The following is a 55,576-nucleotide window of genomic DNA, read 5'->3' on the forward strand; positions in this document are numbered from 1 at the left end:
ATTATCTTCTTCGTCTCACGCCGCCGCGTCCTGCCGGAGTTGGAAAAACTCATTCAAGTCAAAATGGGCTTTTTCGGTTAAGCCTAAAATCCATCCTCTTGAAGACATTAAAAGGCCGTCTGAAAACCTTTTCAGACGGCCTTTATTTCTTGTTTTATTTACGCTTTAGCAACACTGTTTTTACGGCCAAACCAAACAAAACCAATCACGCCCAATACAATCATCGGCACGCTCAACCATTGACCCATGGACAAGCCCAAAGTCAATAGGCCGAGATAGTCGTCAGGCTGACGGGCAAATTCGGCGATAAAGCGGAACAATCCGTAACCGCCCAAGAACAATGCTGCCGTTTGTCCGGCCGGACGCGGTTTTTTCGAGAAAATCCAAACGATGACAAACAGGCAAATGCCTTCAAGGGCAAACTGGTAAAGCTGAGACGGATGGCGCGGCAGCATGCCGTATTGTTGCAGCCATTCAGCCCACAAAGGATTATGCGCCGCGGCTTCCGCATCTTCGTAACGCGCTTGGGGAAAACCCATCGCCCAGAAAGCATTGAGTTCGGTAACTCGTCCCCAAAGTTCGCCGTTGATAAAGTTGCCGATACGGCCGGAAGCCAAGCCCAGCGGTACGAGTGGCGCAACGGTATCCATCAGCTTCAAGATACTGATGTTGTGCTTGCGGCCAAACAGCCACATGGCAACGACCACGCCCAAGAATCCGCCGTGAAACGACATGCCGCCTTCCCACACTTTGAAAATATCCAACGGGTTGGCCAGATAGTCGGAAAATTTATAAAACAAAACGTAGCCGATACGGCCGCCCAAGATGACGCCCAAGATACCCCAAGTCAGGAAATCGTCGAGTGTTTCTTTGGTAAACACAGAATTGCCCTGCGCGATACGGCGGCGGCCCAAAATCGTAAACAGGATAAAGCCGACAATATAGCTCAAGGCATACCAGCGGATGGCAAGCGGGCCGATGCTGATCAGCACCGGATCAAACTGGGGATGTATCATCATAATGTGTGTTCCTTATCTCAAAGGCCGTCTGAAAGCCTGAACTTTCAGACGGCCTGTATGCAATGTCGGACGGTTTAACGCAAATCGCCAACCACATTCAAAATAGCAGACAACATGGCCTCGCCCAAGCGCAGCGAGCGTTGGCCGTTCCAACCGAAATCGTCGTCCGGCAGGTTAGCATTGTCTTTAAACGGCATTTCCAAAGTATAGGCAAGGCAGTTGAAATGATTGCCGACCCAGTTGGTCGCCAAAGTCATGTTTGCCTGACCCGGCGCATCTTTGTCATAGCCGTAATCGTCTTGGAAATCGGGGCTGGCATTGAGCAGCGCAAGTTTGAATTGGTCTTCCAAGGCTTCGATGCGCTCGTTGTAGTTCGGCACGCCTTCGGTGCCGGCCACAAAGACAAACGGCAGGCCTTCATCGCCGTGAATATCCAAGAACAAATCCACGCCGGTTTCCATCATTTTTTCACGGACGGTAAAGACTTCGGGGCTTCGCTCCAAAGTCGGGTTTTCCCATTCGCGGTTGAGGTTGGCGCCGGCGGCATTGGTGCGCAGGTTGCCCAAAACCGAACCGTCCGGATTCATGTTTGGCACGATGTAGAAAGTCGCACGGTCAAGCAGCATGCGCGCGGTCGGATCTTGCGGATCAAGCAGGCGGCCCAACAAACCTTCGACAAACCATTCCGCCATGGTTTCGCCCGGATGCTGACGGGCGATAATCCAGACTTTCATGTCGCTTTCGACTTGGTTGCCGATGGTCAACAGATTAATATCGCGGCCTTGAACGGTACTGCCCAAGTCGTCGATACGGCACAAACCGCTGCCCTGCGCATCGCCCAAAAGGTTCAAATGCTGCTCGTTGGAATAAGGCTCGAAATAGGCGTAGTAAACGCTGTTGGACAAAGGCGTATGGTTGATGGTCAACACGCCGTTTTCATAGCTGGTCGGCACGCGGAACCAATTTTGGCGGTCGTAAGAAGCGCAAGCCTGATAGTCCTCCCAGCCCAAAGGATACGCAGCGTCCGCCGCATTTTCAAAATGCATCACGCAGTTTTGATAGGCCGCACCCTGCAAACGGAAGTAAAACCATTGGGCAAACTCCGAAGCATTGTCGGGACGCAGGGCGAGGCGGATATCGGCAGGGTTGCTCAAGTCTTTGACAACGACCGAACCGGCATCGAATTGGGTGCTGATTTTCATCATGGGTATCCTTAGTAATCGGCAAAGAGGCCGAAGCAAACCGTCATTTTACCGTTTGCATGAGGCTGGTTTCAACCATTTAACTGATTTAACAGGATTTCAAGCGCTTGGAAATATTGTTTCAGACGGCCTTTGGGATTAAGATAAAGGCCGAAATCATGAAACAAGGTTGAAACAATGACTCAGCAACAATCTGTCTCCTCTGCGATCAAAGCGCGCGTCCTTGCCGAATCTTTACCTTATATCCGCCGTTTTTCCGGCTCCATCATCGTCATCAAATACGGCGGCAACGCCATGACCGAGTCGGCCTTAAAAGAGGGCTTCGCACGCGATGTCGTCCTGCTCAAACTGATCGGCCTGCATCTCGTCATCGTTCACGGCGGCGGCCCGCAAATCAATGAAATGCTGGAAAAAGTCGGCAAAAAAGGAGAATTTGTTCAAGGCATGCGCGTCACCGACAGCGAAACCATGGACATCGTAGAAATGGTTTTGGGCGGACACGTCAATAAAGAAATCGTTTCCATGATTACCTCCTTCGGCGGTCGCGCCGTCGGCATTACCGGCCGGGATAACCACTTCATCAAAGCGGAAAAACTCCTAATCGACACGCCCGAACAAAAAGGCGTGGACATCGGCCAAGTCGGCACAGTGGCCGACATCGATACCCGGTTGGTAGAAGGCTTGGTCGAACGCGGCTGCATTCCGGTCATCGCACCCATCGGCGTAGGGCAAAACGGCGAAGCGTTCAACATCAATGCCGACTTGGTTGCCGGCAAACTGGCGGAAAAACTTCAAGCCGAAAAACTGCTGATGATGACCAATATCCCCGGCGTACTGGATAAAGAAGGCAAATTATTGACCACCCTGACGCCAAGCCGCATTGACGAACTGATTGAAGACGGCACGCTGTACGGCGGCATGCTGCCTAAAATTGCCTCCGCCGTCGAAGCCGCCAAAAGCGGCGTTAAAGCCACGCACATTATAGATGGCCGCGTTCCCAACGCCCTGCTCTTGGAAGTACTGACCGATGACGGCGTAGGTTCGATGATTTTAGGCGAAGGCTAATCTGGTTTTCAGACGGCCTTATGCCTGATTTAATCAGCTTTTCACCCTAAAAAGGGTAAAAAATGTTACACTATACGGCCTATGTTTGTTTGAACGATATTGACGTGAAACAAACTTACAGTCGGTTTCATACCGACGCCGATGCCATGCCCGGCAAAGGCGGTATAATGTCTGCATTCATCAGACTTTGGCAATCATCCTCAAGGCCGTCTGAAGCGCAACAAAGCTACTTTTCTTTTACCATCCTATTTTGGAGATATTCATGAGCGCAATCGTTGATATTTTTGCACGCGAAATCTTAGACTCTCGCGGCAACCCTACTGTAGAGTGTGACGTATTGTTGGAATCCGGCGTCATGGGCCGTGCAGCCGTACCAAGCGGCGCATCAACCGGTCAAAAAGAAGCTTTGGAATTGCGTGACGGCGACAAATCCCGTTACTTGGGCAAAGGCGTATTGAAAGCCGTTGACCACGTTAACAACCAAATAGCGCAAGCCCTCATCGGCATCGATGCCAGCGAGCAATCTTATATCGACCAAATCATGATCGAATTGGACGGTACTGAAAACAAAGGCAACTTGGGCGCCAACGCCACTTTGGCCGTTTCCATGGCCGTAGCACGCGCGGCCGCTGAAGATGCAGGCCTGCCGCTGTACCGTTACTTGGGCGGCGCAGGCCCAATGGCTCTGCCGGTTCCAATGATGAACGTTATCAACGGCGGCGAACACGCCAACAACAGCCTGAACATCCAAGAATTCATGATCATGCCTGTCGGCGCAAAATCTTTCCGCGAAGCCCTGCGTTGCGGTGCCGAAATTTTCCACGCGCTGAAAAAACTGTGCGATAGCAAAGGCTTCCCAACTACCGTCGGCGACGAAGGTGGTTTTGCACCCAACCTGAACAGCCACAAAGAAGCCCTGCAATTGATGGTGGAAGCCACCGAAGCCGCCGGCTACAAAGCAGGCGAGGACGTATTGTTCGCCCTGGACTGCGCATCCAGCGAGTTCTACAAAGACGGCCAATACCACCTGGAAGCAGAAGGCCGCTCCTACACCAGCGCAGAATTTGCCGAATACTTGGAAGGTCTGGTTAACGAATTCCCAATCATTTCCATCGAAGACGGTATGGACGAAAACGACTGGGAAGGCTGGAAACTGCTGACCGAAAAATTGGGCAAAAAAGTTCAATTGGTCGGCGACGACTTGTTCGTAACCAATCCAAAAATCTTGGCCGAAGGCATCGAAAAAGGCGTGGCAAACGCATTGCTGGTCAAAGTCAACCAAATCGGTACATTGAGCGAAACCCTGCAAGCCGTCGACTTGGCCAAACGCAACCGCTACGCCAGCGTAATGAGCCACCGTTCCGGCGAAACCGAAGACAGCACCATTGCCGACTTAGCAGTTGCCACCAACTGTATGCAAATCAAAACCGGCTCCCTGTCCCGTTCTGACCGCATGGCGAAATACAACCAATTGCTGCGCATTGAAGAAGAACTGGCCGAAGCCGCCTACTACCCCGGTAAAGCCGCATTCTACCAACTGGGCAAATAAGCAAAATATAGGATATTGATTGTATGAAGTGGGTGACTTTTGTTTTAACCTTCGCACTTTTGTGCTGTCAGTACAGCCTTTGGTTTGGCAAAGGCAGCGTCGGGCATACGGAAGAATTGCAGGAGCAGCTCGTCCGTCAGGAGGAAAAAAACCAAACGCTCACTTTACGCAACAATTTCCTCAATGCGGAAGTTGAAGACTTGGCACACGGACAAGAGGCTATCGCCGAAATTGCCCGCGTCGAATTGGGCTATGTCCAAGACGGCGAAGTGTATTACCGAATCATCGACCGCCGCTAAACCTATCAAACAAAGGCCGTCTGAAACAGTTCAGACGGCCTTTGTTCAAGAATGCTATGCCTAATTGGGTTACAAAGCCACGTCGTAGCCGCCGTCTTCTACGGCATCAATCAGCGCGTCGGCATCTGTTTTGCTTTCATCGAAAGTAACCACGGCATTTTTATTTTCCAGGCTGACTTCTGCTCTTTCCACACCTTCTACGCCTTCCAAAAGACGGGTTACGCTTTTCACGCAGCCGCCGCAGGTCATGCCGTCGATGTTGAGGGTAACTGTTTGCATTTGTATTTCCTTTCATTCACACAAATATGGTTGCCGAACACTTTACTCCTTACGCAAACAGCTTGCAAATTCTTCATTAAGGCCGTCTGAAAAATGCAGATAGGCGTACAATAACGACCTTTGCTTCATCAAACGGACATAATAATGACTTCAACATTCAAACAATGGGTTAGCGTATGCGCACTGGCGGTGGGGGCGTTTATTTTCAATACCACCGAATACATTCCGATTGCGCTTTTGAGCGACATCGGTCAAAGCTTTGGCAAAGCGGCAACGGAAGTGGGCATGATGATTACGGTGTATGCGTGGATTGTGGCGTTGCTGTCGCTGCCGCTGATGCTGATGACGAAAAACATCGAACGGCGCAAATTATTGCTGATGCTGTTTGCACTGTTTGCGCTGTTTCACGCGCTGTCGTTCTTTTCTTGGAACTTCAACATCCTCTTGGTCAGCCGTATCGGGATTGCGCTGACACATGCGGTCTTTTGGTCGATTACGGCTTCTTTGGCGGTACGGCTTGCCCCCGCCGGCAAAACCAATCAGGCTTTGGGCCTGCTCAGTACGGGTACGGTTTTGGCGATGGTGTTGGGCATTCCGCTGGGGCGCGTGGTCGGGCAATACTTCGGCTGGCAGCTCAGCTTCCTGCTGATCGGCGTCTGCGCTGCCGGCGTAATGCTGGTGTTGGCCAAAAACCTGCCTGCTTTACCCAGCCAAAATACCGGCTCTTTAAGCAGCCTGCCGAGTTTGTTCAAACGCCGTAACCTGGTGCTGCTCTATGCCATGACGGTGTTGATTATTACAGCCCATTTCACGGCATACAGCTATATCGAGCCTTTTGTGTTGCAAGTTGGCGGATTTAAGGCAGAACAAGTTACCATCGTTTTGAGCCTGTACGGTTTGGCAGGCTTCGCCGCTTCTTATCTGTTTGGCAAATGGTTTGCCAAATCGCAACGTTTGTTTATGCTCGGCGCAGTGGCGGTCATCCTGCTCTCCGCCCTGCTGCTTCTGCCGTTTGCCTCTTTCCCTTATGCGGTGTACGCGCTGGTGTTTATTTGGGGCGTGGCCATCGTCATCGTCAGTTTGGGCATGGTATCGAAAGTTTTGGCATTTGCCTCGGATGCAACTGATGTGGCCAACTCGATTTATTCAGGTTTGTACAATGTCGGTATCGGCGGCGGTGCGCTTTTGGGGCATTACGTGACCACTTGGTTCGGCCTTTCCAATATCGGCATTGCAGGCGCGCTCTTGGCTGCGGCCGCTTTGGCCGTGTGCAGCCTACTGGTTAAAGCACAAGACAACCCGACACAAAACGTTTAAAATCCAATCACTTTCCTAATCGGACGGACAAACGGCCCTCCTGCTGCTTGTCCGTTTTTTATTTTATTTTAAAAAATAATTTACAATTTATTTACACTACATTAAATTACAAATATACTGTCGCTGTCAGGCCGTCTGAAAACGGCTGGCACAAGCGTAAAAGAAAAACCAGCAAACTTCAGAGGAACATTCTATGGATCTGCACGCAAAGGACAAAACCCAGCATCCGGAAAACGTCGAGCTGCTCAGTGCGCAAAAGCCGATTACCGACTTTAAGGGCCTGCTGACCACCATCATCTCCGCCGTCGTCTGTTTCGGCATTTACAGCGTCCTACCTTACAGCCCCGACGCCAACAAAGGCATCGCGCTGTTGATTTTCGTTGCCGCGCTTTGGTTTACCGAAGCCGTCCACATCACGGTAACCGCATTGATGGTGCCGATTCTCGCCGTCGTACTCGGCTTCCCCGACATGGACATCAAAAAGGCGATGGCGGGCTTTGCCGATCCGACGATTTACATCTTCTTCGGCGGTTTCGCACTTGCCACCGCCCTGCACATGCAGCGCCTCGACCGTAAAATCGCCGTCAGCCTGTTGCGCCTGTCGCGCGGCAATATGAAAGTGGCCGTATTGATGCTGTTTGCCGTTACCGCCTTCCTGTCCATGTGGATCAGCAATACCGCGACCGCCGCCATGATGCTGCCTTTGGCCATGGGTATGATGAGCCACCTCGATCAAGAAAAAGAACGCAAAACCTACGTTTTCGTCCTACTCGGCATCGCCTACTGCGCCAGTATCGGCGGTTTGGGCACCGTGGTCGGTTCGCCGCCAAACATGATTGCCGCCAAAGCGCTGAACTTGGACTTCGTCGGCTGGATGAAGCTCGGCCTGCCGATGATGCTGTTGATCCTGCCGCTGATGCTGTTCTCCATGTATGTCATCCTCAAACCTAATTTGAACGAGCGCGTGGAAGTTAAAGAGGAGTCTATCCCTTGGACGCTGCACCGCGTGATCGCATTGTTGATTTTCTTGGCTGCCGCCGTTGCTTGGGTATTCAGCTCCAAAATCAAAGCTGCATTCGGTATTTCCAACCCCGACACCGTCATTGCCCTGATTGCCGCCGTTGCCGTCGTCGTATTCGGCGTGGCGCAATGGAAAGAAGTCGCGCGCAATACCGACTGGGGTGTATTGATGCTCTTCGGCGGCGGTATCAGTTTGAGCGCGTTGCTGCAATCTTCCGGCGCGTCCGAAGCATTGGGTCAACAGGTTGCCTCCACCTTCTCCCACTCTCCTGCGTTGCTGGTGATTTTCGTGGTTGCCGCCTTCATCATCTTCCTGACCGAATTCACCAGTAACACCGCCTCCGCCGCGCTGCTCGTACCCATTTTCGCCAGCATCGCTACGCAAATGGGGCTGCCTGAACAAGTCTTGGTATTCGTTATCGGCATTGGCGCATCTTGCGCGTTCATGCTGCCGGTTGCTACGCCGCCTAACGCGATTGTGTTCGGTACGGGCTTGATTAAACAACGCGAAATGATGAATGTCGGCTTATTGCTGAACGTCCTCTGTATCGTATTGGTTGCGCTGTGGGCTTATTTCGTCCTGATGCCGTAAACCCGTAAACATAGTCCAGGCCGTCTGAAAGAATATTTTTCAGACGGCCTTGAAGTTTGTCGTTCAGACACAATTTAACGAATGATTAAAACCGGATTCTAACGAAAGGAAACCCATGATTATCCTGCACACCAACAAAGGCGACATCAAAATCGAACTCGATTTCGACAAAGCCCCCGTTACTGCTAAAAATTTCGAGCAATACGTTAAAGACGGCTTCTACGACGGCGTAATCTTCCACCGTGTCATCAAAGGCTTCATGATTCAAGGTGGCGGCATGGATGAAAACATGAACGAAAAAGAAACCCGCGATCCGATTCAAAACGAAGCATCCAACGGTTTGCCTAACGAAAAATACACCATCGCCATGGCGCGTACTTCCGATCCTCACTCTGCCAGCGCGCAATTCTTCATCAACACTGCCGACAACGCTTTCCTGAACTTCCGCTCTAAAGAACTGTACGGCAAAACCGTCGTCCAAGACTGGGGCTACGCCGTATTCGGTAAAGTCGTTGACGGTTTTGACGTGGTCGATGCCATCGAAGGCGTTTCTACCAAACGCCACGGCTACCACGACGATGTACCGACCGAACCCGTCATCATCACCAAAGCCGAAGTGGTTTAATTGATTTGATTTCCCATAAAAACAGCCTGTCCGAATTCAAAACGGACAGGCTGTTTTTCAATCATTAATGACGATACCTTCACACATCATAAGTACCGACCACGCATGCCGAATCCAACACATGGCCCTGCATGGCAAAATGCAGCTCATTAAAGCGGAAACCGCGCGGTAAATCCAAAACAGTGTCCAGCGCGTACACAATCAGTTCATAACGATGGCGGTTGTTCGGTGGCGCCATACCGCCGTAAAACGAAGCCTCTTCGATTTCAAACTTACCCAACGCGCTCGCCCAAGTATTCGCGCCCTGCGTAAAATCTGTTGCAGAAATACTTTCATTTTCTGCCACGGAAGTACGTTTCAAATCCGAAATCAACCAATGCGTCCATACGAAACCCGATGCTGAAATGGCATCTTTGTCTTCCAACACCACGGCAAACGATTTTGTTCCTTCAGGTGCATCTTCAATCTCAAAAGGAATCGAATAAGAAGGCATACCGCTCGGGCTGAACTGGCTGCCGCGCTTGCCGTATTTGTCTTCAAATTCGCCGTTGACAATAGCTTTACTGCTGACTTTCATCTTATATCTCCCAATAGTAGGTTTATTCATTCTAACAAACACCAAGGCCGTCTGAAAGATACTGCCTGTTTCACTTTCCCGATGTCGCATTTTCAGACGGCCTCAAGCAATATTCACAATTCGATCAAACACATTTGGCATTCCATAGTATAATCCGCCGCATGAAAACTACACAGGATACGCATTATGGATTGGAAAGGCCGTGAACAAAGCCAAAACGTCGAAGATCGCCGCGGAAGCCGTGGCGGCGGTGGCGGCAAAATGCCGGGCATACTCGGCATTATCGTGGTTTTGGTCGGCGCATATTACGGCGTGGATTTGAGCGGTTTGGTTGGCGGCTCATCTTCGATGGGCATTCCTACCCAGCAAGCTTCCCGACTCGACAGCCAACAAGAAGCCGAGTTGAAAGAACTGTCCCGTGTCGTCCTTGCTGATACCGAAAAAGCATGGAGTAAATATTTCCAGCAACACGGGCAACACTACACACCGACAACCATGGTGTTGTATGAAGGCAGTACGTCCACCGCCTGTGGTACGGGCCAATCTGCCATGGGCCCGTTTTACTGTCCGGGCGACCAAAGAGTTTATTTGGATTTGAGTTTCTACGAAGACATGCGCACCAAGCTCGAATCCGCCAGCGATGCCGCGTTTGCCTACGTTATTGCCCATGAAGTCGGCCATCACGTTCAAAACCTGCTCGGCATTCTGCCTAAAGTCCACAAAATGCAACAGCAAGTCGGCAAAAAAGAGGCCAATGCCCTTTCCGTCAAACTCGAATTGCAGGCCGACTGTTTCGCTGGTATTTGGGGACACTACGCCGTCAACAACAATATCTTCAAAACAGAAGACATTCAAAAAGCGATGCTTGCCGCCGAATCCGTCGGCGACGACCGCTTGCAGAAACAGGCTCAGGGCTATGTCGTTCCCGACAGCTTTACCCATGGCTCGTCCGAAGAACGCATGACTTGGCTCAAGCGCGGCTTGGAAAGCGGCGATATCAACCAGTGCAACACTTTCAACAATTGATTCGTCCAAACAACACTGTTCTTTGATGTAACGATAAAAGGCCGTCTGAATTCTTCAGACGGCCTTTTAGCCGTGTTAGAATAACGCCTATTATTTTCCCTTAAATTCAAAGGAAATCCACATGGCAAATATCGCCCGCGACATTTTCAAAGCCTACGACATCCGGGGCATCGTCGGTAAAACCCTGACCGACGAAGCTGCCTACTTAATCGGCAAAGCCATTGCCACCAAAGCCTTAGAAAAAGGCATTACCCGCATCGCATTCGGTCGCGACGGCCGTTTGAGCGGTCCCGGCCTGATGGCACAAATTCAACGCGGTTTCACAGACAGCGGCATCGACGTCCTCAACGTCGGCATGGTTGCCACCCCTATGCTCTACTTCGCAGCCATCAACGAATGCGGCGGCAGCGGCGTAATGATTACCGGCAGCCACAATCCGCCCGATTACAACGGTTTCAAAATGATGCTCGGCGGCGACACGCTCGCAGGCGAAGCCATTCAAGAACTTTTAGCCATTATTGAAAAAGACGGTTTTGTTGCCGCCGACAAACAAGGCAGCGTAACCGAAAAAGACATCTCCGGCGAATACCACAACAATATCGTCGGCCACATCAAGCTCAAACGCCCGATGAAAATCGCCATCGACGCGGGCAACGGTGTCGGCGGCGCATTCGCGGGTAAACTCTACAAAGGCTTGGGCAACGAAGTAACCGAACTTTTCTGCGAAGTGGACGGCAATTTCCCTAACCACCACCCCGACCCTTCCAAACCGAAAAACCTGCAAGACCTCATTGTCGAGCTCAAAAACGGCGATGCCGAAATCGGCTTGGCATTTGACGGCGATGCCGACCGCTTGGGCGTGGTTACCAAAGACGGCAACATCATCTATCCGGACCGCCAACTGATGCTTTTCGCGCAAGACGTGTTGAGCCGCAATCCTAAAGCCAAAGTGATTTTCGACGTCAAATCCACCCGCCTGCTCGCGCCTTGGATTAAAGAACACGGCGGTGATCCTGTCATGGAGAAAACCGGCCACAGCTTCATCAAATCCACCATGAAAAAGACCGGCGCACTGGTTGCCGGCGAAATGAGCGGACACATCTTCTTTAAAGAACGCTGGTTCGGCTTCGACGACGGTATGTATGCCGGCGCACGCCTCTTGGAAATCCTGTCTGCCTTCGACAATCCATCCGAAGTGTTGAACAAGCTGCCGCAAAGCATTTCCACTCCGGAACTCAACATCGACCTGCCGGAAGGCAGCAACGGCCACAAAGTGATTGAAGAGCTGGCTTCCAATGCCAAGTTTGAAGGTGCGACCGAAATCATCACCATCGACGGCTTGCGCGTTGAATTCCCCGACGGCTTCGGCCTGATGCGTGCTTCCAATACCACACCGATTTTGGTGTTGCGTTTTGAAGCGGATACACAAGAAGCAATTGAGCGTATCCAAAACCAATTCAAAGCAGTCATTGAAAGCAATCCTGCATTGAAATGGCCGCTGTAAGGGTTTAGGCTAAAACAAAAGGCCGTCTGAAAATCATTTCAGACGGCCTTTAATATTCAATATTGTTATTCCAAAGTTTCAAAACTAAGAATATCCCGGCTTAGTTACCCGATTTGCGCCAACTGTTGGCGCATTTCATCGATAACGGCTTTGTAATCCGGTTTGCCAAAAATCGCCGAACCGGCCACAAACGTATCCGCACCTGCCGCTGCAATTTCTGCAATATTGTCTGTCTTCACACCGCCATCGACTTCCAATGCGATATGGCGGCCGCTTTGCCATTCGTACTCGTCCAACATCTCGCGCACTTTGCGGATTTTCACCAGCGTATTCGGGATAAAGCTTTGTCCGCCAAAACCCGGGTTGACCGACATCAGCAACACCATATCCAGTTTATCCAAAACGTTTTCCAGAATATTGACCGGCGTAGCAGGATTCAATACCAAGCCTGCCTGACAGCCGTATTCTTTAATCAAACCCAAGCTGCGATCGACATGGCGGCTGGCTTCCGGATGAAAAGTAATGATATTGGCACCGGCTTTGGCAAACGCATGAATCAAATCGTCCACCGGCTCAACCATCAAATGCACATCGACCGGCACGGTTGCATACGGTTTCAAAGCCGCGCAAACCATAGGGCCGAAAGTCAGATTCGGCACATAATGATTGTCCATCACGTCAAAATGAATCAAATCCGCACCGGCGCGGATAACTTCGGCAACCTCTTCGCCCAAGCGGGCAAAATCGGCAGACAAAATACTGGGGGCGATACGGTAGTCGGTCATGTTTGTTCTCCTAAAGTGTGTTCCTTTGTCATTATCGCATTTTTGCCCCTATGTTGTATGCTGCCGACAACATCTCTACCGTCATTTTTATGAATTTACATTTCACATACATTAATGAAACTTAAAATCAAATTGTAAGGCTTTGAAAATAAATTATTTGAATACATACATGTGCAGAAAAATCTAACATCATTAACAAAAGTTAACTGCTTTGATACTGCCTTTCACACGCTAATCGGTTATATTTCCAAACCTGATGAAACATTAGGAAAACACCGTGTCTGTCGCACTTTCCCGCTATCCGACTTTTACTTTCTTAGCACTCGTCCTACTCTGTTCCAGCCTGCCTGCCCATGCCGGTCCGTTTCTGGCCACTTTGGACGACTTCCACCCCAATTGCGATATCCGACAGCTTAATCTATCCGCCGACCAACACGCCGCCCTGCGCCGCCTGCGTACCGACTTCAAACAAATCAACGATAAAGCCTACCGCAAAACCGTACGCTCCGACCGCAACCGCCGTCAAACCATCATCAAAATCCTCTCCGGCGACTCATTCGATTCAAACGCCGCCCGCGACTATGTTGAAAGCCGCTACCTCTCCAGCATGGACTATGCAGTGGATGAAATGGAAATCCAATACCGCCTCTATCATCTGCTCAATCCGCGCCAACGCCAGCAGTGGTTGTCTTCATGTTTGCGCTGATGGATAAATAAAAATACAAAAGGCCGTCTGAAACCATATTCAGACGGCCTTTGCTTTTTTCAGCCTTAATCCAACACTCTTTCTTCCGGCAAGCGTCCTGCCCAGTCGCAGGCAAACTGCCATGCCGAGCGGCCTGAACGGCTGCCGCGCATTTGCGCCCATTGCAACGCGGCTTTGCGCGCGGTATCGTCAAAAGGCACATTGAAATCGTCCAACCAGTTGGCTACGGCGGTCAAATAATCGTTTTGGTCGAAAGGATAAAAACTCAGCCATAAGCCGAAGCGGTCGGAAAGGGAAATTTTCTCCTCGACGGCCTCTTTCTGATGGATTTCGCCGCGAGTGCCCGTAGTACCGCCGTTTTCATCCATGTATTCGGGAATTAAATGACGGCGGTTGGAAGTTGCATAAACCAAAACATTGGTGCAACGTTGCGACAATCCGCCGTCTAAAGCAGTTTTCAAGGCTTTATAGGTTTCATCGCCGGTTTCAAACGACAAATCATCGCAGAAAACGATAAATTTCTCGGGGCGTTCGGACAACAGCGTCAACAAAGCCGGCAAGCTGATCAAATCGCTTTTATCCACTTCAATCAGTCGCAGGCCGCGCTCGGCGTATTCGTGCAACAACGCTTTAACCAAGGAAGATTTGCCCGTACCGCGTGCGCCGGTCATCAAGACATTATTTGCCGGACGGCCTGCCAAAAATTGCTCGGTATTGCGTTTCAGCCTGTCGGTTTGCGAACCGACTGCCGCCAATCGGCTCAAAGGAAACGTATGCGGACGCGGCAGACTTTCCAAAATACCTTTTTTGCCCACGCTGTGCCAACGGTAGGCCAAAGCGCGCCAGTCGGTTTTACCGGCTTCGTCAGGCAGGATTAAATCCAGACGGTTTAAAACGGAATTCGCTTTTTTCAAAAAATTAGATAATTTCATTTCGGCTTTCTTTTTTCAGACGGCCTTTTGCGCCAATACCCGCATAACGGTATCGACAACGGCTTGGGTTTGCGGATCGATTTCAATATTGATGAGGTCGCCTTCTTTGCGGCTGCCAAACAGGGTACGCTCCAAAGTCTCAGGAATCAGGTGTACGCAAAATTCGCTGTCGCTGACTTCGCCTATGGTCAGGCTGCAACCGTCCAAACCGACAAAGCCTTTGGTCAGGATGTAGGGTTTGAGGTTTTCCGGCAGCTCAAACCAAACTGTACGGTTGAACTCGCTGGATTCGATACGGGAAATTCGGGTAACCGCCATCACATGGCCGCTCATCACATGGCCGCCGATTTCATCGCCAAACCGCGCCGCGCGTTCCAAATTGACACTGTCGCCGACTTTCAAGCTGCCGAGATTGGTTTTGCGTAAGGTTTCGTCCATCAAATCAAAGCTGACTTTGTTGCCGTCGATTCGGGTAATGGTCAGGCAGCAGCCGTTGTTGGCGACAGAGGCGCCGGTTTGCAGATTGTCGGCGATTTCAGGGGGCAGCTCGACTGTGTGGGTACGAAAGTCGGGCGAAGGTTGGACGATGTCCGTAATTTTGCCCATGCCTTGTACGATGCCTGTAAACATGATGTCTTCTTTCCGATGGTACGATAAGGCGGATATTGTAGCATTTTCCAGGCACAAAGGCCGTCTGAAAGCGGTGATGGTGATGGTTTGGGGTATAATCGGATTTTTATTTCCGCCGCCCGATCATGCTCAGCTACCGCCACGCCTTCCATGCCGGCAACCATGCCGATATGCTCAAGCACTTTACCCTCTTCCTCGTCCTCGAATATTTCAACCGCAAAGACAAGCCTTATTGGTATACCGATACGCACAGTGGTGCCGGTTTGTATGATTTGAGCGGCGATGAAGCGCAAAAAGTCGGTGAATACAAACAGGGCATTGCGCTCTTGGAACAAGCTGACAAGCTGCCTGCCGAATTGGCCGAATTTGTCGGCCGTCTGAAACAAATCCTGCCGCAAGACAACCTTTACTGCGGCTCGCCTTGGCTGGCACAGGCGCTCACGCGCGACAGCGACAAAATGCGCCTCTTTGAGTTGCACCCTGCCGATTTTGTCCATTTGCAAAACAATATGCGCGAAGTCCATCCGCCGCGCAAAGTACAAGTCAGCCAAGCGGACGGTTATCAAGGTTTGATTTCACTCTTGCCTCCCCCGCCCCGCCGAGCCGCCGTCTTGATTGATCCGCCCTACGAAGAAAAACAAGACTACCGCCGTGTCGTCCAAGTTTTGAAAGATGCTTTGAAACGCTTTGAAACCGGCTGCTACATGGTTTGGTATCCTTGCCTGAGCCGCGAAGAAAGCCGCAAACTGCCTGACGAACTCAAAAAAATCGCTCCCGACAATCATCTGCACGCCGAGCTTCATGTCCATACGCCGCGCAGCGACGGCTTCGGTATGCACGGCAGCGGCATATTCGTCATCAATCCGCCCTATATGCTTGCCGAACAGTTGCAAAACAATCTGCCCGGACTTTCCAAAATTTTGGCGCAAGATGCCGGTGCGCATTATGTATTGGAAAGTAAAACGAAATAAACGCTGCCATCTGAACATAGACCCAAGCGCTTCGATTTTTTCTTCATACCTGTTCAGACGGCCTTAACCCTTTATACTTAAGCCTTTTTCCACTACAATTCACAACATAACAATTAACGGCCGTCCACTCATGAATATACGCACACCCCTAGCCTGCACGCTCCTGCTTTGCGCATGCAGCGAATCTGTAAAAAACGAATTTAAAGAAGAATTTACCCAAAGTTTCCGCACCGAATTTGTCCGCTCGGCAACCGAAGCCTGCGTAGAAAAAGCCGCAGGAAAAAGCCCGTTTGATTCCGCGACCACTGAAAAAATCTGCCGCTGTATCGGCGAAAAAACAGTTGATAAAATCAGCCCCGAAGAAGCGACCTCGCTTTTAGGCGGCAGCAATACCATGAGCGACGAGCTGAAAAAACGCATCAAGGACGTCAGCATCGCCTGCACTAAAGAAGTTTTAGGCATGGCCGAGAGCAAAACCAAATGAACACGCCGTTTTCAGACGGCCTGAAATTGAAAAATATTCGATTCAAACTTAGGAAAAGAGTGAAACATGAAGACATTGAACCAATTCTTAGCCCAACATCTGCCCGAACACAAACTGCCGCAAGAGCTGGCCGGCGTACTGGAATCCGTAGCCGCTGCCTGTTTGGACATCAACGCAAAAGTCCGCCTCGGCGCGCTTTCCGGCGTTTTGGGCATGGCCGGTACCGGCAACATCCAAGGCGAAGACCAAAAGAAACTCGATGTCATCGCCAACAACATCATGATTGATGTTTTAAAAGCCAATGCCAACATCGCAGGCCTTGCCAGCGAAGAAGAAGACACCTATGTCGCCACACACGAAAACGGCGGCTATTTGGTATTGTTTGACCCGCTGGACGGCTCTTCCAATATCGACGTCAACATCTCCGTCGGCACTATTTTCTCCGTCTTGGCCAAACCTGAAGGCGCATTGACTACCGAATCCTTCCTGCAAAAAGGCCGCGACCAAGTGGCCGCAGGTTATGTTTTATACGGTCCGCAAACCCAACTGGTACTGACTGTCGGTTACGGCGTATTCGTCTTCACTCTGGACGATGCCAACCAATTCCTGCTGACCAAAGAAAATCCGCGCGTTCCCGAATCCACTAAAGAATTCGCCATCAATATGTCCAACCAAAGACATTGGTTCGCCCCTGTTCAACAATACATTGACGAATTGCTGGCAGGCGAAACCGGCGTACGCGGCAAAAACTACAATATGCGCTGGGTAGCCAGCATGGTTGCTGAAATCCACCGCATCCTGATGCGCGGCGGCGTATTCATGTATCCGCAAGACAAACGCGACCCATCCAAACCGGGCAAACTTCGCCTGATGTACGAAGCCAACCCGATGAGCCTGATTATGGAACAGGCCGGCGGCGCATCAAACAACTCCATCGAAGCCATGCTCGACATCCAACCTACCGGCCTGCACCAACGTGTTGCCGTATTCATGGGCAGCCGCGAAGAAGTCGAATACGTTTACAATCTGCATCAAAAATAATCGGATGTATTGAAACCCAAAAAGGCCGTCTGAAATATGATTTTCAGACGGCCTTTCGTCAAAAAATAAAAGAAACAAAAAATCAAAAGGCAGACTCAAATCTGCCCTTTGCTGCTTTCCATCTAACCTTTATTGGGATTACACCGAACGAGCCAGCTCTTCCGCCGCTTTTTGCACTATATCCGGCGTCAGCTTGTTCAAACAATCCGTGTGCCCCAACGGACATTCGCGCTTGAAACAAGGCGAGCAATCCAAATTCAAGCTGACGATTTTCGCCTTTTGGCTGAGAGGCGGCGTATGGTCAGGGCTTGATGAACCGTAAACCGCAACCAATTTCCGATCAAGCGCGGCCGCAAGGTGCATCAGACCGCTGTCGTTGCACACGACCGTATCGGCGCAAGACAACAAATCAATCGCCTCCGAAAGATTGGTTTTGCCGCAAAGATTGGTACACAGGCCGTCTGAAAGCCGGTTGATTTCATCTGCAATATCGAAATCTTTTTGCGAACCAAACAGCCAAACCTGCCAACCCTTAGCCAAATAGCGGCGGCCGAGTTCGGCAAAATGACGCGCAGGCCAACGCTTGGCCGGGCCATATTCCGCACCGGGACAAAATGCCAAAATCGGTTTATCCGTCGTCAAACCATGTTTTACCAAAGCGGCTTGACGGCTTTCGGGATCAATCGTGAAACAAGGATTATCGGAATGCCCGTTAAAATCCGCTTGGGTCGGATGCGCCAGCGCAGTATAGCGGTCGACCATCAGAGGCAACGCGGCCTTATCCAACTTGCGGATATCGTTCAGCAAAAAATAGCGCGACTCGCCGACGTAGCCCGTACGCTGCTTGATGCCCGTAGCCAAGGCAATAATGGCGGATTTGAGCGAACCGGGCAAAACAATCACTTGATCATAGCCTTCTTTTCCCAATTCACACCCGATACGCCAGCGTTTTTTCAATTCCAACGCACCATGTCCAAACGGGTTTTCCATCACACGGTTGATTTCAGGCATACGCTCAAATACGGCCATCGACCATTTGGGCGCAAAAGCATCAATGGTGCAGCCGGGATGCAGCTCATGCAAACGGCGATAAAGCGGTTGGGTCATGACGCAGTCGCCAATCCAGCTTGGGGTAATAATCAGGATTTTTTTGGACATAATGGAATGTGTTTTTAATTTTGGCTTATTGTAATACGATTTTTAAAAGGCCGTCTGAAACTTGGTTTAATCGCCCGGAACAAAACTAACTATTTGATACATGTCATTTCAACAGATGTACTCTGGTTTGAGCGCATGAAGCGTTTGTCTTCCCAATTTATCTGGTAAATTCTACAAATACCCAACCTGAGACAACAGACCGAACGGCGGCAAGCAATATTCTCTTCATTTTTAAAACTTTATAAAAACAGAAAGGCCGTCTGAAATATTTTCAGACGACCTTTTTATAGTGGTTTAACGATGGTAGTTAGGCGCTTCTTTAGTGATTTGTACGTCGTGAACGTGGGATTCGCTCATACCGGCAGAAGTGATTTCCACAAATTCTGCTTTCTCGTGCATTTCAGCAATATTGGCGCAACCCAAGTAACCCATGCTGGAGCGCAGACCGCCGGTCAATTGGTGGATGATGTTCACAATCGGGCCTTTGTAAGGCACGCGACCTTCAATGCCTTCAGGAACATATTTGTCTGTGCTGTCGGTTTTGTCTTGGAAGTAGCGGTCGGCGGAGCCTTGGCTCATTGCACCCAACGAACCCATGCCGCGGTAAGACTTGTAAGAGCGGCCTTGGTAGAGTTCGATTTCGCCCGGTGCTTCTTCCGTACCGGCAAACATACCGCCGAGCATGACGCTGTATGCACCTGCTGCCAGAGCTTTGGCAATATCGCCGGAGAAGCGGATACCGCCGTCGGCAATCAGGGGAACGCCTGTACCTTTCAGGGCTTCGGAAACATTGTGAATCGCAGTCAGCTGAGGCACGCCCACGCCTGCCACGATACGGGTCGTACAAATCGAGCCCGGGCCGATACCGACTTTAACGGCATCCGCACCGGCGGCCACCAAATCCAAAGCGGCTTGGGCAGTCGCGATATTGCCGCCGATGACTTGAATGTGCGGATAGGTTTCTTTGACCCAGCGCACGCGATCGATAACGCCTTGGCTATGACCGTGGGCAGTATCGACTACAATCACGTCCACACCGGCTTCTACCAATGCTTTGACGCGCTCTTCGGTATCGCCGCCGGTACCTACCGCAGCACCGACGCGCAGACGGCCTTCGGCATCTTTGCTGGCATTAGGGAATTCGGTTGTTTTGAGAATATCTTTAACGGTAATCAGACCTTTGAGTTCGTCTTGGTCGTTCAATACCAAAACGCGTTCCACTTTGTGCGCATGCATGATCTCGCGTGCTTCATCAATGCTGGTACCTTCAGGAACGGTAACCAAACGGTTGCGGGGGGTCATGATGGCAGAAACAGGCAGATCGACACGGTTTTCAAAACGCAGGTCGCGGTTGGTCACGATACCGACCACTTTGCCGTTTTCAACAACAGGCAGACCGGACATTTTACGTTTGCGTTGTGCGCGCATTTCCAATACGTCGCGGATCAATGCGGTCGGCGCAACGGTAACGGGATCTTTCACCACGCCGCTCTCATGGCGCTTCACTTTGGAAACGGCACGCGCTTGCAACTCCGGCGTCATGTTTTTATGGATAATGCCGATGCCGCCTTCTTGAGCCATAGAGATGGCCAGACGCGCTTCGGTAACGGTATCCATTGCAGCAGAAAGTAGAGGGAGGTTGAGCGTGATATCGCGGGTGAGTTTGGTTTGAAGTTTGACATCTCGAGGCAGCACGTTTGAGTGCGCTGGAACCAACAAAACGTCGTCGAAAGTATAGGCTTTTTCTACAATACGCATGATGCTCGGTCTTTCAGTTTGTGCAAGATGCACGGCATTATATCACACCGGCTTGATGCTAACATTGGCAATACATGTTTTAACGTTATTTTTTTACATGATTTGATCTAGCGTACAAAAATATGCCAACGCATTGCAGTTTCAAGTAAAATAAGCCGCATGAGAACATCATTTACATAAGGGAAACCCATGAAATCTTCCGTACTCAAAACCTGTCTGATAGCAGCCCTTCTCTCTTCCGCCGCCCTGACCGGTGCGGCCGAGGTGTACACTTGGAAAGGCGCATCGGGCAACAGCTATTCCGATACGCCAAACCGCCTGCAACCGAAGCGTTCCGGCGTGGTCAACATCCGCACGCACAACGTCAAACCTGCCGTTGCGCCTGCTGCGGCGGCATCTGAGCCGGTTGCCGAGCAACCCAACGAACAGGTTGCGGAACAAAACAAACAAATTGAAGAACGCAATAAAAAAATCGAAGAGCAAAACCGCCAAAACAAGCTGGAAAACTGCAAAATCGCCAAAATCAACCGCCAAGTCGCTGAAAGCGCACGCTTGGCCAATCGCGACAGCCTGATTAAACAATACCAAAACGACGTCAATAAATACTGCAATTAAGTTCTCGAATATCAATATCAAAAAGGCCGTCTGAAATTTAATTTCAGACGGCCTTCATTGTTCAGTCCATCAATAATACAGTTGAACCAACAACAAACCGAAAGCCAGACTAAATGCCATGCTCAACAAGCCCGGAATCATGAAGCTGTGGTTGAAGATGTATTTGCCGATTCTGGTTGAGCCGGTTACGTCAAAGTCGATGGAAGCGATAATCGGACCGTAGTTTGGAATGAAGAAATAACCGTTTACCGCAACAAATGTGCCGATGATGATGGGCGCAGGAATACCCAGTTTGATGGCGATTGGAAACAGTGTCGCCACCGTCGCGCCTTGGCTGTTGACCAAGACCGACAAGACAAACAGGGCGAAGGCAAAGGTCCACGGTGCAGATTCGACCAAATGGCTGACGGTCGATTCCACTTCTGCCAAGTGGCCGTTCATCAAGGTATCGCCCAACCAAGCCACGCCAAACACTGCAATCACGGCACGCATACCGGCGTGGAATACCGAGCCTCGGGTAATCGCATCGCCATTGGGCTTACACGCCAAAATAATCAGCGCAGAAGCAGACAACATCACAATTTCAATCGTATGCGCCATGCCCATAGGCTTGATCGCGCCATCGTGTTCAAAAGCCGGACGCAACTCAGGCAGCGCACCCATCACAACCACCAGCAATGCCGCAGTCAAGAAAATACCGACCGACAATTTGGCTTTCGGCGAAATGGTGACATCGGTTTTTTGCTCCTCCACATCGATGTATTCTTTCACATAGTTCGGGTCTTTCAACAAAGCCTGATAATGCGGATCGTCTTTCAATTCTTTGCCCAGTTTGTTTACGAACACGCAAGCCAAACCAATACCCAAAATCGTGGATGGAACGGTAACTTTCAACACATCCGCCATCGTGATGTGTTGCGGCTCAAGCATGGAGACGCAGGCAACAACGGCAGCGGCAATCGGGCTGGCGACAATCGCAAATTGGGAAGCGATAACCGCCATTGTCAAAGGACGGGAAGGACGGATGCCATTGCGGCGGCTGACCTCGGCAATCACGGGTAAGACCGAGTAAGCCACATGGCCCGTACCTGCCAACACGGTGAAGGTGTACGTTACCGCCGGCGCGATAAAAGTGATGTATTTCGGATTGCGGTGCAACACGCGCGTGGCAATTTTAATCATATAGTCCAAACCGCCGCTGGCCTGCATGGCCGCTGCGGCAGACACTACCGCCATAATCATCAGCATAACATCAATCGGCGGGCTGGTCGGCTGAAGATGGAAACCAAAAGACAATACGGCCAAGCCGATACCGCCGAGCACGCCCAAACCAATACCGCCAACCTGCGCACCAATCAGGATACACAGCAGCACAACGGCAAACTGGATAAAAAACATAGTTGACATCACAACTCCCAAAATCCGGCCTTCGCCGAAATAAAATTACAAACGGTTGGATTATAGAGTAAACCCTCTTCCCTAACCATACTTTACCTAATTATACATACTGATCCACATCAAATAAATAATATTCTCATTTAACTAATAGACTCATCAAAAGCACAAAAAAAGCCGTCTGAAGATTTTCAGACGGCCTCTATGATTCAGATGAAATGATAAGGCTATTTTCCGGCTACTTCTTCATCTTTTATAAAATCTGATACGCCATGAACACAGCGGATTTTGCGTTCTGACAAGGTTGCCTCCAACAAAGCATCGTTTTGCGGCAAGGAATCGCGTTCCGCCTCATTGTGCCAGAGGTGGTACGCAATACCGGCAAATTTCAAATTATGGCGTTTCATCCCATTATGATAGCAACGGGCGACAAATTCGCTGTCTTCCCTGCCCCAACCGACAAAGCTATTGTCAAACCCGTTGACGGCCAGCGCATCGCTGCGGAAAAAGCCCATATTGCAGGTTTTGATGCCTTTGTGTTTGCGGTTGCCTTTGCGGCCTGCCAATTTGGCCAAACAACGGCAGCGCAGGGCGGAAAGCCGTTTTTCTATTCCCGAGCTAAACATAGACAAGGCAGGCAAATCGCCTTCATCCAAAATATCCTGCGTTTTATCCTCAGTCAAAATCACGCGGGAACCCTGTATCAGACGGCCTTTGCGGGCAATCTTCAAATGATCGGCGATAAAAGACGGATCCAAAACCATATCGCCGTCAATCAACACAATATAATCGCCTTTCGCCTGCGCCAGCGCACGGTTGCGCGATTCGGCGGCACGAAAGCCTCTATCCGGCTGCCATGAATGCTTGACCGGAATACTTGCCCTGCGGCGGATAAAATCAACCACTTCGGCGGTTTCCTGCCTTGAGCCGTCATCCGCGACAATAATCTCATCCGGCAGACGGGTTTGCGATAAAGCCGATTTCAACACCAGCTCCAGAGCATCGGGACGATTGTAGGTAGTGATGATGAGGGAGACAGTTATCGTGCGGTTGCGCTCGTAGAGTTTGACATATTTGTAATACGAACCTTGCGCGTTGGACACCGAAATCGTCAGCCCGTCCGCCCCATAGGCAAAACCGCGTTTGAGCAGGTAATTTTTCACAAACGATACGCCGCCATGCAGCAAAGCCTTAAACGGCGAACTGTCTTTCTTAAAGCGGTTTTCTTCCGCATACAGCGAGCTGTACTGCTGCATTTTTTGAATCAGCCCTTCGGCGTTTTCAAAAGAATAATGTTTCAGACGGCCATCAAGTTGTTTAACCTTGGCTTCCTGTGGCAACACCAAAGACTCATGCACCTGACGGTCGGAAAAACGGGTAAATCTGCGATGGTAAAGGCGCGGAATAATATCCGGATACCAGCCGCAGCCTTTGATCAAGCGGCCGTGGTAATGGTTCAGACGGGAAAGCGAAAAAATATGTTCCTTCTCATTTTCCAAAACGGCCGCACGAATGGCTTCAATTAAAGCCTCATCCGCCACTTCATCGCTGTCTATGCTGAAAATCCAATCGTTTTGCGCCAGCCTGGCCGCCAGATTTTTCATCGGGCCAAACCCGATAAACTCATGCTTGTAATAGCTGACATTGGGAAAGCCCTTGGCAATTTCAAAAGTACGGTCGGTCGAGCCGTTGTCCAACAGCAGGACTTCGTCAAAGTCTTTCAGCGCACTCAAAACTTCTGAAAGATAACGTTCTGAATTTTTTACCAACATGGCGGCGGTTGCCGGAATTGTGTGCATCATAAAAAGGCCGTCTGAAAAAGGAAGCTGTATTTTAACCGATATACCGCTACAATATGTCCTCCTTTTTTCAGACGGCCTGACTCATGCAGCTTATTCTTGCCCCCATGCAGGGGCTGGTGGACGATGTGATGCGCGATCTGTTGACACGCATCGGCGGATTTGACGAATGCGTCAGCGAATTTGTCCGCATTACGCACACGGTCCACTCACGCGCCACTTGGCTTAAATATGTTCCCGAAATCGCCCATGCCAACCGCACGCCGGCCGGCACGCCCTGTACTGTCCAGCTTTTGGGCAGCGATGCGGAAAACATGGCCGTCAATGCTTTGGAAGCCGTGCGTTTCGGCGCGGACAAAATCGACCTCAACTTCGGCTGCCCCGCGCCGACGGTCAACAAACACAAAGGCGGCGCGGTCTTGCTCAAAGAGCCCGACTTGATTTACCACATCGTCCGCACCCTGCGCCAACGCCTGCCGCAACACATTCCGCTGACTGCCAAGATGCGGCTCGGTTATGAAGACAAAAGTCTGGCATTGGAATGCGCCTCCGCGATTGAAAATGGCGGCGCATGCGCGTTAACCGTCCACGCGCGCACCAAGGTCGAAGGCTACGAGCCGCCGGCACATTGGGAATGGGTGCGCAAAATCCGCGATGCAGTCAGTATTCCCGTTACCGCCAACGGCGATGTGTTCAGCCTTCAGGACTATCTCGACATTAAAACCGTCAGCGGCTGCGACAGCGTGATGCTCGGGCGCGGCGCGGTTATCCGTCCAGACTTGGCGCGGCAAATCAAGCAATATGAAAACGGCGAAACAGTGAAAGACACCGACTTTGCCGAAGTCTCCTCATGGATAGTCCAGTTCTTCGACTTATGCCTTGCCAAAGAGGCCAACAACAAATATCCGGTTGCCCGTTTGAAACAATGGCTGGGCATGATGAAAAAAGAGTTTGAACAGGCGCAGGTATTGTTCGACCGTATCCGCGCCATCAAAGAAGCGGATGAAGTAAAACAGATTCTGCTGTCGTTCGAGCAAGAGATGCATTCATGATTCAAAAAGGCCGTCTGAATTTCAGACGGCCTTTAATATGATTACTGACAAATATAATCAGCCAACAGTCTGCCTTTTTCCGCACTGGCTGCATTGGCCATATTCACATGCCTGGTCTCAGGGCCATTCTTGGATTTCAGGGCTTCGCCATATTTTCTGGCAAACTCTTTATTGGCACTGGTCACCCTTGACGCGGTAGAATCCAATATGAACTCGTCCCGCAGATATTTGCCTTGCGCCGTAATAATCAAGATATTTTCAAGCGAAGGATAATCCGGAAAATTGACATAGTTGGTAACCAGCTTGTAGGAAACGCCTTTGCCGTGTTTCATATCCTGACAGATGCCGTTAGGCGCGGTAAAGACAGCATGGCCGATCCGGCCGCGTCCGAAATCGTAAAAATCGATTCTCTTCGCAGAAGCCAACAGTTCTCTATCGTTGCCGTCATTGATATTTAATGACTTGCCGTTTACCAAAAACAGGGTGGGCAACAAGGGGTTGCCATGAGAGGCTTCCAAATTATATGCTTCGCCCAACAGCTTGCCCTGACGATACACCGTCAAGACAGGCTTTTTCAGACCATTTTCCGGATTGCCGGTTTTCTTAAAAGAAATCTTCTGAACCACATTGCCAAATTCATAATAAGGTCGCGACTGCACACCTGTTTTCGTATCCTGCAGGGCGCTCCAGCTACCGTCCGTCGCTTGGGCGCATGCAGTCACGGCAGCAAACAGAATACCCGATAGTAAAACTTTAGAATGTTTCATTCATAAACTCCTTCTCAAGTAAACAAAAAAACGGATGTGTGCCTTTACTGCTTATTTTTGTTTCTTTCTTTATTAAAATTTTAGAACTATTGTACTAACTTAGCAAGGGATTAAAGAACAGGCCGTCTGAACATTCAGACGGCCTTGATTAACATCAATTCTTAAGAAGCCAAAACGCGGGGGAACAAAATCTCATTTTCCAAATGGATGTGGTCTTTCAAATCGTCCACCATCTCTTTGGCCAATGCGTACAAACGGGCCCAGCTGCCGCAAGCGCCTTCAGGAAGCTCAAAATTATTGGTCAATTCTTCCAAACGCGCGATGGCCTGATCGTGGTCTTCGTGTTCATGCATCATCACGCTGATGGGCATGGCCGCGCCGCGACCCACACCCTGATTAATCATCGGGAACAACATGCGCTCCTCTTTCATCATGTGCATCAACAGCTCGTTTTGCATATAGGCCAACAAATCAGGTACTTTGGCAGGAAAAGTGTCGGCATGAACCTGCGCCACTTTTTGCGCCAGCGGAACCAACTCTTCAAACTGGGCACGGTGGACATTGTGGTAACGCTGCAGGATATGGTCGATGGTAGAATTGAAAGGTGCGGTTTCCCAAACGGTAAAGTCGGTCATGGCTGTGTTCCTTTAAAGATTGATATTGGATGAATGTTAGGCATAAGGATACACGCTGCTTGCGGCTTTGTATAGTTTTTTAATTGCTTAATTAATTGATAATAAAAGTTATTTTCAAAATTAAAATGCCAAACAGGCCGTCTGAAACATAAAGTCAAAGTTTCAGACGGCCTGCCCTTTTCTTAAATAATCCAACGATATAAGGCAATCATTACCGGCATGGTTACCACACAAAGCAAGGTCGTCAACCCATAAATGGCACTGGCTTTTTGGGCATTTTTGCCGTAAACAACCGCCATTTGGGTAACTGTCGAAGCGGCAGGCGAAGTCGTTGCCAAAAAGCTGATTAACACAACCGTATCCGCATGCGCATCATGATGGGCAAAACCGCAGGCTTTAACGGCGAAAAGCAATAATACCGGAATCAAAATCAGCCTTAAAAAAGCAACGAGATAAAGCCTCGACGTCCACACAATCGAACGCAACGGCAAAGAGGCCAGCAGCATACCCGCCACCAACATGGCAACCGGGCCAATCATACTGCCCACCGTCGCCAAAGTATTATCGACAATGTGCGGCAGCTTGATTTGAAAGGCAAACATCAGCAGCCCGACCAACATGGATAAGATGTTGATATTGGTGAAAATGGTTTTCCAAGCCACATTGCCGCGACCGCAAATCAACAGGCGCAGATGCGTCCAAAACAAAAACGTCTGCACCAAGATAAAACCGGTGGTGTAAATCACCCATTCCGGCCCGAAGACCGACATTACCAAAGGAATAATCAGGTTGCCCGAATTGCTGTACACCGTCGCCGCGTGTTCGAGCGCATCGAGTTTGAACAAGTGTTTAAACACCCTGCCCAAAACAATCAGCACTATATGAAAAAACACCGCCAGCATAACGGAAAGCTTCAGCCCTTCGATAATCTGCGGCGCATTGTCCATCTGAAAAGCATGAATCATGACGGACGGGCTAATTAAATAAAGCGCAATGACGGAGAGCGTGTAGCTGTTTTCCGATTTCAACAGCCCGGCCTTCACCAAAGCCACGCCCATCAAAACAATCAGCGTCAGCTCGGTAATTTTTCCGGCAAGCAGAAAAGAGGTTTCCATAACAAAAAAAGCGGCAAAAACGTTGATTTTACGCTTCTACCGCTTGGCATGCCAAATTCAGACGGCCTGAAGCCTTTTTCCAACAACCCGACATAATTTGCCCTACCGCAAAGCAAACCAATATAAATCTGTCCGTATATCCGCTATAATCAGCCATTTTCTTTAAACAGGAAACATCATGTCCCCCAGCCGTTTCAATCAAACGGGCCCAAAAATCGGCCTGAGCGTACGCCTTGCAGAAACCCAAGCTGAAATCGAAGCCGCCCAAAGATTGCGCTATCAGGTTTTTGCCCAAGAATTGGGTGCGGAAATCGAAAGCAATGACGGCCGCGATGTCGATCCTTATGATGAGCATTGCCACCACCTGCTCGCGTTTGACGATGCAACCGGCGAAGTTATCGGCTGCTACCGCCTAATTACCGAAGAAACCGCAAAAAAAGTCGGCGGCTGGTACAGCGAGCATGAATTCGACCTTGAGCCTTTGAAAGACATCCTACCGCAAACCGTCGAACTCGGCCGCGCCTGCACCCACCCGGACTACCGCAACGGCGGCTTGGTCATGCTGTTGTGGACCGGCTTGGTCAAATTCATGAAAGACGAAAACCTGCGCTTTATGATTGGTTGCGGCAGTATCGAAATGCGCGACGGCGGCAGCGATGCGGCCGGCCTGTATCATGCCTTGAAAGGCAAATACCTTGCTCCGGAACAATGGCGCGTCAAACCGCTCAACCCGCTCAAATGGGACAACATCACGCCGTCTGAAAACCCGCCCGTGCCCGCACTGATCAAAGGCTATCTCAAAGCAGGCGCGTGGTTTTGCGGCGAACCTTGTGTCGATGAAGCGTTCAACTGCGCGGATGTGCTGATCATGATGGACATCAGCCATCTTTCCGACCGCTACTTGCAGCGTTTCGCCCCTAAAACCGAGTCATAATAAAAGGCCGTCTGAAACTTCAGACGGCCTGCCTCATCTTTTATAAAAACACACACAATGACCGCCAAAATCCGTTTTATCTTCCGCCTCCTTTGCATTGCCGGCTGCCTTTTGTACGGCATGGCCGAAATGTTTTTTCTGTTTCCCTTTTACAGCAGCAAACGCAAACTGCGTGCGATCCAATTATGGTCGCTGCGCGTGCTCGCTTCCTGCGGCATGAAACTGCAAACTTTCGGCACGCCGCCGCAAGAAGGCCGCGGCCAAATGCTTATCAGCAACCATATTTCATGGTTGGACATTATGGCGGTCAACGGCGCTTTCCCCGGCCGTTTCGTGGCTAAAGACGATGTGGCCAAATGGCCTGTGGTCGGTTATCTTGCCACGCAAGCGCAAACGGTTTATGTCTCGCGCAACCGCGGCATCAAAGGCAACTCCGCCAAAATCGCCGGCGTGACCGAAGCGCTGAAAAACGGCGATACCGTCACCATTTTCCCCGAAGGCACCAGTACCGAAGGCCGTGAAATCCTGCCGTTCAAACCCAGCTTTTTTCAGACGGCCTACGATGCAGGCGTACCGATTATTCCGGCACTCTGCCGCTATCCGAATCCGGACGGCAGCAGCCCCAATCCGCACACTGCCTACTACGGCGACATCAGCCTCTGGCAATCTATCTGCATGGTCATCAGCCAGCCTTCCAGCACGGTCGAGCTGCATTTCCTTGATCCGATTGAAGCGGGAGAAGACCGCTACGCTACCGCACTTCAAGTACACGCCCTGTTGAGCGAAAAGCAAAAACAGTTGGGCTGATCAAACAAAAGGCCGTCTGAATATTCAGACGGCCTTTTCCATTATCTTATGCCTTAAGATGAATATTGCACCGAATCGCTACCGCTTTTCTTTTGAATAAATTCGATTTTGTAGCCGTCCGGATCTTCGACAAACGCAATCACAGTCGTACCGTGTTTCATCGGACCGGCTTCGCGTACCACTTTGCCGCCCATTTCTTTGACACGTTCGCACGCGGCGTAAGCATCATCGACTTCAATCGCGATGTGGCCATAAGCATCGCCCAAGTCGTAAGACTCGGTATCCCAGTTGTGGGTCAGTTCCAAAACAGTATGGTCCGCCTCATCGCCATAACCGACAAAAGCCAAAGTAAAACGGCCTTCAGGATAATCGCGGCGGCGCAGCAATTGCATGTTCAATACGTTTTGATAAAAATCCAAAGAGCGTTCGAGATTGCCGACACGCAGCATAGTATGAAGCAAGCGCATGATTTTGTTCCTTTCTGAATTATGTTTGGTCATGAATTATAACACATCGGGCACCATCCTCTTCAGCCTCAAAATACCGACACTGAAACTGCATAAAAATGAAGCGTACACCCTGCCGTCATTTGAATTTCATGTATTAACAAGCACACCGACTGACTAAATTGCTATAATCGCCACACTTACAACACAACACTTCAAACCGCCATGAAAACCTTTGTTCTTCCCGATACCCGCCCTTATCCGCAAAGCCCTATCAAAAACCACCTTCTGCTCAATGCCTATCAGCTGGCGCACAACTCCTCCTCCGCATCACGCAAGCTTTCGGCCGGCCAACTGCAAACCGAAATCCGCACCATGCTCAGCCAAAACCATTACATCAACCTTTCATTGGCAATGACCATGGCGCCCGATGTCGGCACTTACACCAGCCTGATTCAAAGCGTGGGCGAAGTCCTGAAGGCAGAAAACGATAACGAAGCCCAATGGTTTGCCCTGCCTGTCGTTTTGGTTGCCGGTTGCAAAAAAGAACAAACCCTGCCGCTTACGCTGCCTACCGAAGCCCTCTTCGCCTGCCTGCAAAACTACCCCAACCTGCGCGCCCTCACGCAAAACACACAATGGCTGCCTTACCTCGTCCAATCTACCGACTTGAGCAGCGTTACCCCGGGCGAATGGTTCCAAGCCAAACAAAACGATGAAGCGGCAGGCGCATTCCTGCAAAAATTCGAATACAAACCATTGACGCTGCCCGAAGGTCAATCCGTCCATGTTGTTTACGCGCTGGGCTACGGCGATAAAAGCATTCAGACAGCCTTGGGCCTCAACCTGCAACAGGCAGGCCTGCCGCTGATGCAGGTTTGGCAAGAGCATCTCGCCCTCGACGGCGTTACCCTCTTTACCAACCCGCTCTCGCCCAATACGCCGCTTGACGCGCTGACTGAAGGCAGCCATACCCGCCAACGCATGGCCATGGACGTTTTTGCCACCAACGCCATCCGCGCCATCCGTATGCAAAGCCCGCGCGTCGGCGTTGTTGCCGCAGCCAAGGCGGACGGCAAGCTCCAGTTCAGCTTCAACGCGACCGACAGCGCGTTTGAAATCGTTCCGCAGACCTTCACTTGGGAGCTGGCCTCAACCGACAATATCGCCATCGTGCTGCAAAACTTCCTCGACCTGATGGCCGAATGCCGCATCGAGCACCTCTACCTGCTGCACAACCCACTGGGCGAAAACGAAAACATCCCTACTTATGCCCAAGCGTTGAAACTGGAAGGCCACAATCCTTTCTTCAGCAATGTAAACTAAATTGAAAATGCAACACGCAAGGCCGTCTGAAAACGGTTCAGCGCGTTGCATTGAATTTCAAACCTTACCGCTCATTTTCACAAACATGAAAACCCACAAAATCCTTTTCGTCTGCCTCGGCAACATCTGCCGCTCCCCCATGGCCGAATACGTCCTGCGCCACCGCGCCCGCGAAGCAGGCATGGGCAATGCCGTCATCACAGCCAGCGCAGGCACATCAGGTTGGCACGACGGCGAAAACATGCACGAAGGTACGCGCCGCGTGCTCAAACAACACGGCATCGACCCGTCAGGCTTTACCAGCAGCAAAATCAAACCCAGCGATGCCGAACATTTCGACTACATCATCGTGATGGACGACAACAACCTCAGAGAAACCGAAAAACAGCTCGGCTTCCACCCCGGTAAAATCTTCAAACTGACCGACCTTATCCCCGATTCAGGCTACAACCACGTTCCCGATCCGTGGTACACAGGCGACTTTGACGAAACCTACCGTCTGGTCGATGCCGGCAGTTTGGCCTTGTTGGAAAAATTGAAACAGGCTTAAACCGGCTGGAACAATAAAAGGCCGTCTGAACAGGTATCCGCAAAAGCCATGCTTTCGTGATGACCTGTTCAGACGGCCTTTATTAATCACCGCATCAACCCACGCGGTAAAACGCCAGGCTGCCCAATAAGTTCGGCAGATGTTTGACCTGCCGGTTGCCCGTCATGACCGCACGCTCAAGTACGCGGATTTTGTTTTTGGCACACAGCAAATCAAAGTCTTTGAGGGTACACCAATGGATATTGGGCGTATCGTACCAATGATACGGCATCCGCTCGGAAACCGGCATATGGCCGCCGATGGCGATTTGAAAGCGGTTGCGCCAGTAGCCGAAGTTAGGGAAACTGACAATAGCCTGTTTGGCCACGCGCATCAGGCAGCGCAGGATTTTTTCCGTGTTCTGCATGGCTTGAATGGTTTGGCTCAAGACAATCACATCAAAGCTTTGATCGCCAAACGCCGCCAAACCCTCTTCCAAGTCGGCCTGAATAACATTTACACCGCGGGTCATGGCGGCAATCACGCTGTCGGTATCGATTTCGATGCCGTAACCGGCGCAGTTTTTATGCGCCACCAGCGCGGCCAGCAGCTCGCCGTCGCCGCAACCTAAATCGAGTACGCGGCTGCCTTCGGGTATCCAATCGTAAATGAGTTGCAAATCGTCGCGCAGATTCATTGTTGGCAGTCCTTGTAAACGTTGTTCATGTAAGCGGTAACCGCGCGGATATAGGCTTCGTCTTCCATCAAGAAGGCATCATGGCCGTGATTGGATTTAACTTCGATGTACTGCACGGATTTTTGCGCGGCGATTAATGCCTTGACCAATTCATGCGAACGTTGCGGCGAGAAGCGCCAGTCGGTGCTGAAGCTGGCAACGAAGAATTTGGCCTGCACATTTTCCACGGCGCGCGTGAGGTTGTGGCCGTAATCGGCGGCCGGGTCGAAGTAGTCGAGCGCCTTGGTCATCAGCAGATAAGTGTTGGCATCAAAACGGCCGACAAACTTGTCGCCTTGATAGCGCAGATAAGATTCCACTTCAAATTCAACGCCGTAGCCGTACTGATAGCCGTCTGATTTTAAAATGCGGCCGAATTTTTTACCCAAACCGTCTTCGGCAAGATAGGTAATGTGCCCCATCATACGCGCGATACGCAAACCGCGTGAAGGAACGGTATGATGGCTGCGGTAATTACCTTCGTGGAAATCGGGATCGGTCAAAATGGCCTGACGGGCAACATCGTTAAACGCGATGTTTTGGGTGGAAAGTTTAGGTGCGGAAGCGATAACGAGCGCGTGGGCAACGCGTTCGGGCAAAGAAATCGTCCATTGCAATGCCTGCATGCCGCCCAAGCTGCCGCCGACAACGGCCGCCCATTTTTGGATGCCGAGATAATCGGCAAGCATGGCTTGGGACTTCACCCAGTCTTTGACGGTTACAACCGGGAAATCCGCACCATATTCGCGGCCGGTTTCAGGATTCTCGGACAAAGGGCCGGTGCTGCCGTCGCAGCCGCCCAAGTTGTTCAAACCGACCACAAAAAAGCGTTCGGTATCGATGGGTTTGCCGGGGCCGACCATATTGTCCCACCAACCGGCGTATTTATCCTCCGCACTGTGCTTGCCGGCAACATGATGATTGCCTGATAAGGCGTGACAGATAAGGACGGCATTGCTTTTGTCGGCATTGAGTGTGCCGTAGGTTTCAATCATCAGGTCGAAACGAGGTAAGGTTTTGCCGTTTTCCAGAGCAAGCGGTGTGTCAAACGGAATTTTCCGGGGCGTTACAATGCCCACTGAGGCATTTGTTGTCATTTGTAATTTCCAAGTGATGCGGCAAAAGGGGTATTATAACGTTTCGTTTTTGTTTTGTGCATGAGGCTTCAGACGGCCTGCCCTAATTAGAGGCAATATTTTTGGGAGGATATGGAATGATAGGCAGGCTTTTGCGATTCTTTTTCTTTTGCGCCATCGCGGCATTGATTGTGAACCGTCTGTTCAGCCGCCAACAAAAGCGCACCATTCGGGAAATCGCCAAAATCAGCGCGTGGGTATTGCTGGGGGCGGCCGCGGCTACACTGTTTTGGTATCTAATGATGCTGTTTTTCAAGCATATTCCTAATTCTTATTGAAATAAAATATAAAAGGCCGTCTGAAAACCTTAATCCAGCGTTTTCAGACGGCCTTTTGATATTCAAACTTAAAACAATTCTTCCGGAATCTTGCAAACCGGAATCGGATTGACTTTGTGCTGCATGGCTTTGTGCAACCGGGTATAGATTGCTAAAACTTCGCGCTGTCTGCCTTCAAAATCTTCAGGCTTGTGGCTGCCGTACACGCTCATCGCCCATTCGAGTTCGGGATAAGATGCACCCATTTGCTCTTCATCGGTACGCTCGGTATCCCAAAGTCCGTCTGTCGGTACGGCTTTTTGAATGTCTTCCGATACGTCCAGCTCGGCAGCCAACGCGTACACTTGAGTCTTGGTCAAATCGGCAATCGGGCTGATGTCCACGCCGCCGTCGCCGTATTTGGTGAAGAAACCGACGCCGAAATCTTCAATTTTATTGCCCGTCCCGGCCACCAGCAAACCATGCAGCTGACCGTAATAATAAAGCGTCGTCATGCGCAGGCGGCTGCGTGCATTGGCCAGTGCCAGCTGTTTGTTGGGAAATTCGGTTTCGCTGACGTCAACGGTATCGGCAAACGTATCGAACGCCGGAGTCAAATCAACGCTTTGCGCTTTTACGTTAGGATAACGCTGTTTCAGACGGCCCATGTGTTCTTGCGCGCGGTTAACTTGGTCGGATTTCTGACGAATCGGCATTTCCAACAACAAAACCGACAAACCGGTTTGCGCGGCAAGGGTGGAAACCACGGCAGAATCGATGCCGCCGGATACGCCGACGACAAAACCTTTGGCACGCGCCTGCTCGGCGTAATCTTTGAGCCATTGAACGATATGGCGGATGATGGCTTGGGTTTGCATAGGGATAAATGTTCGCTTCAAATAAACCGAATGATAGCCTGATTTGCACTTACCTGAAAGACGACAGGGTATAATGTTTCTTTTATTTCTTGCACACACACCATGTCCAAACCCATTCTTTTGCGCTGGCTCGCCGTCTGCCTGATTCCGCTCGCCACCCTTTTGTGGTTTGCCCTCAACCCGCCCGAAGACAAAACGCAACACCTCATCAACGGCATTATCCTTGCCTGCGAAGCCACGTTCCTATTTAAATTCGTCCTCTTTGACGTCATCAAACACCACCTCAAACAAGAGCCTGAATTGAAACGGCAAAGCATATGGATGTTTATTCCGATTGTTTTGCTGATTGTTTATTTGTTCCACTATTTCGGCGCATTCTGATGTTTTCAGACGGCCTTGGGCATATTTTTCCATGAACACTCCCCTACCTTATACCTGCTGGATTTTCTGCAACGTCATCGACAACTTCGGTGACATCGGCGTTTCATGGCGGCTGGCGCGTATTTTGCAACGCGAACTCGGCTGGCAAGTGCATTTATGGACAGACGATTTCCCGTCCCTTCAAGCACTTTGCCCTGATTTGGCCTCGATTCCCAATATCCATCAAAGTATCGGCATTCACGCGTGGCAAGCCGACCATGCCGAAGATACTGATACCGCCCCTACTCCCGACATCGTCATCGAAACCTTCGCCTGCGAACTGCCCGACAACGTTCAATCCATCATCCGCCGACACCGACCGCTTTGGCTCAACTGGGAATACCTCAGCGCGGAAGACAGCAACGAGAGGCTGCACTTAATGCCCTCACTCCAAGCAGGCGGCATACAGAAATATTTTTGGTTTATGGGTTTCAGCGAAAAAAGCGGCGGCCTGCTGCGCGAACGCGATTACGCCGAATCTGCCCGCTTTGATACGGAAACCTTACGCCGACAACTCAAACTTCCCGCAAAAAACGCGCCCGAATGGCTGCTTTTCGGCTATCAAAGCGATATTTGGGCAAAATGGCTGACCATGTGGCAACAGTCTGACCAACCCATTACCTTGCTGCTTGCAGGTACGCAAATCATCGCCAGCCTGAAAAACAGCGGCCTAGTGCCGCAAAACGCCCTGCTTGAAGACGGCGATGTGTATCAGAGCGGACACGTTACCCTAATCAAAATCCCTTTCGTTGCCCAACAAGATTTCGACAAACTGCTCAACCTTGCCGACGGCGCCGTCATACGCGGCGAAGACAGCTTTATTCGCGCCCAGCTCGCTGGAAAACCTTTCTTTTGGCACATCTACCCGCAAGAAGAAAATATCCATCTCGACAAGCTGCACGCGTTTTGGGACAAAGCGCATCAGGTTTATCCGGATGTTGTCGCCACGGCACACCGCCTCCTTTCCGACGAACTCAACAACGGCGAAGCACTCAGCGACAACCAACGCCTGCAGGCATGGCAAACCTTGACGGCACATCAAAACGAATGGCGCCAAAGCGCGGCAAAATGGCGGGACGGACTTTTTGCCCAAAAAAGTGCCGTCGAAAAACTTGCCGCCTTTATTTCAAAGCACAAAAAAATACGCTAAAATAGCGCGTTTTATTACAACCGATTTGATTGGAAAACCACAATGAAAACAGCACAAGAACTGCGCGCCGGCAACGTATTCATGGTCGGCAACGATCCTATGGTCGTTCAAAAAACCGAATACATCAAAGGCGGCCGCTCTTCCGCCAAAGTCAGCATGAAACTGAAAAACCTGCTGACCGGTGCCGCTACTGAAACCATTTACAAAGCCGACGACAAATTCGACGTCGTGATCCTGTCCCGCAAAAACTGTACTTACAGCTACTTTGCCGACCCAATGTACGTCTTCATGGACGAAGAATTCAACCAATACGAAATCGAAGCCGACAACATCGGCGATGCGTTGAAATTCATCGTTGACGGCATGGAAGACGTATGCGAAGTCACTTTCTACGAAGGCAACCCAATCTCCGTAGAATTGCCTACCATCATCGTTCGCGAAGTCGAATACACCGAGCCTGCCGTTAAAGGCGATACCTCCGGCAAAGTGATGAAAACCGCGCGTCTGGTCGGCGGCACTGAAATCCAAGTGATGTCTTACATCGAAAACGGCGACAAAGTCGAAATCGATACCCGTACCGGCGAATTCCGCAAACGTGCTTAATCAGCCCGTAACACAAAAAGGCCGTCTGGATATTCAGACGGCCTTTTTATCAATCTGCCTTATTGTTTCTTCAATCCCTTGGCAGCGACAGTCGCAATCGTACCGTCAATGCCTTTGCTCTTAATCAGCTCGCCAAATTGGTTGCGGTATACCGTTACCAAGCTGGTACCGTCCACGCGGATGTTGTAAATCTTATACACGCCGCCGCTTTGGTAAAGTTGGTAAGCCACTTCATACTTCGTACCTTTTTTGGTTTGAATTTCTGAGAAAACGTCAAACTTATTGCCGTTTGCCGTCATCTTTGGCAACAGGCGCACATTTGCATCCGCCGCACCAATTAACGCGGAATGCGAGTACATCGCAATGACCATGTCTTTGAATGCACGGATAAAATCGGTTTTCTGCTTGGCAGAAAATTCACGCCATGGCGCACCGACCGCCAAAGCCGAAATACGCTCATAATCCAAATAACGGTTGGCATACTGCTCAACCTGTTTCACACGTTGCGCCTCTGTCAAAGACGTATTGCGTGCGATTTTCAACACGGCATCAATGTTCTGCTGCATCTGCTTTTGCGCCGGATGCGTTTCCGCCGCCACATAAGGCGCGGCAATCACCATCGGAGCAGCCACAATCAAAGTTTGGAGAAAACGGTTCATAACGATATCCATACAAAATAAAACTGCATTGTAAAAACAATCCATTCCAAAAAACTTAATTCTTTGTAAAAGCAGGCATGATCAATGAAAAATCCTGCAATTAAATTTCAGACGGCCTAATAAAAATAAGATAACATGTGAACGCTATTTTAAAAGGAAAAAGCCATGCCCTACGTCAATATCAAAGTAACCGGCGGCAGCGAAGCCCCGAGTGCAGAGCAAAAAGCCGAATTAATCCGCGGCGTCACCGAATTACTCTCACGCGTTCTCAACAAAAACCCTGAGACAACCGTCGTCGTCATCGACGAAATCGATATGGACAACTGGGGCATAGGCGGCAAAAGCGTGACGGTTCGCCGTGCCGAAGCGCGCAATAAGTAAGCCTTGGCCGTCTGAAGCCCTTTTAATTTACCCGCAAAAAGAGTACATTTATCCCATTGTTAACAATTTTACGGAACACACATCATGGAGAAATTCCCCAAATCATCCAAACTGGACCACGTTTGCTACGACATCCGCGGCCCGGTTCACAAAAAAGCCCTGCAACTGGAAGAAGAAGGCAACAAAATCCTCAAGCTCAATATCGGCAATCCGGCTCCGTTCGGCTTTGAAGCGCCTGACGAAATCTTGGTTGACGTCATCCGCAACCTGCCGACTTCACAAGGCTATTGCGACTCCAAAGGCCTTTATTCCGCACGCAAAGCCATCGTCCACTACTACCAAACCAAAGGACTGCTCGACGTTACCGTCAACGACGTTTACATCGGCAACGGCGTCTCCGAATTGATTACCATGTCCATGCAGGCGCTGCTCAACGACGGCGACGAAATCCTGATTCCCGCACCGGACTATCCTTTGTGGACCGCCGCCGCAACACTGGCAGGCGGCACCGTCCGCCATTATCTATGCGACGAAGAAAATAACTGGTTCCCCAACCTGGCCGACATGGAAGCCAAAATTACGCCTAAAACCAAAGCCATCGTCGTCATCAACCCCAACAACCCGACAGGCGCGGTGTACAGCAAAGAAATCCTGCTCGAAATCGCCGAATTGGCACGCAAACACGGCCTGATTATTTTTGCCGACGAAATTTACGACAAAATCCTCTACGACGACGCAGTACACCACCATATCGCCGCGCTTGCCCCCGACCTCCTGACCGTGACATTCAACGGCCTCTCGAAAGCCTACCGCGTTGCCGGATTCCGTCAAGGCTGGATGATACTCAACGGCCCGAAACATCATGCAAAAGGCTATATCGAAGGCTTGGACATGCTCTCGTCTATGCGCCTTTGTGCCACCACACCCATGCAACACGCCATTCAGACGGCCTTAGGCGGATACCAAAGCATCAACGAATTCCTCCTCCCAGGCGGCCGCCTGCTCGAGCAACGCAACAAAGCATGGGAACTGGTCAACCAGATTCCGGGCATATCCTGCGTCAAACCCATGGGTGCATTGTATATGTTCCCCAAAATCGATACCGAAATGTACAGCATCCACGACGACATGAAATTCATCTACGACTTACTCGTACGTGAAAAAGTCCTGTTCGTCCAAGGCACAGGCTTCAACTGGATACGCCCCGACCACTTCCGTATCGTTACCCTGCCGCCCGTTCATCAAATTGAAGAGGCCATGGGCAAACTCGAACGCTTCCTGCAAAACTACCGTCAATAAACCTAAACAAAGAGGCCGTCTGAAAAAGCAAACCGCTGTTCAGACGGCCTTTTTAATCGAACAGCAACTTGGCAAAGCCCGCCGACATGCGTATAATCAACCCTTCCTATCTGGGGGCGATCTTGGTTTCGACGGGGGTTGCAAAGCAGATGCGGGCATACCGGGGTCTCAGATTTCCCGTTAAACACTGAATCAAAATAGTCGCAAACGACGAAACTTACGCACTGGCCGCTTAAGGCCTGCCGTTGCAGCAGTTGGTCAATGGGCTGTGTAGCGCAAGCTACCGCAACGTCATTCTACATTGACTGGTTTTCTGTCGGGTTACTTGGCAGGAAACGAGATTTAAGGTAACTGGTTCCCTGAAGGCCTGTTGGTCGGCATGATGGGGACGAGATTCTAAATAGACACAACTAAGTATGTAGAACGCTCTGTAGAGGACTTTCGGACGGGGGTTCGATTCCCCCCGCCTCCACCAGATTTAAAGCGCAAACTTTTGATTTAAAAAGGTTTGCGCTTTTTTATAAACTTAAAACAGGCCGTCTGAAACGTTTCAGACGGCCTTATTTTCTTCTCAAATATCTGAGTGAAAAACACTTTTTCTTTCAATACATTGCCAATGGTGCTTAAGAAAGATTTCAACCTTATATTTTTCTATCGGACTTCATATCCATTTTACGATGCGGTCTAACTGTTACACTCAACGGCAGATGATCTGACAAATGCTGCCAGTCTTTACTGTTGTGAATTTCAGAATCGATGACATCAAGGTTGCGCGTGTAAATGCGGTCAAGGCTGAGGATGGGCAGGCGCGAGGGGAAGGTTTTGGGGCGTTTGCCTGTATTATCGACGAATACTTCGTTCAAATCTAATGCCCTGCCCAGCTCACGTGCTGATTTTTGCCGCCAGTCATTGAAATCGCCGGCAATAATCAAGGGGCTGTCAGGGTTGATGTGGCGGTCGACATAGTCGCTGATGGCGCGGTATTGTTTGAGGCGGTCTGGCTCGCGCAGATTGAGGTGGACACACAGACACACCAGCGGATCTTCCCAACCTTCGGGTACGACCTCGCAATGCAACAGGCCGCGTTGTTCAAGTTTGTTGACACTGATGTTGAGGTTGTTTTCCGTTTTCAGCGGCAGGCGGCTGAGAATGGCGTTGCCGTGGTGTCGTTTGGGATAGACGGCATTTTTGCCGTAGCTGCGATGATAATCGAGGCTGTCGCCGATGATGTCGTAATGCGGCGCATCGGGAAAGTCGGTACGGCGGCTTCTGTTGAGATGTTGTCCTTGGACTTCTTGTAAAAACAAAACGTCCGAACCCAATGCACCCAGCGCGTCAGCCATGCGGTTGACCTGCACTTTGCGGTTGAGCGCAGACATGCCTTTGTGCATATTGTAAGAAGTAATGGTAACTGGACGGGGAGACATGATGTGTGATGAAGCGGTTTATTTGTTTTAGTATAGCACCGGAGCGTGTGGTTTTACGGCAATTTTGGTTATACTTGTTTAACGAATAAAACGGCGTTTTGAGAGGGGGTTTCCCAATCAAAACGCCTTCTGTTTTTCAGACGGCCTTGCGTCCGAATCAGTTGTTGATTACTTCAACATTGGTTTCAAAAGTAACGGTGTGTTGGTATTTAGATGCGGTTTTGCGTTTCGGATAAGGATATTTGGAAACGCTTTTCACTGCGCGTTCGTCCATTTCAGGATTGCCGCTGGATTGAATGATATTCACGCGGTCAACGTTGCCGGCAGGAGTCGTGAAAACATCCATCAAAACGGTTTTAACGCTGCCGTTTTGCGCTTTCATGGCTTCCAGAGTTTCGGTATCGGCTGCTTGTGCAGTACCGAATACAGCGGCAAACAACAGGGCTGAGGCGAGGAGTTTAGTCGTTTTCATGTTTTAGTCCTTATTAGGGTTGTGGTTAGGTTTAAATATTTCAGACGGCCTGATTGATCGTTATTTGAAATTCAAAATCGGCCAACCTTTTGCTTTGGCTTCTTTTTCCAGCTCGGCATCCGGATTGACGGCGACAGGTTCGTCCACAATACGCAGCAACGGCAAATCGTTTTTGGAGTCGCTGTAAAAATAAACCTTGCCGTAGCTTTCAAAGGTCTCGCCGCGCTCGGCAAGCCATTGGTTCAATCGGGTAATTTTGCCTTCTTTCAGGCTGGGCGTACCGACATAGTTGCCGGTATATCGGCCGTCTTCGCCGGTTTCAAGCTGCGTGCCGATAACGTTGTGAATACCGAAAAGATGGCAGATCGGGGTAATGATGAATTCGTTGGTCGAAGAAATAACCAACATTTCGTCGCCCGCCATTTGATGGCTTTGCACCAGCATACGCTGCATCGGGGAAATATACGGAACAATATACTCGGCCATAAACTCGCGATGAAACTCAGCCAATTCTTCCTTGCTGAAACGAGCCAAAGGCGCGAGATGGAATTTAAGGAAGGCATCAATATCAAGACAACCGTTTTGATAGTCTTGGTAAAACTTTTCATTTTGCGCCTCGGTTTCAGCCGCATCGACTATGCCTTTTTTAATCAGGTATTGCGGCCAGGAGTGATCCGAATCGGTATTGATCAAGGTATTGTCGAGGTCGAAAATGGCAAGGTTTTTCATTGGGTTTCCTGTTGTTTTAAAAGCTGGCGCAAAAGCGGCAAAGTAATGCGCTTGCCCATCATAACGGCATAGTTGTCGAGGGTATCGAGCATTTGCATCAGACTGTCCATATCGCGCCGCCAATGGTTCAGCAGGTATTCGAAGATTTCCGGATCGATGGTTACCTGACGGGCAGCCGCCATGCTGACGAGCGCATCGATTTTTTCCCGGTCGGTCAGCGGTTTGACTTCGTAAACCAGGCAATACGCCATGCGTGTGCGCAAGTCTTCACGGATAACGAGCTGCTGCGGCGTATATTCGGAACTCAAAAGCAAAAAACCTTTGCCGCTGTTGCGGAAGCGGTTGAAGATGGCAAATAGTAAAGCCTGTTCTTCATTATTAAGCTTTTCGATTTGGTCAATGGCAAGATATTCTGCATCCAACGCGGCTTCTGTCAGCGGCGTGGCGGCGGCGTCAATATAGAGGGCATTTCGTCCGGCATCGAGCGCCTGGGCGACCCATGCCTGCAAGAGATGGCTTTTGCCTGCGCCCTCTTCTCCCCAAACATAGATAAATTGCCCATGTTTGTGCTGCAACACATACACCAGCTCGGCATTTTCTGTTCCCAGAAATTTGTCGAAGCCGGGATAATCATGGCTGGCAAAATCGAAGATGAGCTGGTTCACAAAGGCGCACCGGTTAGGTTGAAATCGGCTTTATTTTACGTTGTTTTGCCGTCCACCATCAAGGATAAAGGCCGTCTGAAGCCTATACCTGCAACATATCTGCACTTCTAAACAGCTTACGGCATTGGTTTTATTCCGCTTTGGTTTTACAATGTCGAACTTCTCGCCGAAACATTTGTCTGTTCTTTTTCAGACGGCCTTTTTATTTGGGAACCCTAGTGATTTCTACCATTATCGATTTCATCCTCCATATCGACCAACACCTTGTCCACCTCTCCGCCCAATACGGCCCGTGGATTTACGCGATTTTGTTTGTTGTGATTTTCTGCGAAACCGGTTTGGTCGTAACGCCGTTTTTACCCGGCGACTCGCTGCTGTTTGCTGCCGGCGGTATCGCGGCCATCGGCGGCATGAACATCCACGTCATGGTATTGCTGCTGTTAGCGGCTGCCATTTTAGGCGATGCGGCCAACTTTATGATTGGCAAGTATTTTGGACAAAAACTGTTTGCCAATCCTGATTCCAAAATTTTCCGCCGTTCGTATTTGGAAAAAACCCATGCGTTCTATGAAAAACACGGCGGCAAAACCATCATCATTGCGCGCTTTGTACCGATTGTGCGGACGTTTGCGCCATTTGTCGCCGGTATGGGCGATATGCACTACGCAACGTTTATCCGTTACAACATTATCGGCGCAGTGTTGTGGGTATTGTTGTTTTCCTATGCAGGCTACTTCTTCGCCAATATCCCCGTCGTCAAAAACAATCTGGGCTTAGTCATGGCGGCAATCATCGTGATTTCGATTTTACCTGCGGTAGTCGAAATTATCCGAGCCAAACTTAATGCCAAAAAATAACAATCAATCGAAAAGTTTGAAAGTTTAAACACATCAAGGAATTGTCATGCCGTTGCTGTCTATTGAATTTGCGGTATTCTTTATCGTATTTTTGCCCTTGTACTGGGCATTTGCACGTTTGCCGCAAGTTCAAAACGTTTTACTTTTGGTTGCCGGGCTGGGCTGGCTTTACCGTATCGACCCCATTTTTGCCGCGCTGATTTTGGTTTACTCGTCTGTGGTTTACCTGATCAGCGTGCTGATGTTTTCTGAAAACGAGAATATCCGCAAATTTTGGCTGGGTTGCGGTATTTCAGCGGCATTGACTGTTTTGTGTTTCTTCAAATATTTCGACTTTTTCCGCCCGATTATTCAGCAATATACAGGACAAAGCGCCGTCATCGACATTATTTTGCCTCTGGGCTTGTCTTATTACACCTTCCAATCGCTGGCTTACTTGGTGTATTGCTACCGCGAGCCTAAAGGAGACCATTTTGAATGGCACGAGCTCCTACTGCATCTGAGCTTCTTCCCCACCATCACATCCGGCCCGATTATCCGTGCGGCCGCTTTTAAAAGCATAGACGGCGAACAAGCGGGCGCATTGGCGCAAATCCGCACCAAACAAGCACGCCAACTGATTTATCCGGCGTTGGCGGTCGGCCTGATTGTGTTGGGCATTGCCAAAAAATGGTGGCTTGCCGGCGTATTGGCGGAAGGCTGGGTATCGCCTGTTTTTGAAAATCCGGCTCAGTTCGACGGCTGGGGCGTGTTGTCTGCAATTTATGGCTACACCTTCCAACTCTTTTTCGACTTTTCCGGCTATTCGGATTTGGTCATCGGCTTGGCCATGCTGCTCGGCTTCCAGCTGCCGAAAAACTTCGCCGCGCCGCTTCGTGCCATCAACATCCGCGACTTCTGGGACAGATGGCACATCAGCCTGTCCACTTGGATTCGCGACTATATCTATATCCCTTTGGGCGGCAGCAAAAAAGGCTTCGGACGCACCCAGCTCAATCTGATGATTGCCATGTTGCTTTCCGGCATTTGGCATGGCTACGGCTGGAGCTTTTTGATTTGGGGCGCGCTGCACGGTGCGGCCTTGGTATTGCTTAACTGCGGCGACAAAATCGTCGGCCGCAATGCCTTAGGCCGTCTGAAAATCGGCAAACCGCTCGCCTGGCTGTTTACCTTCCATTTCGTTTGTTTCGCGTTTGTCGTGTTCAACAGCGCAACGCTTGCCGATACGGAAATGCTGTTCAGCGCCTTATTTGCCAATGATAAAGGTTGGAACGCGCCTCTGCCGACCGACCTCATGTTGCTGGGTGCCTTTGCACTGATGCTTTTGCTGTACCCGTATTTGCTTCGCTTATTTGAAGCATCGGTAAAAGGCTTGGACAAACTGCCTGCATGGCTGTGGTTTATCCCTATCACGCTTATCCTCGCCCTGATTATCGTCCTCGCCCCGTCCGGCATTCCCGGCTTTATTTACGCCAACTTCTAAGGAGCAGAACATGAAACGCTTTATCTCCCTGTTTGTTTCGATTCTGCTCAGTGCGGTTGCGTTGACGTGGTTTGCCCAAAACTCCATCAATGCCTATTGGCAGCAGACCTATCATGAAAACAGCCCGCTTGAGCCTTTATCCGAATACACTTGGTGGCGTATCGGTGCAGATTGGCAACAAAAAGCCTACGAATTTTCAGACGGCCTGAAAGCTTCGCTGGAAGCAGAAGACGCTTCAGCTTCGGAAGACTCTGGCATTGAAACAACAAGGCCGTCTGAAAATACGGAAAACATTGAAGTATCCGACAATCAAAAAGACTCTGCTGCTTCCGATGCGACTAATAATACGGATACCACAGCCAGCGAGCCAAGCAATCAGGCTGATCAGTCGGCACCACAGGTTGTGTTGAAAAAAGGCAATAAAGTTTTCTTTGCCGGCGACTCGCTGATGCAGGGCGTTGCACCTTTCGTACAAAAACACCTCAAGCAAGAATATGGCGTACAATCGGTCAACCTCAGTAAGCAAAGCACCGGCTTGTCCTACCCAAATTTCTTCGACTGGCCGAAAACCATCGAACAAACTTTGCAAAAAGAACCCGATATCCGCGTTTTGGTTGTATTCTTAGGCCCCAACGACCCTTGGGATTTCCCGATGGGTAAAAAATATCTGAAGTTCGCCTCCCCCGAATGGGAGGCAGAATACCTCAGCCGCGTCCGCCGTATTCTTGATGCAGCCTCTACACATGATGTCCAAGTCATTTGGCTGGGCATTCCTTACATGAAAAAAGCCAAGCTCAACGAACAGATGCGCTACCTCGACAAAATCCTGTCGGGTACGGTGTCGCCTCAAGCCATTTGGTTGCCGACCGACAAACTGTTGAGCAATGGCGCAGAAGAATATGCCGACTCTGTCAAAGTAGATGGAAAAATCATCCGTTACCGCAGCAAGGACGGCATTCACTTTTCCGCAGAAGGCCAAAAACTACTGGCCGGAAAAATTATGGAAAAAATTAATTTTACACACGATACACAACCATGAAATTGAATAAAACCTTACTCCTCACGCTTCTCGCACTCCCTATTACCGCCTGCGCAACCAATGACGGTCTGTTAAGCAACTACGGCTCCAACCGCCCTGCCTGGCTGAATAAACTGCAACAGCTCAACCATACTTCAGACGGCAAATTCCGCATTATCCAAGTCGGCGACTCCCACACCGCCGGCGACTATTTCACCGACCGCCTGCGCCGCCGTTTGCAACAACAATGGGGCAACGGCGGCATCGGTTGGGTTTATCCCAACACCGTCAAAGGCCAGCGTATGGCAACCGTCCGTTACAACAGCAGCGGTTGGAACACCATCAGCAGCCGCAAATCACACAGCGATTTTTCTTTCGGCGGTATTGAAGCGCGCGCCGATGGCGGCAGCGTTACCTTAAGCGCAGCCGACGGCAGCATGGATATGCAACAAATCTCTATCTTCGGCAAACCGGTTTGGTCCGAGCAAACCCTGACCGTCAACGGCCGCGAAATCCCTGCCACACAAAACGGTTGGCAACTGATACGTACCAATGCTTCCCTGCCGATGACCCTCAGCAGCAGTATGCCTTGGCAAATCGGTTTCATTAATATCGAACGCCCCGGACGCGGCGTAACCGTTTCCGCCATGGGCATCAACGGCGCGCAGTTATCCCAATGGTCAAAATGGCGGCCGGGTATGTGGGAAGATTTGGCACAAACCAAAGCCGATTTAATCATCCTTGCCTACGGTACCAATGAAGCCTTTTCCGGCAACCTCGATATTTCCTCTACCGAGCGGACATGGCGCAATTACATCCGTCAAATCAAAAACACCCTGCCCAACGCAGGTATCCTGATCCTCGGTGCTCCGGAATCTTTGAAAACCGCCTACGGCAGCTGTGGCAACCGTCCGGTCTTACTCAGCGAAGTACAACAAATGCAGCAACGCGTTGCCCGTGACGAAAAAATCATGTTCTGGTCTTGGCAAGATGCAATGGGCGGAGCATGCAGCATGAAAAACTGGATGGCGCAAGGCTTGGCAGCCAAAGACGGCGTTCACTTCTCCGCACAAGGCTATGAAACTGCAGCCGATAAGCTTGCCGACAGCCTGATCCGCTTTGCCCAATAAATTGGCCAACGCCTAAGTATTTTTCATTAACAATACAAAAAAGGCCGTCTGAAATTCATATCTCAGACGGCCTTTGTTTATGGCTTATTCAATAAACTGCTTAATTTTTAAACCAACATATTGCTGCTCATTCGTTGCGTTTGGTTTTCCGTAAAACGAACCAAACTTGCCTGCTTGTCAAAACCCAATGGCTTGGCGACAAGACGGTTGGGCAATTTGTTCAAATGATGATTGTAGCTTCCGGCTCTACGGTTGTAAGCACGGCGTGCCGATGCGACTTCTGCTTCTGCGGCACCCAGCATTTCCATCAAACCGGCCAATTTCTCATCAGGATGTTGTTTCAAAAGGCTGTTGACGGCGGTTTGTAATTTTTTCAGCGCATGATTCAATGCTGTTTCGGTTTCGCACAGATGTTTGATTTTGGATTCGGAAAATGTTTTGGCAGTTTGCGCCAATGCGGTTTCAACTTCGACGCACATCTGCTGAACGTTTTGATCCGATGCAATGCCCTGCTCTTGCAGGTGTTTGCTGTATGCATCCAATACATGACGGACGGCCTGATGTCGGCAGTCGAGCGCAATGCGCAAAGAGACAAAGGATTCGCGACAGTCTTTTTTGCGGTCTTTCAACTGTTGTTTGAAATACAATAAGACGGCGGCGATTGATACAAAGATAAGTGCAAGACTGATAATGCCCATAGTGAGTTCCCTAGTTATGATGCCACTCATATCGGTGGCTGATTTTATTTACATCGATTATAATCCAATTTCAATATTTTTCCCAATTTTCATAAAAAAGGCCGTCTGAAATTCAGACGGCCTGAAGTTTATATTTCTATTTCAATGCTTTGACTTGATGTCAATCACCCACACTTCTGATTGAGAACCCAAACGAAGGGGAATGCCCCAGAAGCCGTAGCCCGAAGTGGTGAAGAAATGGCCGTTACCGATTGCCTCATAGCCGTAAGCAAGACGATAAAGCGTACGGACGATAAGGTTGGCGGGTGCGACTTGGCCGTTGTGGACATGGCCGGAAACCTGCACATCAATCGGCAGCCGGGCATGGGTTTCGATTGAAGTAGGACGGTGGTCCATCAGTAAAACCGGTAATTGGGTATTTTGACCTTCTAAAAGCTGCTCCGCACTGGGGCGTTTGTGATCCAAATCATCGCTCCGCCCCACCAGCAACACACCATTCACTTCCAAAACCTGATTGGCCAAAACCGTCAAACCTGCCGCTTCCAATTCATGTTTGATGCGTTTCTGATCACGGAACCAATCATGATTGCCCAAAGTGGCATAAACGCCCATCGGCGCAGTCAGTTTCTGCAAATGCGGTTTCATGTTTTCTTTCAGGTACGCATCGACGGTATCGTCCATCAAATCGCCCGGCAGCAACACCATGTCGACTTGTTCCTGCTTCATAATGTCGGTCAGCTTGTCCAATTGACGCGTGCCGAACAAAATCCCCAAGTGCAAATCGCTGGCCACGCCGATACGCAGCGGCTTATCCATCTTCTTATTGATGAATACAGTCTGATGGCGGATCACGGGCGTATAGGCGTTATACATCCCCAAACCGAGCAAACCGATCACAAACAAAGGCGCAAACAGCCTCAGGCTTCGAGAAAGCGGTTGGCGCGCCATAAAACGGCGCAGCAAAAGATACAGGATAAATGTCGCCAACGCGGCATACATCACAAACAGCAAGATCACCATCCAAAACGCCACCACGCGGAACATCATATGTCCCAATTCCAGCAGCAAGCCGACCAACAAGCCGTTTGTAATGAAATAGGAAATACCCATCAACCAACGTCTGCCGACTTTGCCGATCCAAGGCGCAAACAGCCATTGCAGCGAACGCCCAAGCCCGAATGTAAACACTTGCAACAGAATGACGCTCACAAAAAACATCTTGCCAAACATGCCTTTCCGCCCTAAAAAATCAAAAGGCAGATTTTAGGCCGTCTGAAACTTTCAGTGTATAATCCCCCGCGTAAAAACCCATAATATTTTGAAAGGAATCATCATGAGCCACCCTCAATCAGCTATTATTCCTGATCACGCACAAGCCGGTATTTTTATCGAAGCAGATATTTCAGACGGCCGCAACGAAGACATCAAATCTGCCTGCCGCCTTTCTTTGGAATCCTTGGCCAAACTGAAAACCCGTTTTCCAAATGATATTTTGGGTTTGACCATTGCCTTCGGCAGCCGCGCATGGCAATCGTTCGGCCATACTGACGAAGGCAGCGAAATCAAACCTTTCCCTGAATTGGGCAACGGCCTCGCCCCTTCCACCCAACACGACCTCTATATCCACATCCAAGCCACCGAGCAAAAAGCCGCCTATGCCTTGGCACAATCCGTATTAAGTGCATTCGGCGACAGCATCCGCGTAGCCACTGAAGAACACGGCCTGCGCCTGTATGAAGACCGCGGCTTGGACGGTTTTGTCGATGGCACGGAAAATCCGCAGGGCGATGACAATGTACGCAATGTTGCCATTATTCCCGAAGGCAAGCCTGATGCCGGCGGCAGCTATGTTTTGCTGCAAAAATACCTGCACGATTTGAAAAAATGGGATGCTGTTCCTACTGCCGAACAAGAAGCCAGCGTTGGCCGCAGCAAAGAAGCCAATGACGAATTCAGCAAAGACGTGCGCCTGCCCGACTCACATCTCGGCCGCGTCAATGTCAAAGAAAACGGCGTTGGTTTGAAAATCGTCCGCCGCAGCTTGCCCTTCGGCAAAATCAGCGGCGAACATGGTTTGATGTTCACTTCCTATTGCAACACGCTGCACAATATTGAAATCCAACTGCTCAATATGTTCGGCGATGCAGATGGTAAAACCGACTTACTGCTGAAATATTTGTCTAAAGCCGTATCAGGCGCCTACTATTACGCGCCTTCTGTCGAGCGTTTGCAAAATCTTTAACGGCTCAAAGGCCGTCTGAAAAAACCTGCCTTTTCAAAGGCAGGTTTTTGTTATTTAAATCCCATTAATATTTTTATGGTATCATCATAGAAATTGATTCCATTATTGCTTCATAAACCCTGATTGCAGACAACGATAAAAACCGATACGCCCCAGACAGCTATTTTCGATAAAATAAACCCGATCATTATCCCTATAAAATTACGACACCATGTATAAACCCCGCCTCCTTCCCCTGCCCGTATTGATTCTCTCCGCTCTGAACGCCTATGCGGCCAATACGCCAAATCCGCCTGATCAAATCGATAAAAACGTATCCAACCAATTCGACAAAGACTTCCGCGATAACCTCGACCAGATTCATTCGGTCGAAATCCAAAAACGCGAGCAGTCGGCATGGGATTTACAGAAAAAACAAGATAACGACGCGGTTGCACAAGAAGGGCCGTCTGAAAACAATACCGAATGCTTGGATTACACCGGTATCGAACTTTCCGGCATTACGCTCATCGATTCCAAAAAGATTGAAGCCAAGCTCCCCAAATGCATCAATCAAAACAACATCAACCAACTGAACCGAGACATCGTTGCCGAGTATATCGCTCAAGGCTATCCGCACACGCAAATCAAATTTGAAACCACGCCCGCGCGTGTTTTGAAATTGGCCGTCATCGAAGGCAAAATCCGTGAGATTACCGGCGGCTCCCGTACAGTCAACGTCGACACCCTCTTCCCCAATCATCAAGGCAAACCGCTGAACATCCAATACCTCGACCAAGGTATCGAACAGGCAAACCATGTTGCCGGCAACAACGTCAGCATCGATGTTTATCCGCATGATGACGGCACCGCCTCCATCCAACTCAACAACGATGCCGAAAAACATTGGGGCGGCAGCATCACCTTCGACAATAAAGGCAGCAAACCCAATACCACGACACTGCGCGGCAGCCTGAATATCGGCAGCCCGTTGGGATTGAGCGACTCCCTTTATCTAAACGGCTACACCAATCTAAACAACCACGACAGCCATTACAGTCGCGGCGGCAGCCTGTTCTACCAAGTTCCTTATGGCGCATGGACATTCAGCACTTACGCTGCCGCGTCGCAATCGCAAAGCATCCTAACGCCCAGCGTAACGCGCTATGCTTACCGCTCCAAATCCAAAGCGGCAGGAATCAAAGCAGACCGCGTATTCTCACGCAGTCAAAAACACATTACCTCCGCCTATGCCGGTATCGATTATGTGAAACAGACTGCAAAATTTGCCGACAGCAAACTGGAATTGCAAAGTCCGGAAATCTATTCGGCACAAGTCGGCCTGTCGCACACGGCCATCCTGCCAAACGGCATTTGGCTCAACAATATCGGCGTGGAACAAGGGTTTGCGAAAAATACCGAACACACACCGTTCGACAAACACTATACCTCTGTATCCTTGCAAAGCAATTTGATTCAAAACCGCCCATTGGGCAAATGGATCGTGCGCAACCATCACCAAATCGATGCCCAATATAGCCCGCATGATTTGTTTGCCGCCAAAGAAATGGACATCGTCGGTTATCAAAATGTACGCGGTTTCCGTTCGACTTCTTTGAGCGCAAGCAGCGCAGTCCTGTTGAGCAATACCGTTTATTTCCGCCGTAATACGCCTCACGGCATCTATATCGAACCTTATCTGGGCGCAGACATCGGCGTTGCCAAAAATCATCACGAAGGTTCGCAACGCGCCATGGGCTTAGTGGCAGGTTTGAATTTGGGCAAGGCGGACAAATGGCAGCTTTCTGCCGACTACGGCAAAGGTTTTGCGCGCATGCCCAACCAATCAAACAGCGAAAAACAGGATCATGTAACCGTTTCTTTACGCATTCCATTTTAAAATTATGTAAATATATATCCTTTTATCCAATATATAAACCGCTCATCTTAGCGTTATTAATTTCCCATTAATATCAATAGGATGAGCGGATTTTATTTGCATTTGAAATAGTGCACACAAGGTCATACTGGTGGTATGATTGTAAAAATTTCCATACCAATGTTAATACATTCAAAAGTTTTCTCAACAGAAATCCGATACCCGATATGGGATTTCTGATTCACTCTCCATCACGATAAATAAGGATTAAAATCCATGAAAATCGACACTTTATATCAGCCTAAGCTCTCAGCTTCCGGCAAAGTGACTGTCGCCGTGTGCTTTGCATTCCTGGGAAATGCAGCGGTAGCCGCCAATATCGAAGCCATCGGCCAAACTTCGGTACAGCAGCAAAACAATGTCGACATCGTCAACATTGCCGCACCGACGGCCCAAGGTCTTTCTCACAACCAATACAACAAGTACAACGTTTCCCAACACGGTGCCGTTTTGAATAACGCCCTGTCTGCCGGTAAATCCCAACTGGCCGGAAACCTGTCTGCCAACAAAAACTTCCAAGGTCAGGCCGCATCTGTGATCTTGAACGAAGTAGTCAGCAAAAACCCTTCCCTGATCTTGGGTCAGCAAGAGATCTTCGGTATTGCCGCAGACTATGTTTTGGCAAACCCTAACGGCATTACCCACAACGGCGGCAGCATCCTGAATGCCAACCGCGCATCCTTGGTTGTCGGTACGCCAACCGTTTCAGACGGCACGTTGAAATCTTTCAATATCAGCGACAATGGCAAACAACTGCAAGTAAACGGTAATTTGAGCGGCAACCGCGTAGTTGACCTGCTCGCGCCACAAGTTGTGGTCGGCAAATCAGCCAACGTCAATGCCGCCGACGCCATCAACGTTTCTTCAGGCAAAAGCAACTTCGACTACAAAACCGCACAAATCGAAGCCTTGGACGCAGCTTCAAATGCGCCGGTTCTTGACGGCCATATCTTCGGCAGTATGCGCGCCGGTACCATCCGCATCCACGCGACCGACAAACGCGCCAAACAAAACATTCAAAACGCCGCCATTACCGGCACCCGCTACCTGAATATCGACAGCAAAGGCAACCTGAGCATCCAGTCCGCCAATCTGACCAGCGCACAAATGGAATTATTTGCCCGCGATACCGACATCAAAGGCACGGTTACCAGCCATTCCGCTAATAAATCTTCCAGCGGCAAAGAAGCGCAAAATGTTCAGCACTTCCGTTCAAACCGCAACAAAACGGAAAACTTTACCGCCAGCAATATCAATGCATCCGAGTCATTGACTCTGAACAACAGCGGCAGCCTCAACCTTAGCGCAGCCAACATCAATGCCGGTGCGCTGACCGCATCTGCCACAGGCAACATCAATTCTAACGCGGTAAAAACAACCAACCGCATAGAATCCGACCATACTCAAAGCAAAGGCCTTTGGTACAACAACAACCTGAGCTCTTCTGCTGACGAAAGCCTGCATCAAACCAAAATCAATGCCGGTTCTGTCAATATTGCCACCACCGGCAAAGTTCAATTGGATGCTACCGAACTGAACTCGGCTGCTGATGCTCGCATTGCCGCCCAACAAGGAATCGTATTGAGCAGCAACAGCGAAACCGACAGCAGCTCGACTTATGTCAGCTTCAAAAACGAAACTGCCGCGCTGAAAACCGGTATCGCTACCAAATCTTCCAAAAACTCTACCGCCCATCAAACCAAAATTTCCGCAGCCGGTGATATCGGTTTGATTTCCGAAGGCGATTTGAGCACTTACGGCGCAAGCATCGCGGCAAACGGCAATGTCGTTACCGATGTCAACAACATCAACTTGGGTACGCAAACCACCATCAACACCAACAGCCTTGACGACCAGAAAAAATACTGGGGCGGCCTGTTCGGCGGTGAAAGCCAAGTTCAAAACAACCGTACCGAAAACCTGCACGGCAGCAGCATTACTGCCAACTCAAACGTAGTCTTGGGTGCAAAAAACGGCGTCAACGTTTACGGCAGTACCGTTGAAGGCCAAGCCGGTACATTCGTCAGCTCCAAAGCAGGCAATGTTGATATTAAAAACGCCACCAGCACCGATACTTCCGCACAAAGCGCGCGTAAAGGTACGATTTTCAATATCACGACCTCCAAAACCAGCAGCAACAGCAGCATTGAAAAAGTAACCGGTTCTACCCTGGTTTCCAATGCCGACCTGACCGTTGTTTCCAACAAAGACATCAATGTGATCGGCTCTGCATTGTTTGCGGCACAAAAACTGCAACTGGCTTCCGCAGGCGATTTGACCATCGATGCCGCCAAAGCGGTAGAAAACAAACAGGTCAACGAGTATTCCATCAAAGGCTACTCGGGTACCGAAACCAATAAAGAAAACGGCAGCGTGACTGCCAAAGCCGGTATCAAATTCACCGATACCCACACCGACACCCATTCTGTCGGCCTGAGCGGCAGCATTTTGACCGGTAAAAACACCCAGTTGTCTTCCAACTCAAACGTTACCGTCAGCGGCAGCCAAGTCAACGGCGAAGAATCCGTTAACATTTCCGCAGCCAATGACGTCAATGTTGTTGCCTCCAAAGGCAGCAGCACAGTGACCGAATCCGGCCGCGTAACCGATTTGGGCGTATCTGCCACCGCATACGGAAAAAATAACGCCGCAGGCGTCGGCGTATCTGTCGGCATTACCAGCACCAAAACGGATGCAACAACCGTAACGGACACATCTCATGTATCCAACATCAACACCGGCGGCAACACCACCATCACTGCCAACGGCAATATTAATCAAGAAGGTACCGTGATTAATGCGACCGGCAATGTGATTGAGTCTGCCAAAAACGTTACCCATGCAGCGGCACACAGCGGTGCGAAATCCGATGTGAAACAAAACGGCGGCGGTTTGGTCGTTTCTGCCGGCATCAGCACCAACAAAGGCATCGGCGGTGAAATCACTGCACAAGGTCAAGGCAATTCTTCGACCCACAATGAATCCACTGCAACCGTCACCACCATCAACGCAGGCAATGCCATCGTTTTGGCAAATGACAAAGTGTCTGATGAAGGTACAAAATACGATGTGACCGGTGCGATCAACATTGACGCAGGTTCATACCACAACACTGCCGCCCACAACACCAGCAACAGCAGCAGCAAACAAGGCGGCGCGTCTTTGACTGTCGGCGCATACACCAAAGACGGTTCAAACGTTGATGTGAATGCCAACCTGAACGTCAACTACGCTGATGAAAACAAAAAAGAATCTACCGCCGTCAAAGGCGATATGAATGCGACCAATGTTGTCATCAACGCCAAAGACTCTGCTGAAATCGCATCCAACATTACTGCCAACAACAACGTCAACATTACCGCAGGCAACGGCGTAACCTTCACCGAGTCAGCCAATACTGCCTCCAACCAAGGTACAGCCGTTAATGTCGGTATCGGCGCTGGTGCGACAATCAATGTT

57 protein-coding genes and 1 other RNA gene (2 of these 58 only partly in view) are annotated in these 55,576 nt (G+C 50.1%); 33 read left to right on the top strand and 25 right to left on the bottom strand.

Translation table 11 applies throughout. The features are described 5' to 3' along the window. On the top strand, positions 1-81 hold the final stretch of the coding sequence (trkA, locus tag HMPREF2711_RS01765) for a Trk system potassium transporter TrkA (protein ID WP_003746208.1). 1,332 nt of this gene lie to the left of the window's left edge; only the last 81 of its 1,413 coding nucleotides appear in the window; its start codon lies off the left edge, out of view; its stop codon occupies positions 79-81. A 77-nt stretch (positions 82-158) separates the two neighbouring features. Here trkA and lgt read toward each other — a convergent pair whose 3' ends face one another. Together lgt and HMPREF2711_RS01775 are read right to left on the bottom strand one after the other, a co-directional pair. After that, positions 159-1,019 (bottom strand): prolipoprotein diacylglyceryl transferase, encoded by an 861-nt coding sequence (gene lgt / locus HMPREF2711_RS01770; protein WP_003746206.1) that lies wholly within the window; start codon positions 1,017-1,019, stop codon positions 159-161. Between the two features lie 74 nt (positions 1,020-1,093). Continuing rightward, positions 1,094-2,224 carry a M14 family metallopeptidase gene (locus tag HMPREF2711_RS01775; protein ID WP_003746205.1) on the bottom strand — a complete coding sequence of 377 codons (1,131 nt, stop codon included), beginning with the start codon at positions 2,222-2,224 and terminating at the stop codon, positions 1,094-1,096. 174 nt (positions 2,225-2,398) lie between these two features. Between HMPREF2711_RS01775 and argB the strand changes: the two genes are divergently transcribed. The 3 genes from argB (at position 2,399) to ftsB (ending at position 5,134) form a co-directional block, all read left to right on the top strand. Beyond that, entirely contained in the window at positions 2,399-3,286 is an 888-nt protein-coding gene (gene argB / locus HMPREF2711_RS01780) for an acetylglutamate kinase (RefSeq protein WP_003746203.1), read from the top strand. 262 nt (positions 3,287-3,548) lie between these two features. Next, positions 3,549-4,835 (top strand): phosphopyruvate hydratase, encoded by a 1,287-nt coding sequence (eno, locus tag HMPREF2711_RS01785; protein WP_003746198.1) that lies wholly within the window; start codon positions 3,549-3,551, stop codon positions 4,833-4,835. A 23-nt stretch (positions 4,836-4,858) separates the two neighbouring features. Beyond that, on the top strand, positions 4,859-5,134 hold the full coding sequence (ftsB, locus tag HMPREF2711_RS01790; protein ID WP_003679613.1) for a cell division protein FtsB: 276 nt from the start codon (positions 4,859-4,861) through the stop codon (positions 5,132-5,134). 69 nt (positions 5,135-5,203) lie between these two features. Here the strand turns inward: ftsB and HMPREF2711_RS01795 are convergent, their stop codons facing one another. Further along, the gene (locus tag HMPREF2711_RS01795) at positions 5,204-5,413 is read right to left on the bottom strand and encodes a heavy-metal-associated domain-containing protein (protein ID WP_070615342.1); all 210 of its coding nucleotides are present in this window, start codon (positions 5,411-5,413) and stop codon (positions 5,204-5,206) included. A gap of 144 nt (positions 5,414-5,557) precedes the next feature. On the opposite strand from HMPREF2711_RS01795, the gene HMPREF2711_RS01800 reads away from it, so the two are divergent. The 3 genes from HMPREF2711_RS01800 to HMPREF2711_RS01810 all read left to right on the top strand — a co-directional run bounded on the left by HMPREF2711_RS01800 (position 5,558) and on the right by HMPREF2711_RS01810 (position 8,967). After that, entirely contained in the window at positions 5,558-6,730 is a 1,173-nt protein-coding gene (locus HMPREF2711_RS01800) for a sugar transporter (RefSeq protein WP_003747088.1), read from the top strand. A gap of 193 nt (positions 6,731-6,923) precedes the next feature. Beyond that, positions 6,924-8,342: an SLC13 family permease gene (locus HMPREF2711_RS01805; protein ID WP_003747091.1), complete on the top strand. Its 1,419-nt coding sequence runs from the start codon at positions 6,924-6,926 to the stop codon at positions 8,340-8,342. A gap of 115 nt (positions 8,343-8,457) precedes the next feature. Further along, positions 8,458-8,967, top strand: coding sequence for a peptidylprolyl isomerase (locus tag HMPREF2711_RS01810; RefSeq protein WP_003747093.1), 510 nt, complete (start codon positions 8,458-8,460; stop codon positions 8,965-8,967). A gap of 79 nt (positions 8,968-9,046) precedes the next feature. Here HMPREF2711_RS01810 and HMPREF2711_RS01815 read toward each other — a convergent pair whose 3' ends face one another. After that, a complete protein-coding gene (locus HMPREF2711_RS01815; protein ID WP_002232090.1) occupies positions 9,047-9,544 on the bottom strand; it encodes a YbhB/YbcL family Raf kinase inhibitor-like protein in 498 nt (165 codons plus the stop codon). 186 nt (positions 9,545-9,730) lie between these two features. Between HMPREF2711_RS01815 and HMPREF2711_RS01820 the strand changes: the two genes are divergently transcribed. Beyond that, positions 9,731-10,570 carry a KPN_02809 family neutral zinc metallopeptidase gene (locus HMPREF2711_RS01820; RefSeq protein WP_070615345.1) on the top strand — a complete coding sequence of 280 codons (840 nt, stop codon included), beginning with the start codon at positions 9,731-9,733 and terminating at the stop codon, positions 10,568-10,570. A gap of 121 nt (positions 10,571-10,691) precedes the next feature. Then, complete coding sequence (locus HMPREF2711_RS01825) at positions 10,692-12,074, top strand: phosphomannomutase/phosphoglucomutase (protein ID WP_003747097.1); 1,383 nt, start codon at positions 10,692-10,694, stop codon at positions 12,072-12,074. Between the two features lie 104 nt (positions 12,075-12,178). On the opposite strand, the gene rpe is transcribed toward HMPREF2711_RS01825, so the two are convergent. Beyond that, positions 12,179-12,859 carry a ribulose-phosphate 3-epimerase gene (gene rpe, locus HMPREF2711_RS01830; RefSeq protein ID WP_003747099.1) on the bottom strand — a complete coding sequence of 227 codons (681 nt, stop codon included), beginning with the start codon at positions 12,857-12,859 and terminating at the stop codon, positions 12,179-12,181. 277 nt (positions 12,860-13,136) lie between these two features. On the opposite strand from rpe, the gene HMPREF2711_RS01835 reads away from it, so the two are divergent. Further along, the gene (locus HMPREF2711_RS01835; protein WP_003747101.1) at positions 13,137-13,565 is read left to right on the top strand and encodes a Spy/CpxP family protein refolding chaperone; all 429 of its coding nucleotides are present in this window, start codon (positions 13,137-13,139) and stop codon (positions 13,563-13,565) included. A 65-nt stretch (positions 13,566-13,630) separates the two neighbouring features. On the opposite strand, the gene HMPREF2711_RS01840 is transcribed toward HMPREF2711_RS01835, so the two are convergent. Both HMPREF2711_RS01840 and HMPREF2711_RS01845 read right to left on the bottom strand, forming a co-directional pair. Continuing rightward, positions 13,631-14,497 (bottom strand): ATP-binding protein, encoded by an 867-nt coding sequence (locus HMPREF2711_RS01840; RefSeq protein WP_003747102.1) that lies wholly within the window; start codon positions 14,495-14,497, stop codon positions 13,631-13,633. Between the two features lie 15 nt (positions 14,498-14,512). After that, entirely contained in the window at positions 14,513-15,127 is a 615-nt protein-coding gene (locus tag HMPREF2711_RS01845) for a riboflavin synthase (protein ID WP_003747104.1), read from the bottom strand. A 125-nt stretch (positions 15,128-15,252) separates the two neighbouring features. On the opposite strand from HMPREF2711_RS01845, the gene rlmJ reads away from it, so the two are divergent. From rlmJ to HMPREF2711_RS01860, 3 genes are all read left to right on the top strand, one after another. After that, on the top strand, positions 15,253-16,098 hold the full coding sequence (gene rlmJ, locus HMPREF2711_RS01850) for a 23S rRNA (adenine(2030)-N(6))-methyltransferase RlmJ (protein ID WP_003747105.1): 846 nt from the start codon (positions 15,253-15,255) through the stop codon (positions 16,096-16,098). A 130-nt stretch (positions 16,099-16,228) separates the two neighbouring features. Then, entirely contained in the window at positions 16,229-16,582 is a 354-nt protein-coding gene (locus tag HMPREF2711_RS01855) for a CSN8/SAC3 domain-containing protein (RefSeq protein ID WP_003747107.1), read from the top strand. Positions 16,583-16,648: 66 nt separating this feature from the next. Then, on the top strand, positions 16,649-17,623 hold the full coding sequence (locus tag HMPREF2711_RS01860; RefSeq protein WP_003747109.1) for a class 1 fructose-bisphosphatase: 975 nt from the start codon (positions 16,649-16,651) through the stop codon (positions 17,621-17,623). 138 nt (positions 17,624-17,761) lie between these two features. On the opposite strand, the gene waaF is transcribed toward HMPREF2711_RS01860, so the two are convergent. Then, positions 17,762-18,781 carry a lipopolysaccharide heptosyltransferase II gene (waaF, locus tag HMPREF2711_RS01865; protein WP_003747112.1) on the bottom strand — a complete coding sequence of 340 codons (1,020 nt, stop codon included), beginning with the start codon at positions 18,779-18,781 and terminating at the stop codon, positions 17,762-17,764. A 294-nt stretch (positions 18,782-19,075) separates the two neighbouring features. Next, on the bottom strand, positions 19,076-20,539 hold the full coding sequence (guaB, locus tag HMPREF2711_RS01870) for an IMP dehydrogenase (RefSeq protein WP_003747113.1): 1,464 nt from the start codon (positions 20,537-20,539) through the stop codon (positions 19,076-19,078). 189 nt (positions 20,540-20,728) lie between these two features. Here guaB and HMPREF2711_RS01875 point away from each other — a divergent pair, with 189 nt between their 5' ends. Then, positions 20,729-21,154: a DUF4124 domain-containing protein gene (locus HMPREF2711_RS01875; protein ID WP_003747116.1), complete on the top strand. Its 426-nt coding sequence runs from the start codon at positions 20,729-20,731 to the stop codon at positions 21,152-21,154. Positions 21,155-21,223: 69 nt separating this feature from the next. Here the strand turns inward: HMPREF2711_RS01875 and HMPREF2711_RS01880 are convergent, their stop codons facing one another. Next, positions 21,224-22,552: an anaerobic C4-dicarboxylate transporter family protein gene (locus tag HMPREF2711_RS01880; protein ID WP_003747117.1), complete on the bottom strand. Its 1,329-nt coding sequence runs from the start codon at positions 22,550-22,552 to the stop codon at positions 21,224-21,226. Positions 22,553-22,776: 224 nt separating this feature from the next. Further along, positions 22,777-24,351, bottom strand: coding sequence for a glycosyltransferase family 2 protein (locus HMPREF2711_RS01885; RefSeq protein ID WP_003747120.1), 1,575 nt, complete (start codon positions 24,349-24,351; stop codon positions 22,777-22,779). A gap of 83 nt (positions 24,352-24,434) precedes the next feature. Here HMPREF2711_RS01885 and HMPREF2711_RS01890 point away from each other — a divergent pair, with 83 nt between their 5' ends. Further along, positions 24,435-25,400: a tRNA dihydrouridine synthase gene (locus HMPREF2711_RS01890; RefSeq protein ID WP_003747122.1), complete on the top strand. Its 966-nt coding sequence runs from the start codon at positions 24,435-24,437 to the stop codon at positions 25,398-25,400. 41 nt (positions 25,401-25,441) lie between these two features. Here HMPREF2711_RS01890 and HMPREF2711_RS01895 read toward each other — a convergent pair whose 3' ends face one another. The 3 genes from HMPREF2711_RS01895 to HMPREF2711_RS01905 all read right to left on the bottom strand — a co-directional run bounded on the left by HMPREF2711_RS01895 (position 25,442) and on the right by HMPREF2711_RS01905 (position 27,917). After that, complete coding sequence (locus tag HMPREF2711_RS01895; protein ID WP_003747125.1) at positions 25,442-26,167, bottom strand: DUF8095 domain-containing protein; 726 nt, start codon at positions 26,165-26,167, stop codon at positions 25,442-25,444. A gap of 161 nt (positions 26,168-26,328) precedes the next feature. Then, positions 26,329-26,802: an iron-sulfur cluster repair protein DnrN gene (dnrN, locus tag HMPREF2711_RS01900; protein ID WP_003747126.1), complete on the bottom strand. Its 474-nt coding sequence runs from the start codon at positions 26,800-26,802 to the stop codon at positions 26,329-26,331. A 182-nt stretch (positions 26,803-26,984) separates the two neighbouring features. Continuing rightward, a complete protein-coding gene (locus tag HMPREF2711_RS01905) occupies positions 26,985-27,917 on the bottom strand; it encodes an AEC family transporter (RefSeq protein ID WP_003747128.1) in 933 nt (310 codons plus the stop codon). Between the two features lie 178 nt (positions 27,918-28,095). Between HMPREF2711_RS01905 and HMPREF2711_RS01910 the strand changes: the two genes are divergently transcribed. Both HMPREF2711_RS01910 and HMPREF2711_RS01915 read left to right on the top strand, forming a co-directional pair. Beyond that, on the top strand, positions 28,096-28,851 hold the full coding sequence (locus HMPREF2711_RS01910) for a GNAT family N-acetyltransferase (RefSeq protein ID WP_003747130.1): 756 nt from the start codon (positions 28,096-28,098) through the stop codon (positions 28,849-28,851). A 57-nt stretch (positions 28,852-28,908) separates the two neighbouring features. Further along, the gene (locus HMPREF2711_RS01915; RefSeq protein ID WP_003747133.1) at positions 28,909-29,658 is read left to right on the top strand and encodes a lysophospholipid acyltransferase family protein; all 750 of its coding nucleotides are present in this window, start codon (positions 28,909-28,911) and stop codon (positions 29,656-29,658) included. Between the two features lie 53 nt (positions 29,659-29,711). On the opposite strand, the gene gloA is transcribed toward HMPREF2711_RS01915, so the two are convergent. Beyond that, the gene (gene gloA, locus HMPREF2711_RS01920; RefSeq protein ID WP_003685011.1) at positions 29,712-30,125 is read right to left on the bottom strand and encodes a lactoylglutathione lyase; all 414 of its coding nucleotides are present in this window, start codon (positions 30,123-30,125) and stop codon (positions 29,712-29,714) included. A 204-nt stretch (positions 30,126-30,329) separates the two neighbouring features. On the opposite strand from gloA, the gene HMPREF2711_RS01925 reads away from it, so the two are divergent. After that, positions 30,330-31,430, top strand: a complete 1,101-nt coding sequence (locus HMPREF2711_RS01925) for a hypothetical protein (RefSeq protein WP_003747136.1) — start codon at positions 30,330-30,332, stop codon at positions 31,428-31,430. An 85-nt stretch (positions 31,431-31,515) separates the two neighbouring features. Further along, positions 31,516-31,980 carry a low molecular weight protein-tyrosine-phosphatase gene (locus tag HMPREF2711_RS01930; protein ID WP_036493856.1) on the top strand — a complete coding sequence of 155 codons (465 nt, stop codon included), beginning with the start codon at positions 31,516-31,518 and terminating at the stop codon, positions 31,978-31,980. 94 nt (positions 31,981-32,074) lie between these two features. Here the strand turns inward: HMPREF2711_RS01930 and metW are convergent, their stop codons facing one another. Both metW and HMPREF2711_RS01940 read right to left on the bottom strand, forming a co-directional pair. Further along, positions 32,075-32,656: a methionine biosynthesis protein MetW gene (gene metW, locus HMPREF2711_RS01935; RefSeq protein WP_003747140.1), complete on the bottom strand. Its 582-nt coding sequence runs from the start codon at positions 32,654-32,656 to the stop codon at positions 32,075-32,077. After that, positions 32,653-33,792, bottom strand: coding sequence for a homoserine O-succinyltransferase MetX (locus tag HMPREF2711_RS01940; RefSeq protein WP_003747142.1), 1,140 nt, complete (start codon positions 33,790-33,792; stop codon positions 32,653-32,655). The genes metW and HMPREF2711_RS01940 overlap by 4 nt, the downstream gene beginning before the upstream one ends. A 116-nt stretch (positions 33,793-33,908) precedes the next feature. Here HMPREF2711_RS01940 and HMPREF2711_RS01945 point away from each other — a divergent pair, with 116 nt between their 5' ends. Further along, complete coding sequence (locus HMPREF2711_RS01945) at positions 33,909-34,109, top strand: protein MIGRI (RefSeq protein ID WP_003747144.1); 201 nt, start codon at positions 33,909-33,911, stop codon at positions 34,107-34,109. A gap of 68 nt (positions 34,110-34,177) precedes the next feature. Here the strand turns inward: HMPREF2711_RS01945 and nadE are convergent, their stop codons facing one another. Further along, positions 34,178-34,966: an NAD(+) synthase gene (nadE, locus tag HMPREF2711_RS01950; RefSeq protein ID WP_003747146.1), complete on the bottom strand. Its 789-nt coding sequence runs from the start codon at positions 34,964-34,966 to the stop codon at positions 34,178-34,180. A 102-nt stretch (positions 34,967-35,068) separates the two neighbouring features. Between nadE and HMPREF2711_RS01955 the strand changes: the two genes are divergently transcribed. Genes HMPREF2711_RS01955 through efp form a run of 3 tightly spaced genes read left to right on the top strand, consistent with a single transcriptional unit; the run spans position 35,069 to position 37,139 of the window. Further along, a complete protein-coding gene (locus tag HMPREF2711_RS01955; protein WP_003747149.1) occupies positions 35,069-35,347 on the top strand; it encodes a hypothetical protein in 279 nt (92 codons plus the stop codon). A 31-nt stretch (positions 35,348-35,378) separates the two neighbouring features. Then, complete coding sequence (gene earP, locus HMPREF2711_RS01960) at positions 35,379-36,536, top strand: elongation factor P maturation arginine rhamnosyltransferase EarP (protein ID WP_003747151.1); 1,158 nt, start codon at positions 35,379-35,381, stop codon at positions 36,534-36,536. A gap of 42 nt (positions 36,537-36,578) precedes the next feature. Then, complete coding sequence (gene efp, locus HMPREF2711_RS01965; protein WP_003747153.1) at positions 36,579-37,139, top strand: elongation factor P; 561 nt, start codon at positions 36,579-36,581, stop codon at positions 37,137-37,139. A gap of 59 nt (positions 37,140-37,198) precedes the next feature. Here efp and HMPREF2711_RS01970 read toward each other — a convergent pair whose 3' ends face one another. Further along, the gene (locus HMPREF2711_RS01970; protein WP_003747155.1) at positions 37,199-37,798 is read right to left on the bottom strand and encodes an MlaC/ttg2D family ABC transporter substrate-binding protein; all 600 of its coding nucleotides are present in this window, start codon (positions 37,796-37,798) and stop codon (positions 37,199-37,201) included. Positions 37,799-37,963: 165 nt separating this feature from the next. Here HMPREF2711_RS01970 and HMPREF2711_RS01975 point away from each other — a divergent pair, with 165 nt between their 5' ends. The 3 genes from HMPREF2711_RS01975 to ssrA all read left to right on the top strand — a co-directional run bounded on the left by HMPREF2711_RS01975 (position 37,964) and on the right by ssrA (position 39,953). Further along, on the top strand, positions 37,964-38,179 hold the full coding sequence (locus HMPREF2711_RS01975; protein ID WP_003682441.1) for a tautomerase family protein: 216 nt from the start codon (positions 37,964-37,966) through the stop codon (positions 38,177-38,179). A gap of 84 nt (positions 38,180-38,263) precedes the next feature. After that, the gene (locus HMPREF2711_RS01980) at positions 38,264-39,478 is read left to right on the top strand and encodes a pyridoxal phosphate-dependent aminotransferase (RefSeq protein ID WP_003747157.1); all 1,215 of its coding nucleotides are present in this window, start codon (positions 38,264-38,266) and stop codon (positions 39,476-39,478) included. 112 nt (positions 39,479-39,590) lie between these two features. Then, positions 39,591-39,953, top strand: a transfer-messenger RNA (tmRNA) gene (gene ssrA / locus HMPREF2711_RS01985). A gap of 166 nt (positions 39,954-40,119) precedes the next feature. Here ssrA and HMPREF2711_RS01990 read toward each other — a convergent pair. The 4 genes from HMPREF2711_RS01990 to hda all read right to left on the bottom strand — a co-directional run bounded on the left by HMPREF2711_RS01990 (position 40,120) and on the right by hda (position 42,771). Continuing rightward, positions 40,120-40,905 carry an endonuclease/exonuclease/phosphatase family protein gene (locus HMPREF2711_RS01990; protein ID WP_003747159.1) on the bottom strand — a complete coding sequence of 262 codons (786 nt, stop codon included), beginning with the start codon at positions 40,903-40,905 and terminating at the stop codon, positions 40,120-40,122. 157 nt (positions 40,906-41,062) lie between these two features. Beyond that, complete coding sequence (locus HMPREF2711_RS01995) at positions 41,063-41,377, bottom strand: TonB family protein (protein WP_003747161.1); 315 nt, start codon at positions 41,375-41,377, stop codon at positions 41,063-41,065. A 60-nt stretch (positions 41,378-41,437) separates the two neighbouring features. After that, complete coding sequence (locus HMPREF2711_RS02000; RefSeq protein ID WP_003747163.1) at positions 41,438-42,106, bottom strand: histidinol-phosphatase; 669 nt, start codon at positions 42,104-42,106, stop codon at positions 41,438-41,440. Then, a complete protein-coding gene (gene hda / locus HMPREF2711_RS02005) occupies positions 42,103-42,771 on the bottom strand; it encodes a DnaA regulatory inactivator Hda (protein ID WP_003682428.1) in 669 nt (222 codons plus the stop codon). Before hda ends, HMPREF2711_RS02000 begins: the two co-directional genes overlap by 4 nt. A 218-nt stretch (positions 42,772-42,989) precedes the next feature. Between hda and HMPREF2711_RS02010 the strand changes: the two genes are divergently transcribed. From HMPREF2711_RS02010 to HMPREF2711_RS02025, 4 genes are read left to right on the top strand one after another with little or no spacing between them, the layout of a single operon-like run. Continuing rightward, the gene (locus tag HMPREF2711_RS02010) at positions 42,990-43,628 is read left to right on the top strand and encodes a DedA family protein (protein WP_003747165.1); all 639 of its coding nucleotides are present in this window, start codon (positions 42,990-42,992) and stop codon (positions 43,626-43,628) included. A gap of 46 nt (positions 43,629-43,674) precedes the next feature. Further along, positions 43,675-45,111 (top strand): MBOAT family O-acyltransferase, encoded by a 1,437-nt coding sequence (locus tag HMPREF2711_RS02015; protein ID WP_003747167.1) that lies wholly within the window; start codon positions 43,675-43,677, stop codon positions 45,109-45,111. 10 nt (positions 45,112-45,121) lie between these two features. Beyond that, positions 45,122-46,150, top strand: coding sequence for a peptidoglycan O-acetyltransferase PatB (patB, locus tag HMPREF2711_RS02020; protein ID WP_070615348.1), 1,029 nt, complete (start codon positions 45,122-45,124; stop codon positions 46,148-46,150). Beyond that, positions 46,147-47,259, top strand: coding sequence for an SGNH/GDSL hydrolase family protein (locus HMPREF2711_RS02025; protein WP_070615351.1), 1,113 nt, complete (start codon positions 46,147-46,149; stop codon positions 47,257-47,259). The genes patB and HMPREF2711_RS02025 overlap by 4 nt, the downstream gene beginning before the upstream one ends. Positions 47,260-47,366: 107 nt before the next feature. Here HMPREF2711_RS02025 and HMPREF2711_RS02030 read toward each other — a convergent pair whose 3' ends face one another. Continuing rightward, positions 47,367-47,957: a LemA family protein gene (locus HMPREF2711_RS02030; protein ID WP_003747173.1), complete on the bottom strand. Its 591-nt coding sequence runs from the start codon at positions 47,955-47,957 to the stop codon at positions 47,367-47,369. Positions 47,958-48,098: 141 nt separating this feature from the next. Then, entirely contained in the window at positions 48,099-49,187 is a 1,089-nt protein-coding gene (locus HMPREF2711_RS02035; protein WP_036493718.1) for a metallophosphoesterase, read from the bottom strand. Positions 49,188-49,290: 103 nt separating this feature from the next. On the opposite strand from HMPREF2711_RS02035, the gene HMPREF2711_RS02040 reads away from it, so the two are divergent. The 3 genes from HMPREF2711_RS02040 to HMPREF2711_RS02050 form a co-directional block, all read left to right on the top strand. Then, a complete protein-coding gene (locus tag HMPREF2711_RS02040; RefSeq protein WP_070615354.1) occupies positions 49,291-50,199 on the top strand; it encodes a Dyp-type peroxidase in 909 nt (302 codons plus the stop codon). A 211-nt stretch (positions 50,200-50,410) separates the two neighbouring features. Then, positions 50,411-52,078, top strand: coding sequence for a ShlB/FhaC/HecB family hemolysin secretion/activation protein (locus HMPREF2711_RS02045; protein WP_003747178.1), 1,668 nt, complete (start codon positions 50,411-50,413; stop codon positions 52,076-52,078). A 255-nt stretch (positions 52,079-52,333) separates the two neighbouring features. Next, positions 52,334-55,576, top strand: the 5' portion of a protein-coding gene (locus HMPREF2711_RS02050) for a two-partner secretion domain-containing protein (RefSeq protein WP_003747182.1). The gene runs 516 nt beyond the window's last position; the window shows 3,243 of its 3,759 coding nt (coding positions 1-3,243); it begins with the start codon at positions 52,334-52,336; the stop codon falls past the right edge of the window.

The organism is Neisseria sp. HMSC070A01, assembly GCF_001810165.1.
GTDB lineage: Bacteria > Pseudomonadota > Gammaproteobacteria > Burkholderiales > Neisseriaceae > Neisseria.

What these genes read in the sequence shown, in the direction of transcription:
- HMPREF2711_RS01940 (WP_003747142.1), bottom strand. Translation starts at nt 33,792, where the DNA reads ATGACAACAAATGCCTCAGTGGGCATTGTAACGCCCCGGAAAATTCCG.
- efp (WP_003747153.1), top strand. Translation starts at nt 36,579, where the DNA reads ATGAAAACAGCACAAGAACTGCGCGCCGGCAACGTATTCATGGTCGGC.
- HMPREF2711_RS01855 (WP_003747107.1), top strand. Translation starts at nt 16,229, where the DNA reads ATGAATATACGCACACCCCTAGCCTGCACGCTCCTGCTTTGCGCATGC.
- HMPREF2711_RS01990 (WP_003747159.1), bottom strand. Translation starts at nt 40,905, where the DNA reads ATGTCTCCCCGTCCAGTTACCATTACTTCTTACAATATGCACAAAGGC.
- HMPREF2711_RS01885 (WP_003747120.1), bottom strand. Translation starts at nt 24,351, where the DNA reads ATGATGCACACAATTCCGGCAACCGCCGCCATGTTGGTAAAAAATTCA.
- rpe (WP_003747099.1), bottom strand. Translation starts at nt 12,859, where the DNA reads ATGACCGACTACCGTATCGCCCCCAGTATTTTGTCTGCCGATTTTGCC.
- HMPREF2711_RS02040 (WP_070615354.1), top strand. Translation starts at nt 49,291, where the DNA reads ATGAGCCACCCTCAATCAGCTATTATTCCTGATCACGCACAAGCCGGT.
- waaF (WP_003747112.1), bottom strand. Translation starts at nt 18,781, where the DNA reads ATGTCCAAAAAAATCCTGATTATTACCCCAAGCTGGATTGGCGACTGC.
- eno (WP_003746198.1), top strand. Translation starts at nt 3,549, where the DNA reads ATGAGCGCAATCGTTGATATTTTTGCACGCGAAATCTTAGACTCTCGC.
- HMPREF2711_RS02030 (WP_003747173.1), bottom strand. Translation starts at nt 47,957, where the DNA reads ATGGGCATTATCAGTCTTGCACTTATCTTTGTATCAATCGCCGCCGTC.
- HMPREF2711_RS01955 (WP_003747149.1), top strand. Translation starts at nt 35,069, where the DNA reads ATGTCCAAACCCATTCTTTTGCGCTGGCTCGCCGTCTGCCTGATTCCG.
- HMPREF2711_RS01895 (WP_003747125.1), bottom strand. Translation starts at nt 26,167, where the DNA reads ATGAAACATTCTAAAGTTTTACTATCGGGTATTCTGTTTGCTGCCGTG.
- guaB (WP_003747113.1), bottom strand. Translation starts at nt 20,539, where the DNA reads ATGCGTATTGTAGAAAAAGCCTATACTTTCGACGACGTTTTGTTGGTT.
- HMPREF2711_RS01915 (WP_003747133.1), top strand. Translation starts at nt 28,909, where the DNA reads ATGACCGCCAAAATCCGTTTTATCTTCCGCCTCCTTTGCATTGCCGGC.
- HMPREF2711_RS01905 (WP_003747128.1), bottom strand. Translation starts at nt 27,917, where the DNA reads ATGGAAACCTCTTTTCTGCTTGCCGGAAAAATTACCGAGCTGACGCTG.
- HMPREF2711_RS01925 (WP_003747136.1), top strand. Translation starts at nt 30,330, where the DNA reads ATGAAAACCTTTGTTCTTCCCGATACCCGCCCTTATCCGCAAAGCCCT.
- HMPREF2711_RS01890 (WP_003747122.1), top strand. Translation starts at nt 24,435, where the DNA reads ATGCAGCTTATTCTTGCCCCCATGCAGGGGCTGGTGGACGATGTGATG.
- lgt (WP_003746206.1), bottom strand. Translation starts at nt 1,019, where the DNA reads ATGATGATACATCCCCAGTTTGATCCGGTGCTGATCAGCATCGGCCCG.
- HMPREF2711_RS01860 (WP_003747109.1), top strand. Translation starts at nt 16,649, where the DNA reads ATGAAGACATTGAACCAATTCTTAGCCCAACATCTGCCCGAACACAAA.
- patB (WP_070615348.1), top strand. Translation starts at nt 45,122, where the DNA reads ATGAAACGCTTTATCTCCCTGTTTGTTTCGATTCTGCTCAGTGCGGTT.
- HMPREF2711_RS01840 (WP_003747102.1), bottom strand. Translation starts at nt 14,497, where the DNA reads ATGAAATTATCTAATTTTTTGAAAAAAGCGAATTCCGTTTTAAACCGT.
- HMPREF2711_RS01845 (WP_003747104.1), bottom strand. Translation starts at nt 15,127, where the DNA reads ATGTTTACAGGCATCGTACAAGGCATGGGCAAAATTACGGACATCGTC.
- HMPREF2711_RS01910 (WP_003747130.1), top strand. Translation starts at nt 28,096, where the DNA reads ATGTCCCCCAGCCGTTTCAATCAAACGGGCCCAAAAATCGGCCTGAGC.
- HMPREF2711_RS01800 (WP_003747088.1), top strand. Translation starts at nt 5,558, where the DNA reads ATGACTTCAACATTCAAACAATGGGTTAGCGTATGCGCACTGGCGGTG.
- HMPREF2711_RS01810 (WP_003747093.1), top strand. Translation starts at nt 8,458, where the DNA reads ATGATTATCCTGCACACCAACAAAGGCGACATCAAAATCGAACTCGAT.
- rlmJ (WP_003747105.1), top strand. Translation starts at nt 15,253, where the DNA reads ATGCTCAGCTACCGCCACGCCTTCCATGCCGGCAACCATGCCGATATG.
- HMPREF2711_RS01775 (WP_003746205.1), bottom strand. Translation starts at nt 2,224, where the DNA reads ATGATGAAAATCAGCACCCAATTCGATGCCGGTTCGGTCGTTGTCAAA.
- HMPREF2711_RS01980 (WP_003747157.1), top strand. Translation starts at nt 38,264, where the DNA reads ATGGAGAAATTCCCCAAATCATCCAAACTGGACCACGTTTGCTACGAC.
- HMPREF2711_RS02025 (WP_070615351.1), top strand. Translation starts at nt 46,147, where the DNA reads ATGAAATTGAATAAAACCTTACTCCTCACGCTTCTCGCACTCCCTATT.
- HMPREF2711_RS01930 (WP_036493856.1), top strand. Translation starts at nt 31,516, where the DNA reads ATGAAAACCCACAAAATCCTTTTCGTCTGCCTCGGCAACATCTGCCGC.
- argB (WP_003746203.1), top strand. Translation starts at nt 2,399, where the DNA reads ATGACTCAGCAACAATCTGTCTCCTCTGCGATCAAAGCGCGCGTCCTT.
- nadE (WP_003747146.1), bottom strand. Translation starts at nt 34,966, where the DNA reads ATGCAAACCCAAGCCATCATCCGCCATATCGTTCAATGGCTCAAAGAT.
- HMPREF2711_RS01825 (WP_003747097.1), top strand. Translation starts at nt 10,692, where the DNA reads ATGGCAAATATCGCCCGCGACATTTTCAAAGCCTACGACATCCGGGGC.
- HMPREF2711_RS02035 (WP_036493718.1), bottom strand. Translation starts at nt 49,187, where the DNA reads ATGTTTGGCAAGATGTTTTTTGTGAGCGTCATTCTGTTGCAAGTGTTT.
- HMPREF2711_RS02045 (WP_003747178.1), top strand. Translation starts at nt 50,411, where the DNA reads ATGTATAAACCCCGCCTCCTTCCCCTGCCCGTATTGATTCTCTCCGCT.
- HMPREF2711_RS01820 (WP_070615345.1), top strand. Translation starts at nt 9,731, where the DNA reads ATGGATTGGAAAGGCCGTGAACAAAGCCAAAACGTCGAAGATCGCCGC.
- HMPREF2711_RS01880 (WP_003747117.1), bottom strand. Translation starts at nt 22,552, where the DNA reads ATGTTTTTTATCCAGTTTGCCGTTGTGCTGCTGTGTATCCTGATTGGT.
- earP (WP_003747151.1), top strand. Translation starts at nt 35,379, where the DNA reads ATGAACACTCCCCTACCTTATACCTGCTGGATTTTCTGCAACGTCATC.
- HMPREF2711_RS02000 (WP_003747163.1), bottom strand. Translation starts at nt 42,106, where the DNA reads ATGAAAAACCTTGCCATTTTCGACCTCGACAATACCTTGATCAATACC.
- HMPREF2711_RS01970 (WP_003747155.1), bottom strand. Translation starts at nt 37,798, where the DNA reads ATGAACCGTTTTCTCCAAACTTTGATTGTGGCTGCTCCGATGGTGATT.
- gloA (WP_003685011.1), bottom strand. Translation starts at nt 30,125, where the DNA reads ATGCGCTTGCTTCATACTATGCTGCGTGTCGGCAATCTCGAACGCTCT.
- dnrN (WP_003747126.1), bottom strand. Translation starts at nt 26,802, where the DNA reads ATGACCGACTTTACCGTTTGGGAAACCGCACCTTTCAATTCTACCATC.
- ftsB (WP_003679613.1), top strand. Translation starts at nt 4,859, where the DNA reads ATGAAGTGGGTGACTTTTGTTTTAACCTTCGCACTTTTGTGCTGTCAG.
- HMPREF2711_RS01805 (WP_003747091.1), top strand. Translation starts at nt 6,924, where the DNA reads ATGGATCTGCACGCAAAGGACAAAACCCAGCATCCGGAAAACGTCGAG.
- HMPREF2711_RS01945 (WP_003747144.1), top strand. Translation starts at nt 33,909, where the DNA reads ATGATAGGCAGGCTTTTGCGATTCTTTTTCTTTTGCGCCATCGCGGCA.
- HMPREF2711_RS01995 (WP_003747161.1), bottom strand. Translation starts at nt 41,377, where the DNA reads ATGAAAACGACTAAACTCCTCGCCTCAGCCCTGTTGTTTGCCGCTGTA.
- metW (WP_003747140.1), bottom strand. Translation starts at nt 32,656, where the DNA reads ATGAATCTGCGCGACGATTTGCAACTCATTTACGATTGGATACCCGAA.
- HMPREF2711_RS02015 (WP_003747167.1), top strand. Translation starts at nt 43,675, where the DNA reads ATGCCGTTGCTGTCTATTGAATTTGCGGTATTCTTTATCGTATTTTTG.
- HMPREF2711_RS01975 (WP_003682441.1), top strand. Translation starts at nt 37,964, where the DNA reads ATGCCCTACGTCAATATCAAAGTAACCGGCGGCAGCGAAGCCCCGAGT.
- HMPREF2711_RS01795 (WP_070615342.1), bottom strand. Translation starts at nt 5,413, where the DNA reads ATGCAAACAGTTACCCTCAACATCGACGGCATGACCTGCGGCGGCTGC.
- HMPREF2711_RS01875 (WP_003747116.1), top strand. Translation starts at nt 20,729, where the DNA reads ATGAAATCTTCCGTACTCAAAACCTGTCTGATAGCAGCCCTTCTCTCT.
- HMPREF2711_RS01815 (WP_002232090.1), bottom strand. Translation starts at nt 9,544, where the DNA reads ATGAAAGTCAGCAGTAAAGCTATTGTCAACGGCGAATTTGAAGACAAA.